This window comes from Aurantimonas coralicida DSM 14790, assembly GCF_000421645.1.
GTDB lineage: Bacteria > Pseudomonadota > Alphaproteobacteria > Rhizobiales > Rhizobiaceae > Aurantimonas > Aurantimonas coralicida.
Genome location: NZ_ATXK01000013.1, coordinates 1 through 57,671 on the forward strand (window position 1 = coordinate 1; position 57,671 = coordinate 57,671).

48 protein-coding genes (1 of these 48 running past the window's edge) are annotated in these 57,671 nt (G+C 66.0%); 29 read left to right on the forward strand and 19 right to left on the reverse strand.

The features are described from left to right. The 3 genes from H536_RS24810 to H536_RS22855 all read left to right on the forward strand — a co-directional run. Positions 1 to 299, forward strand: a 299-nt coding sequence (locus H536_RS24810; RefSeq protein ID WP_024352086.1) for a hypothetical protein, incomplete at its 5' end; no start/stop codon positions are given. Between the two features lie 568 nt (positions 300 to 867). Next, positions 868 to 1,932 (forward strand): hypothetical protein, encoded by a 1,065-nt coding sequence (locus H536_RS24570; protein WP_155898568.1) that lies wholly within the window; start codon positions 868 to 870, stop codon positions 1,930 to 1,932. An 82-nt stretch (positions 1,933 to 2,014) separates the two neighbouring features. Further along, complete coding sequence (locus H536_RS22855; protein WP_060577001.1) at positions 2,015 to 3,472, forward strand: phage/plasmid primase, P4 family; 1,458 nt, start codon at positions 2,015 to 2,017, stop codon at positions 3,470 to 3,472. 676 nt (positions 3,473 to 4,148) lie between these two features. Here H536_RS22855 and H536_RS25520 read toward each other — a convergent pair. Both H536_RS25520 and H536_RS24575 read right to left on the reverse strand, forming a co-directional pair. Further along, the gene (locus H536_RS25520; protein ID WP_373279297.1) at positions 4,149 to 4,910 is read right to left on the reverse strand and encodes a putative phage abortive infection protein; all 762 of its coding nucleotides are present in this window, start codon (positions 4,908 to 4,910) and stop codon (positions 4,149 to 4,151) included. 420 nt (positions 4,911 to 5,330) lie between these two features. Beyond that, positions 5,331 to 6,380, reverse strand: coding sequence for a hypothetical protein (locus tag H536_RS24575; protein ID WP_155898570.1), 1,050 nt, complete (start codon positions 6,378 to 6,380; stop codon positions 5,331 to 5,333). 135 nt (positions 6,381 to 6,515) lie between these two features. Here H536_RS24575 and H536_RS0119740 point away from each other — a divergent pair, with 135 nt between their 5' ends. Together H536_RS0119740 and H536_RS0119745 are read left to right on the forward strand one after the other, a co-directional pair. Further along, positions 6,516 to 7,523, forward strand: a complete 1,008-nt coding sequence (locus H536_RS0119740) for a peptidoglycan-binding domain-containing protein (protein WP_024352088.1) — start codon at positions 6,516 to 6,518, stop codon at positions 7,521 to 7,523. A gap of 103 nt (positions 7,524 to 7,626) precedes the next feature. Beyond that, positions 7,627 to 11,268, forward strand: a complete 3,642-nt coding sequence (locus tag H536_RS0119745; protein WP_024352089.1) for a DUF7379 domain-containing protein — start codon at positions 7,627 to 7,629, stop codon at positions 11,266 to 11,268. A gap of 375 nt (positions 11,269 to 11,643) precedes the next feature. On the opposite strand, the gene H536_RS0119750 is transcribed toward H536_RS0119745, so the two are convergent. Further along, entirely contained in the window at positions 11,644 to 12,552 is a 909-nt protein-coding gene (locus H536_RS0119750) for a LysR family transcriptional regulator (protein ID WP_024352090.1), read from the reverse strand. 102 nt (positions 12,553 to 12,654) lie between these two features. Here H536_RS0119750 and H536_RS0119755 point away from each other — a divergent pair, with 102 nt between their 5' ends. The 10 genes from H536_RS0119755 to H536_RS0119800 all read left to right on the forward strand — a co-directional run bounded on the left by H536_RS0119755 (position 12,655) and on the right by H536_RS0119800 (position 23,308). Beyond that, positions 12,655 to 13,329 carry an RraA family protein gene (locus tag H536_RS0119755; protein ID WP_024352091.1) on the forward strand — a complete coding sequence of 225 codons (675 nt, stop codon included), beginning with the start codon at positions 12,655 to 12,657 and terminating at the stop codon, positions 13,327 to 13,329. A 65-nt stretch (positions 13,330 to 13,394) separates the two neighbouring features. Next, entirely contained in the window at positions 13,395 to 14,357 is a 963-nt protein-coding gene (locus H536_RS0119760) for a Bug family tripartite tricarboxylate transporter substrate binding protein (RefSeq protein ID WP_024352092.1), read from the forward strand. Continuing rightward, a complete protein-coding gene (locus tag H536_RS0119765; RefSeq protein WP_024352093.1) occupies positions 14,354 to 14,818 on the forward strand; it encodes a tripartite tricarboxylate transporter TctB family protein in 465 nt (154 codons plus the stop codon). Before H536_RS0119760 ends, H536_RS0119765 begins: the two co-directional genes overlap by 4 nt. Positions 14,819 to 14,848: 30 nt before the next feature. Further along, positions 14,849 to 16,354 (forward strand): tripartite tricarboxylate transporter permease, encoded by a 1,506-nt coding sequence (locus H536_RS0119770; RefSeq protein WP_244877523.1) that lies wholly within the window; start codon positions 14,849 to 14,851, stop codon positions 16,352 to 16,354. Beyond that, a complete protein-coding gene (locus tag H536_RS0119775; protein WP_024352095.1) occupies positions 16,351 to 17,250 on the forward strand; it encodes an NAD(P)-dependent oxidoreductase in 900 nt (299 codons plus the stop codon). Before H536_RS0119770 ends, H536_RS0119775 begins: the two co-directional genes overlap by 4 nt. Beyond that, on the forward strand, positions 17,247 to 18,305 hold the full coding sequence (locus tag H536_RS0119780) for an Ldh family oxidoreductase (protein ID WP_024352096.1): 1,059 nt from the start codon (positions 17,247 to 17,249) through the stop codon (positions 18,303 to 18,305). The genes H536_RS0119775 and H536_RS0119780 overlap by 4 nt, the downstream gene beginning before the upstream one ends. Before the next feature lie 534 nt (positions 18,306 to 18,839). Next, entirely contained in the window at positions 18,840 to 20,237 is a 1,398-nt protein-coding gene (gene tcuA / locus H536_RS0119785) for an FAD-dependent tricarballylate dehydrogenase TcuA (protein WP_024352097.1), read from the forward strand. Continuing rightward, positions 20,224 to 21,414 (forward strand): tricarballylate utilization 4Fe-4S protein TcuB, encoded by a 1,191-nt coding sequence (tcuB, locus tag H536_RS0119790; RefSeq protein WP_024352098.1) that lies wholly within the window; start codon positions 20,224 to 20,226, stop codon positions 21,412 to 21,414. Before tcuA ends, tcuB begins: the two co-directional genes overlap by 14 nt. A 135-nt stretch (positions 21,415 to 21,549) precedes the next feature. After that, a complete protein-coding gene (locus tag H536_RS0119795; protein WP_051141661.1) occupies positions 21,550 to 22,242 on the forward strand; it encodes a GntR family transcriptional regulator in 693 nt (230 codons plus the stop codon). Positions 22,243 to 22,351: 109 nt separating this feature from the next. Continuing rightward, complete coding sequence (locus H536_RS0119800; RefSeq protein WP_029703737.1) at positions 22,352 to 23,308, forward strand: hydroxymethylglutaryl-CoA lyase; 957 nt, start codon at positions 22,352 to 22,354, stop codon at positions 23,306 to 23,308. A 27-nt stretch (positions 23,309 to 23,335) separates the two neighbouring features. Here H536_RS0119800 and H536_RS0119805 read toward each other — a convergent pair whose 3' ends face one another. Beyond that, a complete protein-coding gene (locus H536_RS0119805; RefSeq protein ID WP_024352100.1) occupies positions 23,336 to 23,986 on the reverse strand; it encodes a flavin reductase family protein in 651 nt (216 codons plus the stop codon). 6 nt (positions 23,987 to 23,992) lie between these two features. Beyond that, a complete protein-coding gene (locus H536_RS0119810) occupies positions 23,993 to 24,943 on the reverse strand; it encodes an amidohydrolase family protein (RefSeq protein WP_024352101.1) in 951 nt (316 codons plus the stop codon). A gap of 115 nt (positions 24,944 to 25,058) precedes the next feature. Here H536_RS0119810 and H536_RS0119815 point away from each other — a divergent pair, with 115 nt between their 5' ends. The 3 genes from H536_RS0119815 to H536_RS0119825 all read left to right on the forward strand — a co-directional run bounded on the left by H536_RS0119815 (position 25,059) and on the right by H536_RS0119825 (position 29,018). Next, complete coding sequence (locus H536_RS0119815; RefSeq protein ID WP_024352102.1) at positions 25,059 to 26,009, forward strand: TAXI family TRAP transporter solute-binding subunit; 951 nt, start codon at positions 25,059 to 25,061, stop codon at positions 26,007 to 26,009. Positions 26,010 to 26,086: 77 nt separating this feature from the next. After that, positions 26,087 to 28,024 carry a TRAP transporter permease gene (locus tag H536_RS0119820; RefSeq protein ID WP_024352103.1) on the forward strand — a complete coding sequence of 646 codons (1,938 nt, stop codon included), beginning with the start codon at positions 26,087 to 26,089 and terminating at the stop codon, positions 28,022 to 28,024. Between the two features lie 10 nt (positions 28,025 to 28,034). Next, complete coding sequence (locus H536_RS0119825) at positions 28,035 to 29,018, forward strand: Ldh family oxidoreductase (RefSeq protein WP_024352104.1); 984 nt, start codon at positions 28,035 to 28,037, stop codon at positions 29,016 to 29,018. 32 nt (positions 29,019 to 29,050) lie between these two features. Here the strand turns inward: H536_RS0119825 and H536_RS0119830 are convergent, their stop codons facing one another. Genes H536_RS0119830 through H536_RS0119840 form a run of 3 tightly spaced genes read right to left on the reverse strand, consistent with a single transcriptional unit; the run spans position 29,051 to position 33,436 of the window. Further along, entirely contained in the window at positions 29,051 to 31,189 is a 2,139-nt protein-coding gene (locus H536_RS0119830) for an acetate--CoA ligase family protein (RefSeq protein ID WP_024352105.1), read from the reverse strand. Then, positions 31,186 to 32,361 carry an acyl-CoA dehydrogenase family protein gene (locus H536_RS0119835; RefSeq protein WP_024352106.1) on the reverse strand — a complete coding sequence of 392 codons (1,176 nt, stop codon included), beginning with the start codon at positions 32,359 to 32,361 and terminating at the stop codon, positions 31,186 to 31,188. Before H536_RS0119835 ends, H536_RS0119830 begins: the two co-directional genes overlap by 4 nt. Positions 32,362 to 32,383: 22 nt before the next feature. Then, the gene (locus H536_RS0119840) at positions 32,384 to 33,436 is read right to left on the reverse strand and encodes an isocitrate/isopropylmalate dehydrogenase family protein (RefSeq protein WP_230788344.1); all 1,053 of its coding nucleotides are present in this window, start codon (positions 33,434 to 33,436) and stop codon (positions 32,384 to 32,386) included. A 154-nt stretch (positions 33,437 to 33,590) separates the two neighbouring features. Between H536_RS0119840 and H536_RS0119845 the strand changes: the two genes are divergently transcribed. After that, positions 33,591 to 34,958: an MmgE/PrpD family protein gene (locus H536_RS0119845; protein ID WP_024352108.1), complete on the forward strand. Its 1,368-nt coding sequence runs from the start codon at positions 33,591 to 33,593 to the stop codon at positions 34,956 to 34,958. A 71-nt stretch (positions 34,959 to 35,029) separates the two neighbouring features. Here the strand turns inward: H536_RS0119845 and H536_RS0119850 are convergent, their stop codons facing one another. Together H536_RS0119850 and H536_RS23445 are read right to left on the reverse strand one after the other, a co-directional pair. Continuing rightward, a complete protein-coding gene (locus H536_RS0119850) occupies positions 35,030 to 36,529 on the reverse strand; it encodes a tripartite tricarboxylate transporter permease (RefSeq protein WP_024352109.1) in 1,500 nt (499 codons plus the stop codon). Between the two features lie 27 nt (positions 36,530 to 36,556). Continuing rightward, on the reverse strand, positions 36,557 to 37,015 hold the full coding sequence (locus tag H536_RS23445; protein ID WP_024352110.1) for a tripartite tricarboxylate transporter TctB family protein: 459 nt from the start codon (positions 37,013 to 37,015) through the stop codon (positions 36,557 to 36,559). A gap of 194 nt (positions 37,016 to 37,209) precedes the next feature. Here H536_RS23445 and H536_RS0119860 point away from each other — a divergent pair, with 194 nt between their 5' ends. Continuing rightward, a complete protein-coding gene (locus H536_RS0119860) occupies positions 37,210 to 38,184 on the forward strand; it encodes a tripartite tricarboxylate transporter substrate binding protein (protein ID WP_024352111.1) in 975 nt (324 codons plus the stop codon). 255 nt (positions 38,185 to 38,439) lie between these two features. Here the strand turns inward: H536_RS0119860 and H536_RS22865 are convergent, their stop codons facing one another. Further along, positions 38,440 to 39,339, reverse strand: coding sequence for an alpha/beta fold hydrolase (locus H536_RS22865; protein ID WP_081652002.1), 900 nt, complete (start codon positions 39,337 to 39,339; stop codon positions 38,440 to 38,442). 263 nt (positions 39,340 to 39,602) lie between these two features. Between H536_RS22865 and H536_RS0119870 the strand changes: the two genes are divergently transcribed. From H536_RS0119870 to H536_RS0119880, 3 genes are all read left to right on the forward strand, one after another. After that, on the forward strand, positions 39,603 to 40,568 hold the full coding sequence (locus H536_RS0119870) for a Bug family tripartite tricarboxylate transporter substrate binding protein (RefSeq protein WP_024352113.1): 966 nt from the start codon (positions 39,603 to 39,605) through the stop codon (positions 40,566 to 40,568). 78 nt (positions 40,569 to 40,646) lie between these two features. Beyond that, complete coding sequence (locus H536_RS0119875; protein ID WP_024352114.1) at positions 40,647 to 41,438, forward strand: enoyl-CoA hydratase/isomerase family protein; 792 nt, start codon at positions 40,647 to 40,649, stop codon at positions 41,436 to 41,438. After that, entirely contained in the window at positions 41,435 to 42,631 is a 1,197-nt protein-coding gene (locus H536_RS0119880; protein ID WP_024352115.1) for a CaiB/BaiF CoA transferase family protein, read from the forward strand. Before H536_RS0119875 ends, H536_RS0119880 begins: the two co-directional genes overlap by 4 nt. 19 nt (positions 42,632 to 42,650) lie before the next feature. Here H536_RS0119880 and H536_RS0119885 read toward each other — a convergent pair whose 3' ends face one another. Together H536_RS0119885 and H536_RS0119890 are read right to left on the reverse strand one after the other, a co-directional pair. Continuing rightward, on the reverse strand, positions 42,651 to 43,610 hold the full coding sequence (locus H536_RS0119885; protein ID WP_024352116.1) for a D-2-hydroxyacid dehydrogenase family protein: 960 nt from the start codon (positions 43,608 to 43,610) through the stop codon (positions 42,651 to 42,653). Between the two features lie 2 nt (positions 43,611 to 43,612). Next, positions 43,613 to 44,539 carry a DMT family transporter gene (locus H536_RS0119890; RefSeq protein WP_024352117.1) on the reverse strand — a complete coding sequence of 309 codons (927 nt, stop codon included), beginning with the start codon at positions 44,537 to 44,539 and terminating at the stop codon, positions 43,613 to 43,615. A 228-nt stretch (positions 44,540 to 44,767) separates the two neighbouring features. On the opposite strand from H536_RS0119890, the gene H536_RS0119895 reads away from it, so the two are divergent. Together H536_RS0119895 and H536_RS0119900 are read left to right on the forward strand one after the other, a co-directional pair. Next, positions 44,768 to 45,739 carry a 2-hydroxyacid dehydrogenase gene (locus H536_RS0119895; protein WP_051141662.1) on the forward strand — a complete coding sequence of 324 codons (972 nt, stop codon included), beginning with the start codon at positions 44,768 to 44,770 and terminating at the stop codon, positions 45,737 to 45,739. A gap of 102 nt (positions 45,740 to 45,841) precedes the next feature. Continuing rightward, positions 45,842 to 46,633, forward strand: coding sequence for a GntR family transcriptional regulator (locus tag H536_RS0119900; RefSeq protein ID WP_024352119.1), 792 nt, complete (start codon positions 45,842 to 45,844; stop codon positions 46,631 to 46,633). A 41-nt stretch (positions 46,634 to 46,674) separates the two neighbouring features. On the opposite strand, the gene H536_RS0119905 is transcribed toward H536_RS0119900, so the two are convergent. Continuing rightward, complete coding sequence (locus H536_RS0119905) at positions 46,675 to 47,547, reverse strand: LysR family transcriptional regulator (protein ID WP_024352120.1); 873 nt, start codon at positions 47,545 to 47,547, stop codon at positions 46,675 to 46,677. A 198-nt stretch (positions 47,548 to 47,745) separates the two neighbouring features. Between H536_RS0119905 and H536_RS0119910 the strand changes: the two genes are divergently transcribed. Together H536_RS0119910 and H536_RS0119915 are read left to right on the forward strand one after the other, a co-directional pair. Beyond that, positions 47,746 to 48,537, forward strand: coding sequence for a class II aldolase/adducin family protein (locus H536_RS0119910; protein WP_024352121.1), 792 nt, complete (start codon positions 47,746 to 47,748; stop codon positions 48,535 to 48,537). 3 nt (positions 48,538 to 48,540) lie between these two features. Further along, positions 48,541 to 49,746, forward strand: coding sequence for a CaiB/BaiF CoA transferase family protein (locus H536_RS0119915; protein WP_024352122.1), 1,206 nt, complete (start codon positions 48,541 to 48,543; stop codon positions 49,744 to 49,746). Positions 49,747 to 49,796: 50 nt separating this feature from the next. Here H536_RS0119915 and H536_RS0119920 read toward each other — a convergent pair whose 3' ends face one another. From H536_RS0119920 to H536_RS0119940, 5 genes are all read right to left on the reverse strand, one after another. Next, on the reverse strand, positions 49,797 to 50,846 hold the full coding sequence (locus H536_RS0119920) for an Ldh family oxidoreductase (protein WP_035695255.1): 1,050 nt from the start codon (positions 50,844 to 50,846) through the stop codon (positions 49,797 to 49,799). A 295-nt stretch (positions 50,847 to 51,141) separates the two neighbouring features. Then, a complete protein-coding gene (locus tag H536_RS0119925) occupies positions 51,142 to 52,086 on the reverse strand; it encodes an ABC transporter permease (protein WP_009208005.1) in 945 nt (314 codons plus the stop codon). Continuing rightward, entirely contained in the window at positions 52,083 to 53,018 is a 936-nt protein-coding gene (locus H536_RS0119930) for an ABC transporter permease (protein WP_024352124.1), read from the reverse strand. Before H536_RS0119930 ends, H536_RS0119925 begins: the two co-directional genes overlap by 4 nt. Further along, positions 53,015 to 54,484, reverse strand: a complete 1,470-nt coding sequence (locus tag H536_RS0119935; RefSeq protein WP_024352125.1) for a sugar ABC transporter ATP-binding protein — start codon at positions 54,482 to 54,484, stop codon at positions 53,015 to 53,017. The genes H536_RS0119930 and H536_RS0119935 overlap by 4 nt, the downstream gene beginning before the upstream one ends. A gap of 11 nt (positions 54,485 to 54,495) precedes the next feature. Further along, complete coding sequence (locus tag H536_RS0119940) at positions 54,496 to 55,506, reverse strand: ABC transporter substrate-binding protein (protein ID WP_009208008.1); 1,011 nt, start codon at positions 55,504 to 55,506, stop codon at positions 54,496 to 54,498. A gap of 334 nt (positions 55,507 to 55,840) precedes the next feature. On the opposite strand from H536_RS0119940, the gene H536_RS0119950 reads away from it, so the two are divergent. Further along, a complete protein-coding gene (locus H536_RS0119950) occupies positions 55,841 to 56,632 on the forward strand; it encodes an SDR family oxidoreductase (RefSeq protein WP_244877524.1) in 792 nt (263 codons plus the stop codon). Between the two features lie 77 nt (positions 56,633 to 56,709). Next, positions 56,710 to 57,671: the 5' portion of a TRAP transporter substrate-binding protein gene (locus H536_RS0119955; RefSeq protein WP_024352127.1), read on the forward strand. 130 nt of this gene lie beyond the right edge of the window; 962 of the gene's 1,092 nt are visible here — the first part of the coding sequence; its start codon is at positions 56,710 to 56,712; its stop codon lies off the right edge, out of view.

A 57,671-nucleotide genomic window follows, 5' to 3' on the forward strand; every position in this document is an offset into this window, starting at 1 on the left:
TGACGTTTGATAACGACACCGCCTTCGCCCGCCACCGCCTGCTCGACGACCTGTTCGGCATGTCGACCTGGTTCTGCGACGCCTACGCTTCCTGGCAGAAGGGAGGCGTCGAAAACGCCAACGGACGATTGCGACGATGGCTGCCCAGATGGCTCGATCTCGACACCCTGTCCGAAGCCGATCTCCAGGACGCCATTGTCAGCCTCAACACCACGCCGCGCAAATGCCTCGGCTTCATCACCCCTTTCCAGTGCCTCCTCCAGGAACTTGGCAAGGACGTCCGAATCCGCTTCTCATGAGCATGTTGCGTTTCGCGCTGGAATCCACCACCGTCTAACCGGGCCGAGAAAAGAGCGCCCTAAGTAGGCTTCCGTACAGCGCCCGGCGAGCTGAAACACCCGGCCGCTCGCCCCACGCTTTCTTGTGCGGACTGGTAAACAGTTGGCCACGCCCCGGCAGGGAGAGGCAACATCTAATCCATTAGATGTGAATATAAAAGTAGATATATTTCCGGCGGGCATCGCGTCGTCTGGGAATATACTCAACATCGCTACGGACACTTATACCTTTTCGCCTGCCTGCGTGGACGGCTCCGTCTCTGCGCCCAAAGGTTCGATGGAGAATTCATCAACAATATCAACCATATAGACACATGGGCGTACTGATGCGAATAGAAGTGTAGAAAATATAGTATCGTTGCCTACTACAGCAGCTCATGAAGTTTTTTAGAGCTTTGCGTCCGTCCGTCCGTACGTCTCGCGCGGCGATAAGCAGGGTAAAAGCATCCAGACAATACTACCGGTCTGAAGAACGTCCTGCTGGGGGCGAACGGCGAAGCTATGTCTGAAATACACAAGGAAACGAAAAATGAAGCAGCATCATCATCCTCAAGACTTCCGCGTATCGAGTTATGAGCCGACACGCGTCGTTGACGTTTGCGAAGGCAACCATCCGCTCGCGACCGAAAACGAAATTATCGCTTTTTCCCAACGCAAGACACTTCAAGTGAAGACCTTCGAGCGGGTTGAAGGTAGCGCGGTCCGGTCACTTGGCTACAAATCCGCATATAAAGGCCGGCCCGTACGCTACTTCATCGCAGACATCATCGACCTCAGCCATTTTCTAAAGTGGGCCGAACAGTATCCGAAGATGACGGTGCTGCGTGGAAATCCGCTTACGCCGGGAAAGCGTGTGCGCCGGTTGATACATGGGCGTGAGGGCAACGCACCCTCTTTCGAGGACACCGCTCGCTCGTGGATCTGCGTCGACATCGATGATCTCTCGATGCCGCCAGGCTTGTCCTACGAGTGCCCTGTAGACCTCGCTGAATATGCCGTGTCGCAGCTGCCACGCGACCATTTCTCAGACGTGTCTTACGTCTGGCAACTTTCATCATCGGCCGGCGTCACGACACAAGATGTAATAAAATTGCACCTTTGGTTCTGGCTCGACGAGCCCCGGACGAGCATCCAACTGAGAGGCTGGGCGAAATCGTTGGGCGGCTTGATCGATCCGGCCCTCTACAACCCGGTCCAACCACACATTACCGCACGTCCCGTCTTCATTGGAATGGATGACCCATTCGCGATCCGGACGGAGCTTGTCCTGAAGCATTTCGCCTCCGTACCGGGCGCGGTCAACCTCCAAGCACCGCCTCCTACAGTTGGCACCAAACTCCCTCGGTTCAGGTCGCCCCCCCGTCCGCCGAAAAGCAACTACACCGGTCGCATCTCGCCTTCGCAGGGAGGCGATCAATTTGCCGGTTGGCCACCCATTCTCGCCGATATCAAGCGCGAACAGCATTTTCAATCATATCTGGCGGCTGCTGTTGAGTTATTTCAGCAGGGGCGGATCACGCCCCGACGAAGTAAAAGCGGCTCTTCGGCTGAGGATACCCCCGCAGAACACGAGCAACAGAGGAGATGTCCATGACATATACCTAGGAGATACATATCTCGATAGGCAAATTACCGAAGCACTCCGCTTCACTCAGATGCAAAAGGATTCTTGAAAAATGACGAATATTGTTCAAATGATGACCGGATCAGAGCATGCTGTGCCTCAGGCCGCGATTTCACCAATTTATCATATGGGGCACTCTGTCCCGTTGAAGATCGTGACTGATGATCACCTCCAGCATCTCTTTATGCAGGAACACAAAAGCAGATTCCGCTTCGACAGCTCCTCAAAGCGCTGGATGGTTTACGAAGCCGGAATCTGGGAACACGTGACCAAGGCGCAGGTTGAAAATGATTTACAGACATTCCTGCGCGAGAACCTAGTTTCGATCATTGAAGAGTACGGTCCACCCAAGGACGAGAAAGGCAATTGGACCGACGCCCACTACCGGCTAGCGTCGCGCTACTCAAGCCCGAGCGGCCAAGCCGCGGTTTTGCGGATGGCAGCCTATGTAAGCGCAAATCACGTCTCGTCGTTCGATTTCGACCGCGATCGGCATCTGCTGAATACCCCAACCGTCGTTATTGACCTGAAGACTGGGAAGAAGGAGCTGCACACCCCAGAACGCATGATGACGAGGCGCACCAGCGTCGCGCCATCGGGAATGGAAATCCCAGTGTTTGAGGCGTTTGTGAACGACTACACGCAGGGTGACAGCGAACTCGAGTCGTTCCTTCAGCGCTTCTTCGGGTTGTGCCTCACCGGAGAGACGCGGGAGCACAAGCTCCTGTTCCTCTGTGGCCCTGGAGGGAACGGAAAGTCCGTGCTGCTCAATGCAGTGCGGGAAATCCTCGGATCCTACGCTTGGATGTCGAACTCTTCGATCCTGATGAAAGGAGCTGAGAGCCGCCACACAACGGAAGTCGCTGAGCTTGTCGGTGCGCGCATGGTAACCATGAGCGAGGTCCCTGCAGACGGTATGTGGAGCCAGCAACGCCTTACAAGCCTTACCAGCGGGGATACGCAGACAGCACGCTTTATGTACCAGGATAATTTCCAGTTCGATCCTCAATTCAAGCTGGTTTTGGCAGGAAATCATCGGCCGGTCATTCAGACACCCGATCAGGCGTTCTTGCGCCGGATGCTCTTTCTCAACTCCACTTTTCGCCCGAAGACACCTGATGTGGCTCTGCCAGACAAGCTCAGACGGGAGTACGGCGGCATCCTTCAGTGGATGATCGATGGTGCGGTCGCGTATTATCAGGAGGGGCTGAAGATTCCGACCTGTATTAGCGAGGCGACCAAATATTATGCTGCAGATGAAGATGATGTCGGACAATGGTTTGAGGAGTGCTGCATCGCAGAAGTGGCAGCCTGGGTGACGATCCAAGACCTCTACACACACTACACAGAATGGGCTGAAGATAACGGCGCACGCGAGTATAAAAAGCGGGGCTTGTCTGAGCGCATCGCGGCGATGGGGTTCAGCCGCGATAAACGTTTAGGGCAGCGCGGATTTGTCGGGCTCAGTCTAACAATAAAAGATGCGTTCTCTGAGCCATATCGTCACTGAAGAACCTCAGTGCGGGCGAGTCCATTGCTCGCCCGCTCCCCTTTGCGATTCTAGTCGAAACCGAGCACGACGGTCGACAATTAAGCGAGTATGGAAATGATCGAACGGAATACTACGTATACTATTGGGCGCAATCTACGGATCCCGCTTGAACTGGCCGAATGCGAAAAATTTCTAAAGCCGATATGTAGCCGGGAGGCGCAGATCTCGCGAGAGATCGCTCGGCTTCCAAAGCACAAGGCTCTGCGTTGGCCGCATCGGATGTTTTACATAGGGTCGATGGCCCACCAAGAATGCCACGCAAATTGCATGAAGATGGCTGGAACGGATGAGAATGCTAGGCATGTTACGGGTTGGTGGATGATTAGCGAAGGCGTCTACATTCTTCATTCTGTTATGTTATTTGAAGGAAGATACATATGCATTACGCCTACGCTAGAAGAAGAGAGCACAATTGAATTTATCGACTTCCTCCCAGACATGAAGCTGCGGTGGTATTCCGAACCAACGCAATGGATTTGCAAGCGGGACGGACGGCGTGCTCCGTCAGTTGTGCGTTCCGATCCTAAGAAAACCATTCGTGAATACACGAGATACAAAGACATTTTGCAACTTGAGTCTTTACAACTCAACGCGTAAGATGAGCGTGGGAAACAGAGCTTAAAACAGCCTCCTGCTAAGTGCTGCCACGGGAGCGAAAGGCCGATGCATCATAGTAATTCTGTAACAGGCCTTTCGTACCGGCAGACGCGTACTTCAAGAGCCGATACTCTGTCACCAAATCGGAAAGATCTTTGGAAAAGTTTGCGAGGGCGTTCACTCCGACTAGGCCTGCTTCGTGGCTGGTAAGTTGGCTCCGCAATAGGCGTGCATAGCGGATACGCTCCTCTTCGGTCATCCATTCGTCCTCTTTGATATTACGGAGGAGTGTATAGATTAACCGGAAGTAGGGTCCAAGGCTGCCTTCATATCTTCCATGGATACGGAGCGCATAAACGTGGGCCGCCCTCTGCCGCGTTAATGGGTGAACACGTCGTTCGATTCCGAGCCAATAGCGAGCCTCGCGAAGTGCAGCCCGTACCGCAAGTGCGCCTGAGTGAGGTTCGGAAGACACTCGCCGCTTCCGCCTAGCCAACGCGTCGATATAGGCATCACTGTAGCGAAAATGTAGTCCCTCGCGCTCTTGGCGTAGGAGGTGGAGAAGTTCGAAGAACGTCCGTTCGAACCGTTGGACGTTGTGGCTTCTCTCTGATGCGTTAAGGTGAGCCCGTTGCGCCTGCATTTCTAAGCTCTGATCTCGCAGCTGCCGCCGCTGAAGCGCCAATGTCCATAAGACACCAATAGAGGCTGTGGCGGTAAATAGCGCGTTGAGCGCACCGAATGTGTCGCCCCAGGCTCCGGCATTGCCAATATCCCAGTGGATGTGCAGGGCATCCATTATAACGAATTGAAGCACCCACCCGAGCCAGAGAAGCGCAGCAAACAGGGCGGCAGGAATTATCCACAAAGTCAATCGTTTTCCTCGCCCTGCACCTTGTTCGACCTTTATACCGGCTTCGCACCATAGGAGCGGCCAGTCGCCGCGAAAGCAATCCCCGATAGTGTGCAACGTGGTTAGTCTTCTGGAGCGGGCCGATCGGGTGTACGACCCCGTTGAGCAGCTCGTAACGGCTGCTGGGCCCGGGACACGGCAGGGAACGATCGCGCACGAAAGTCCACGATAGGGTGATTTGGAGACGCTCAGCCCGCTAATTTCGTCGGTCCCACAGCTTGAATGTTTACGCCGAGGAGATCAATCCCGCCGGCAGAATGTGAGCTGTGGCGGAAACAATAGTAAATAGGAGTCCAAATGTGAGGCTTATTCGAGGAGCTCCCTGAATTTGTTGTGAAGCACTGCCTCCGGCATGCTATCATTAAGCTGCGATTTGGCTTTGAGCATGCGAATCAGATCTACATCAGTGAGAACTATTACGTAACCCTGAGAACGAGAGGAGGCGTCTTTGCATCGCTCATGCAATCGCTCGGCATCAGAGACCGAACGACATGTAAGGATTCCGAGTTTCCCACGATTGTTGTCGAATCGTCCTAAGAGTCGATCGATTTCGTTATTCGAAATGTCGTCAGTATAATTCTTGCACTCAACGATTACGACGTTTGCGTTGATGTTTTGATCATTCCGCCGTTGTGAAAAGAAGCCGGTGTCGGCTGCATTCGTGTAAACGATATCAATACGCTTACGCCCTCCGTGAATTTCCCATTCCTTGCGCGGTTGAATGAGGTGCGGGTAGAATAGCGCCTTCAGTGATCCCAGAACGAGCTTATGATATTCTTCAGCATGCGTACGCCCCGGGCGAACCGAGGCAAAGCGGGATGCAAGCATCTGACATACCGACGTTATATTCGGCCCATTTCCATCATCTAGTGTAATAAGTGCCTTCTGTTTACGCGCTATCTCCTTATAGAGTTCCAGGATTTCCGGTTGGTCTATTACCATCTGTGCGATGAACGTCTTTGACTTGGGATTTTGGTCGCGCACGTCCCACTTGAATACTTTTTTCTTCCCTTTGATTGTCTGAACTAAAGATCTGTTTGCTCGAAGATTTTCGGCGACCAAGAAATCAGTAATTTGCTTATTGTAAAATTCTTGACTGTCGAGCGACAGACGCCTCCGAACTATATATTTTGGCACGAGGAGAACCGCATCATTATCGATGTAGGGCAGCTGAACCTTACGAGAAACCCAATTACAACGATCAACATCCCAAAGGGATGGCCCATTGTAGTCCCTTGTCTCAATGCCATATATTTCGCATTGTTCTTGCGTATATTCTACCAGAAGGCCTCGAATGATGTTTGTGGTCAGGTCAGAGATTTTATCCCTGTCTACTCCTTCGACATAAAGCGCCATTTCCGATAAGTCTGTAAGCAATCCACTTTGAAATGCTCTGCTGACGTGCTGTCCAAGGGAATAAAAGTTTCTGTAGAGGAGGCGGCGAGCACAGTCGGTGGCATCTTACTGCGCTATCCTCCAAGGCCTGGCAGTATGGGGCATATTGCGCTCTGCGACGGCGCGGGCGGCACGATTGAGGCAAAGAGCAAGAGGGCGGGGGTCGTCGCCGACACGGTTCACGGCCGAACATGGCACACAGGCGTGCTTATCCCTGGGTTGAGCTATGCCCGGATCGACGGTCTCGATCTCTCGGGACCCACTTCCATCTATCGCATTGGCGAGACCAACATGGCGTCCGTCATCGTCCGTCGGATCCAGTCGGCGCTGAACGAACGGGGCTATGATCCCGGGCTCATCGACGGGGAGTTTGGTGCCAACACCGAAGCGGCCGTTATCGCTTTCCAAGAGGCCATGGGGCTGGTGGTCGATGGCGAGGTCGGCCCTGAGACAGCCGATGCGCTAGGTATTTCGTTCGATCCTTCCGGCATGGCAGTGCCTCCGCCTGTCGCCAGTCCGGTCGTCATCCCACAATCCGGATTGGCAAGCGACCGCACGGCGGCTGATACGCCATCCGCTCTGATCCCAGCTTTATTGTCCCTGCTGATGAAGGACAGGAACATGACCGAAGGTCCGCTCACTGGTTCGGATGCAACTAGAGATTCCGCCCTTTTGACCCTGCTTCAATTGCTCGCTTCGGAAAAGCCGCTAGATACGAACGATCTCCTTAAAATCTTGCGGCCGGACGCTCCCTTCGATCAACATGTTTACGAATCCTCGGACTTGAAAACACTCCTCTTGGCGCGGCTGTCACGCAGGCTGCTTGGCGAGGAAGCGGGCGACGGTAAGCCGGACATCGGGCCGGTGAATAGCGCCCTCGGTAAACCGGTCGGCAAATTCCTCAACGGCTACAAGAGCACCATCGGCATTATCGGATCCGTGCTCACCGGGGTCCTCGGAAGTTCGTCCAGTAATGGAGTTCTGGGCGATATTGCAGCCTCAATTCCCGCTCTCGCCGGAACGAGCAGTATCTTTATGCCGCTTTTCCTGGGTGTGGCTGCTTGGGGATTTCTCGGAAAGTTGGAAAAATGGAACAGTAAATAAGGTGCAACGGTCAGTTTATGGAGCAGTGCGTCGTCAGATCTGCCGAAAGGGTATGAGACGTAGGCAGGCAGGCGGCCGCTGATACGGAGGGAGGAAGGCTGCCATGGTCGAAACCGTCATCAACGAAAACACCCGCGTCATCCATGCCTCCGACGTGACGGTCGTAAGCAAAGCGTTCGAAGGCCCGGGCGGCATGCGCCGAGGTCGGCGCTCGGCTTTCGATATCGAGGCGCAGGCCGATCCGGAAGCGACCGATGCGCTACTTGATGCGCTGGAAGGTGACGATGCGGTAACGATCGCGGACGATTTCGACATCGTTCCAGTGGAAGCACCAGACGCGCCGAGCGGACGCCCTCGCAGGAGTACCGCGCCGGAGCCAAAAGATACCAAAGTCGAGATCGAGGTCGGCGATGACGAGTCCGCGGCGCTGCTTCTGGAGAGCGACGGCGTTTATGCTTGGAAGTTGCCGCGTGAGGTCCCAGTTCGCCGAAGGGGCGGCGAGGCGCCCGGCAAGACGCTGGTCTTCACGATCGACGTCGCCAGCGCAGAGGATGGCGGCGAAATGCGAAGTCGCCGCGGGTTGGGCGACTGGTTCGCCGGCAAGATCACGGATCCGATCCGTGCAATTGTTGTCAAGTTCGCGGCGCGCAGGACTATCGGCGTGGCCGAGCGTTCGTTGGAGCGTAATGTCAGGCCCGGACTGATCGTAATACGCGACTACAATATCAATGACTGGCGGGTCGGTGACAGGCCGCCGCAGGTCAGCCTTCCGGTCGGCGAGCCGGCGCGCATACTGTTGATGATCCACGGCACGTTTTCGAGCACCGTCGGCAGCTTCGGCGCACTGTCCGCGACTGAGGGCGGTCGGGCGTTCCTCGGCTCGGCCTTTGTGCATTATGACGCCGTTATCGCCTTCGACCATCGGACGCTGAGCGAGTCCCCGCAGGAAAATGCCGCCGCGATTATGGAAGCGCTTGCCGGGCTGTCCATTGCCCCCGAGAGTACCGTCGACATGATCGGCTTTTCACGTGGCGGTTTGGTCACGCGTGTGCTTGTGGAGAAAATGCTCCGCAAGGTCGGGTCGCCGCTGACGCCGAGGAATGCAGTCTTCGTCGGCTGCACCAATGGCGGTACGGCGTTGGCTAACCCCGAGAACTGGAAGGCCCTTCTCGACATCTTCACCAATCTGTCGGTCGCGGCCGGCAAGGGGCTGAGCTATCTCGGTGCCGGTACTTCCGGAACGATCATATCTGAAAGCCTGAAGACGCTAAGCGGCTTTGTACAGGCGATCGTCGACACCGCCATCACCGAGGAGATGGTGCCGGGCATCGCGGCTATGGCTCCGTCCAGTCAGCTAGTGTCCGAACTCAACGATCCCGGACGTGCTGCCGATACGGCAGAGATTTCCTATTTCGCGTTGGGCTCCAATTTCGAACCGCGGCTCTTCAATTCAGACCAGCGGACGGCGCTTTCGAAGAGACTCCTGGGCGCACTTGCCGATTTCGGCGTCGACACGTTGATGCAGCAAAAAAACGATCTCGTCGTCGACATCGCGGCAATGACGAAGTTTGGCGTCGATACTTCGCGTTTGAAGGACAAGTTGTTCTGGGATCGCAACGCGATTATCTACCATACCAACTATTTCGCGCAGAACGATGTTGGTGAACTATTGTCGAAATGGCTGATCGAGCGCAATGCGGGTGAGATCGCAGAGGCCGAGAAGCCGACCATCGTGATTGACGCGGGTATGCGTGCGCAGGAAGCCCTCGGAAGGATGGAAATTGCGGGGATCGACCTCTCGCAGACGGTCGTAGTCAGCCGACTGCACTATGGCGATTACGTCTTCCGTGCGGGCGACATAATAGAGAAGTTGCGTCGCGCTGATGCCGGTATGGATCTGATTGAGGCGCTCGACCTGCATGAAGGTCAAGTCGCCTCCCGTCGGCGACGTTCAGAAAACAAGCCGCTCGAGTTCCCGCCAACGGGCGAAATCGTCACTGACGACGAGTCCGACAATATAATTGCTGTGACCCCGTCGCTGATGCCGCCGCCAAGCGAAGCCAACGAGTTTCCGGCGACATCTGCGCAAGCGTCAACCGCGCCGCCTCTGGAGGAGGCGGAAGTGTACGGGGGGGTGGAATTTGCGGCGCGGGCGCGAATGAACCGGTGGACCAGCGGTCCGAGTCGGTATGGGCGCCGATCTTTGCGGACGCCTGCATCGGAGACGTTTGCTGAAACCGAGACCGAGCAGGCGGAGTGCAACTTCGCCGCCGAGATGGACCGCACGGTTCCGCTGGAGAAGCCGGCCGAATTGACTGTAACCATCTCGCGCGAGGAGATCGTAATCGCTGAAGGCAAGGCGGGCGCTCAAGCGAAGAAGACGGTTGCAACTGCAGACCCTATCAACATCGTTGTACAGCCGATCACCAATTGTTCCATGGTCGGTGATGGCCGCACCGAAATCGTCGTACCGAAGCCTGGCGAGCCGGAAGTCTACGTCTTTGAAGTTAAAGGCAAGCAGGCAGGCCCTGCGGAAATCTGGGTGGACGCCATGCAAGGGCGAAGAAGGCTCGCCCGGTTCGTACTTCAGCCGGAATTCGTTGCGTCGGGCAAGATCACGGCGGCGGCCGCCGTCGACACTGCGCAGGAGGATCCTCCGTTGGTCCGGTTGCGCATCCTCGATTCATCCGATGGCGATGGGGGACGCGATCTCACCTACCTGATCGAATCGGAGGATCTCGAGTTCCGTGACCAGGCCAGCCAAACAATTTCGTCACAGCAGCGCACTGCCTATCTCGACGGGCTGTTCCAGAAGCTGGAGGGAGCCTGGGGGTCGGGAATTAATTACAACCATTTCTTTGACGATCTCACCGACAACGGGTCCTACCTCTACAATGCCATTGTACCCGAGAAGATCCGCAGATTGGTGTGGGAGCATCGCGACAAGATCGGATCGATCGAAGTAGTGTCTGAGGAACCTTTCATCCCTTGGGAACTACTCTACGTCTCCGACCCACAAGATAGAGGTATCGGCGCAGGCACCCGTTTCCTCGCTGAAATGGGGCTGGTGCGCTGGGTCGCAAGCAGCTTCCCGCCGGCCAATCTCCGCGTGCGCTCCGGCCACGCCTGCCACATCGTACCCGATTACTCGTCGCCAGCAGGCCGGCTTGAAGGCGCAGAGCTTGAGCGTACAATGATGGCTAGTTTGTTCGCCAGCCGTAGTATCGCAGCGAATAGAAGCTCGATACTTGCTGAGATGAAGGCCGAAAGCGATGTCGATCTTTACCATTTCGCGTGCCACGGTTCTGCCGGGCAGGACAACATCTGGAACGCCGGCCTTCTCCTCTCCGCATCGACCGACCCAGAAACACGGGAGAAGATCGAAAGCCGGCTGACTGTCCAGAACATTGAGGCGCGGGCCGACCTGTTCAGGCCAGCCGGCGCCCGGCCGATCGTCTTTCTCAATGCCTGCCAGGCCGGCAATACCGGTGCCACTTTTTCCGGGTCTGGCGGCATGGCAAAGGCCTTTATCGAAAAGGGGGCCGGGTTGTTCGTGGGCGCATTGTGGTCGGTAGGTGACCAGACGGCACTGTCCTTTGCGCGGACCTTCTACGAAAGCCTTGCGAGTGGCAGGACTGTTGCCGCGGCCACACGGGAGGCGCGGCGAAAAGCGAAGGCCGACGCCGAGCCGACATGGCTTGCTTACACGGTCTATGGACATCCATATGCACGTTTGAGTCCATGAAGTAATTTCCCAAGAGAACGCCCGGTAGCCCCGCCAAGCCACGCTTCGGTTCCGATACGGATCGTTGCGACAAACGCGTAGTATTCCGGGTCGAAAAGCTTGATAGAGGTCAGGGATACATTGGCGCGTCATTCGGAGACGATCGCGACTCGAATATATGCCGCTCTCCTTGCCAACGCGCCGGCTCGCAGAGTCCATAGCGGCATGGAAAGCGGCGATTGCAGAGCTATTGAAAGATGAACTGATTGATCTTGTGCAATTGCGGCCCCGGGGAAGGGTACGCGGTGGGCAACGGACATTGCTGTCGAAGGCATCCACTACTGGCGGCCAGGTTCTGTCGCCCGAATTTTCAGCGCAAGGGCTCGTTGAAGCTCTTCATCCACCCGTGGTTTCGGCGGCGAGGCGGGCGCTGGTTTCGGCGTGATCGCAGAAGGCGGCGAGGATGGGGGAGGTGTCGCTGGCCCGCCAGCCGAGGCAGACCTGTACCGTGGGCGGTGTATCGGCGATCTCCACGTAAGCGACGCCCGGAATGTTCAGGCTGCGCGCGACCTCCGGCACGATCGCCGCGCCCATGCCGGCGCTGACGAGGCCGATCATCGTGTGGATCTGGGTGGCATATTGCTCGACCCGCGGGACGAAGCCGGCCTTTTCGCACATGCCGATGATGCGGGCGTAGAAGAGCGGGCTTTTGCGCTGGGTGAAGAGAATGAACCCGTCCTCTGAGAGGTCGCGCAGGTGCAGCCGGTCGGTGGCGACGAGTCGATGGTCGTGGGGCAGGGCCACCACGAAGCGCTCCTCGCGCAAGGGCCGGGCGCGCAGGCTGGGATCCGAGATCGGCGGACGCAGGATGCCGACGTCGATCTGGCCGTCGCGCAGCGCCGCCAGCTGCTCCTGGATGGTCATCTCGAACAGTTCGAGATCGACCCGCGGAAAGGCCAGGCGGAACCGGCGCAGGACGAGCGGCGTCACGCCATAGGTAGAGGAATGGATGAACCCCACGGACAGGCGGCCTTCCTGCCCCGCCTCGACCCGCCGCACCTCCTTGGCCGCCTGCTCGAGATCCGCCAGGATCCGGTAGGAGCGCTCCAGGAACATCCGGCCGGCCGGGGTGAGGGTCACGATGCGCTGGTTGCGGTTGAGCAAGGTCGCCTGCAGCCGCTCCTCGAGCTGCTGGATCTGCCGGGTCAGGGCCGGCTGGGCAATGTGCAGGCGGCGGGCGGCGCGGCCGAAATGCAGCTCCTCGGCGACGCAGACAAAGGACCGGAGCAGGCGCGTCTCGACCATCAGTGATGCCCTGTCGCTATCATTGAAGTGCCAACAATGTATTGGACGGAATGACCGGCCTCGGTCAAGCTCCCCGTGATGAAGAGCGGCAGGGAGGCCGGAGTGGCAGCAGGATTTCGTGTGCTGGACGGGCACGTGCGCAGTGACCGATCGCTGGTGGAGGCGTTCGCGCAGATTCCGTCGGCGATCATCAGCGACAATCTGAACCGCATGGTCGCCGCCGGACCGTCGGTGCGTCCGATGCACAAGGGTGGCACGCTGGCCGGCACGGCGCTGACCGTGAAGACCCGGCCCGGCGACAATCTGATGATTCACAAGGCGGCCGACATCGCCCAGCCCGGCGACGTGATCGTCGTCGATGCGGGCGGCGACCTCACCAACGCGCTGATCGGCGAACTGATCATCAGCCATGCCCGCTCGCGCGGGGTCGTCGGCTTCGTCGTCAACGGCGCGGTGCGCGACATGGACGTGATCGCGGTCGACGACTATCCGGTCTATGGCGCCGGCGTCAGCCATCGCGGCCCCTACAAGGACGGCCCGGGCGAGGTAAACGTGCCGATCGCGCTGGACGGCATGGTGATCGCGCCGGGCGACATCGTCATCGGCGATCTCGACGGCGTCGTGTGCATTCCCCGCGAGGAGGCGGAGAGCGTGCTGGCGGCGTCGCGGGCGCAGCAGGAGAAGGAAGCCGGCATCCAGGCGGCCATTGCGGGCGCCGGATGGGATCGCGCCTGGGTGGACGAGATTCTGAAGGCCAAGGGCTGCGAAGGCGTGTGAGGAGGGACGGGGCGCCGTCCGCGGCGGCCCGTCGGAAGACCAATCAACACAAGAGGGAGGACATCATGAAATTCGTCAAGACGATTGCCGTCACCATGGGGCTCGTCGCCGCCGCGGTGGCGTCGCCGGCCAGCGCCGAATGGAAGCCGGAGCGCCCGATCGAGATCATCGTCGGCTTCGCGCCCGGCGGCGGCACCGACCAGACGGCGCGCCTGATCGCCTCGGCCGCGCAGGAATTCTTCCCCGTGCCGCTGGTGGTGGTGAACCGTCCGGGCGCATCCGGCACGCTGGCCGCTGAGACCGTCGCCAAGGCCGAGCCCGACGGCTACACGCTGCTCGTCGCCGGCGGCAGCGAGAGCACCTCGGTGCCCAACCATCGCGAGATTTCCTACAGCCTCGACGATTTCCGCGGCATCCTGCGGGTCAATCGCGAGCACATGGTGATCGTCACCAAGAAGGGCAGCGAACTCGACAGCGTCGAGGCGGTGGTCGAGGCGGCCAAGGCCGATCCGGGCAAGCTGGCCTATGCCTCCTCCGGTCCTGCCGGCATCCTGCATTCGGCCTTCCTGGTGTTCGAGAAGGAAGCCGGCATCCAGATCCAGCACGTGCCCTATCAGGGCGGCGCGCCGGCTCTTGCGGCCCTGCTCGGCGGTCATGTCGACATGGCGATCATCACGCCGGGTGATGCCGCGGCACAGGTCGAGGCCGGCAATGTCAACGCCATCGCCACGACCTCGGACCGGGCCGAGCAGCTGCCCGACGTGCCGTCGCTGACCGAACTCGGCTACGACGTCGATCTGGAGAACATGAAGGGGCTCGTCGCACCGGCCGGCATTCCGGACGAGGTGGCCGAATATCTGCAGGACCGCTTCACCAAGGCGATCGAATCCGAAACCTTCAAGACCTTGGCCGAGCGCGGCAACATCACGCCGGGCTATCTCAGCGGCGCCGATTTCGAAAAGGCGATGCGCGACATGTCGGATTCCATCGCCAACGCCATGGGCGACACCCCGAAGACCGCGCAATGACAGCCACGCGGGTTGTCGCCATCGTCTGCGGCCTGGCCTCGGTCTACTTCCTGGCGATCCTCGTCCCGGAAGTGGGAGCCAGCGCGGCGGCGATGGGCACCGGCGATTTCTACTCGGTGGGGCCAACGGCCCTGCCGAACTTCGCCGGGGCGGTGACGCTGCTTCTGAGCGTCGGCGTCTTCGCCACCAGCGGGCCGGCCGCGGTCGATGGCGACCGCCGCTTCGGCCGCGGGCTCGGCGCCGGCCTCGTCTTCACCGTCATGCTGGTGGTCTACGCCCTCGCCATGCCGTCGATCGGCTTCCTGGCCGCCTCGGTGCTGTTCATGGTGGCGGTGTTCCTCGTCTGCCGCCCCGCCAGCTGGCTCATCGCCCTGATCCTGACGCTCGCCGTCCCGGTGCTGGTCGACCAGGTGCTGCGCAAGCTCTTCCTGATCCCGCTGCCGTCCGGGGCGTGGTTCTAACCACCCGAAGGGGTATCAATGGACCCGTTGTTGCAGGCCTTCTGGGGCTTGATGGAGCCGGTCACCCTGCTCACCCTGTTCGTCTCGGTGGCGGTGGGCCTGATCATCGGCGCCATTCCCGGCCTCTCGGTCAATATCGCGGTGGCGCTGGCCGTGCCGCTGACCATCTTCATGCCCACGGACCAGGCGCTGGTGACGCTGATCGGCCTTTACGGCGCCGGCATCTTCGGCGGCTCGATCTCGGCGATCCTTCTCAACGCGCCGGGCACCCCGGCATCCGCGGCGACCATCTTCGACGGCTATCCCATGGCCCAGCAGGGGCTGGCGACCAAGGCGCTGCGGATCTCGCTGATCGCCTCGGCCTTCGGCTCGATCTTCAGCATCGTCCTGCTCGTGCTGCTGGCCCCGCAACTGGCGAATTTCGCCCTGCGTTTCGGCCCGGTGGAGATCGCCTCGCTGCTGTTCTTCACCTTCCTGATCATCGGCATCCTGTCCGGCAACTCGCTGATGAAGGGGCTGCTGTCCGGCGCGATCGGCATGCTGCTGGCCACCGTCGGCACCGATCCCATGGTCGGCACGCCGCGTTTCACCTTCGGCTCGACGGCGCTGATGGACGGGCTGACCTATGTGCCGCTGCTGGTCGGCCTGTTCGCCGTGGCGGAAATCATCGAGGAGGCGACACGCCGCTTCTCCCAGGGCGAACGCAAGTTCGATCTCGGCGACGAGGACCTTGCGGCCAACCGCCTGCGCTGGAGCGAGCTCAAGGGCATACTCATGCCCATGACCCGCGCCTCGGCGATCGGCTCGGCCATCGGCATCATGCCGGGTATCGGCGCGACGATCGCGTCGTTCATGTCCTATGCCGACGCCAAGCGTTCGCTCAACAAGGACAACACCTTCGGCAAGGGCGACCCGCGCGGCGTCGCCGTCTCGGAAAGCGCCAACAATGCCGTCGTCGGCGCGACCTTCATCCCGACCCTGGCGCTGGGCGTGCCGGGCGACGCGGTCACCGCGATCCTGCTCGGGGCGCTCGTCCTGCAGGGCGTGACGCCCGGACCGCTGATCTTCATCACCTCGCCGGACATCGTCTACACGATCTATTTCGCGCTGCTGTTCGCCACGCTCCTGATGGTCGCGATCGGCTATTTCGCCGTGCGGCCGCTGGCGATGACGCTGCGCATCCCGAAGATCTACCTGATGCCCTGCGTCGCGCTGGTGTGCGTCGCCGGCAGCTATGTCACCCGCAACAACGTCATGGACATCTACGTGATGCTGGGCGCGGGCATTCTCGGCTTCGTCTTCAACCGGACCGACATTCCCGTCGCGCCGCTGCTCATCACCTTCATCATCACGCCGCCCTTCGAACAGGCCCTGCGACAGGCGCTCACCCGGTCCCAGGGATCGTTCGAGCCGTTCCTGACCAACCCCGTCTCGCTGACCCTCGGCGTGGCGGCGCTTGCCCTGTTCGTCCTCGCCGCCCACCGCAGCCGGCGGCAGGGCAGGGCGCAGCCAGTCGAAAGGACACAGACCCCATGACGGACACCATCGGATTCATCGGGCTCGGCGTGATGGGCGCCGGCATGGCGAAGAACATCCTGAAAGCCGGCTTCCAGCTGGTGGCGACGACCTCGTCGGCCGAGAAGGCCGACGCCTTCCGGGCGCTCGGGGCCGAGATCGTCGACAGCCCCGCCGCGATCGCGAGCCGCACGAGGCTGATCGTCACCTGCGTGCCGGATGCGGCGGCGCTACGCCAGACGCTGTCCGGCGACGAGGGCCTCGCCTCGGCGTCGTGGGAGGGCGGGCTGCTCGTCGACTGCTCGACCATCGCCCCTTTCGAGGCCGAGGAGATGGGGGCCGCCCTGGCGAATGTCGGCGCCGGCCTGGTCGATGCGCCGGTGAGCGGCGGTCGCAAGGGCGCCGACGAGGGCAAGCTGACGATCATGTGCGGCGGCAGCGACGCCGATGTCGCGCGCGCCCGTCCGGTTCTCGACGCCATGGGCACCAACATCCACCATGTCGGCCCGCTCGGCGCCGGACAGGCGGTCAAGGCCTGCAATCAGCTGATGGTCGCGGTGAACATGATGGGCGCCTTCGAGGCGGTGGCGCTCGCCCGCGCGGCGGGTGTCGATCCGAAGGTGATGCGCGAGGTGCTGTCCTCGGGCGCGGCGCGCAGCGGCGTCCTCGAGGCGCACGCCCTGCGCTACATCGAGGGCAATCTGGAGCCCGGCTTCCGGGCCGAGCTGATGCGCAAGGATCTCAGCATCGCAGCGGCCGTCGGCGCCCATTACCGGCGCGCCCAGCCGGCGACGGGCCTCGCCCATCAGTTGCTGGTCGCCGCCTGCAACAGCGGCTTCGCCAAGCTCGACAGCGCCGCCCTGGGGCTCCTCTACGATCAGATGAACGGCACCGACGACGAAAGGTCGACCCGATGACCCGCTTTTCCCTTGCGACGCTCCGGCCGTTCTCCAACGCGCTCTTCGAGGCGAGCGGGCTGAGCCCGGAGCATGCGGCGCTGGTCACCGACGTCCTGATCCATGCCGATCTGCGCGGCCACGGCTCGCACGGGCTGACGCGCATTCCGATCTATGCCGAGCGGATTGCCGCCGGCGCCGTCAACGCCAGGCCCGACATCCGATTCGAGCGGCCGGCGCCGGCCTTCCTGCAGGTCGATGGCGACAACGGGCCCGGGCCGGTGGTCAGCGATGCGGCGGTCGAGGCGGCCATCGCCACGGCGAAGGAGCAGGGCGTCTGCGTCGCCGCCGTCGCCCGCAGCAACCACAATGGCTCCGGCTCCTTCTATGTCGAAAAGGCGGTGGCTGCCGGCTGTATCGCGCTGGCCATGACCAACGCGCCGCCCTCCATGGCGGTCTTCGGCGGCCGGCAGGCGGTGATCGGCACCAATCCGGTGACCTTTGGCACGCCGGTGGACGGCGGCACGCCGATCATGATGGACATGGCGACCTCGGTGGTCGCGCGCGGCAAGGTGGTCGAGGCGGCCAAGCGCGGCGAGGCGATCCCGGAAGGCTGGGCGCTCGACGCCGACGGCAAGCCGACCTGCGACGGTCGTGCGGCCGAACGCGGCGTCGTCCTGCCGCTGTCCGGCCCGAAGGGTTCGGCCCTGGCGATCATGGTCGAGGTGCTGTGCGGCGTTCTGTCGGGCGGCCGCTTCGCCGGCTCGCTCGGCAATCTCTACAGCGATTTCGAGACGCCGCAGGATATCGGCCATTTCATGCTGCTGATCGACGTCTCGCGCATTCATGCGTCGAGCGGCTATGCGGCCCGGGTGCGCGATCTCGTCCTCGAACTGAAGGACAGCGCCACCGCCGAAGGCTTCTCCGAGATCAAGATGCCCGGAGAGGTCGAGATGGAGCGGGCGCGCAGCAACAGCGCCGAGGGCATCGACCTGCCGGACAATGTCGTCGCGGACCTCAACGCCACCGCCGCCAAATTCGCCCTGGCGCCGCTGGCCGAGACCGAACAGGCCTGACCGAAAAGGCCCGGGTGCTTCGTCGACCGGGCCTTCCACGCTGGCGGCGTCACGGTCAGCGACATCCGCTACCCAGCGGTTCATCGCTTAGGCGAACCGGTTCCAACTTCCGGCGGCGGGTTTGGCCGCCCGACGGACCCCGGCCGGAGCCGGGCGCGTTCGTTGAAGATCCCCCGCGCAGCGCGAATGCGCGATATGCGCTGGGTCAATGCTTTGTGGGGCATAAGCCGAGCCGGCAGCCTTGGGGGCGCCGGGTCCTATACCCACGACCATTTGCGCTCGCCCTACGGCGGTACCGTATAGCTGACCAGCGTTCGGGCCAGGGGCATGCTACCCGTGGTTATCCCCCGCCACACTTCTCCATCATCGCAACCAAAGCTCCGGAACGGCCTCCTGCGCGCTCCGTGCGCCGGATGCCGGCGTGCGGCGTTCCGTCCGATGAGGTTTCGCACGCTTGTATCCCGGTGGATACTTTGACATAAGTCGGGCCGGGGATGCCCGATCTGAATTCATCCGAAGGGACCGATGTCGACGATGGCAGGCGAGGGAGACCAGCTCGACGTACTCGTTGCGGGAGGCGGCAACGCCGCCCTCTGCGCCGCGATCTCCGCGGCCTGCACGGGCGCAAGGGTCATGGTCGTGGAGCGGGCGCCGAAATCCTATCGCGGCGGCAACACCCGGCACACGCGCAACATGCGCGTTGCCCACGATGCGGCGAACGGCACCCTGACCGGTCCCTATCCGGTCGAGGAGTATCTCGACGATCTGATGCGGGTGACCAAGGGAAGGACCGACGAGGAACTCGCCCTCCTGACCCTGGAGCGGTCCAAGGAATTGTGGGACTTCATGTGGGAGCAGGGGGTGCGGTTCCAGCCCTCGCTGGGCGGCACCCTGTCGCTGGGGCGTACCAACGCCTTCTTCCTCGGCGGCGGTCGCTCGATGCTGAACGCGCTCTATCGCACGGCCGAGGATCTGGGCGTGCAGATCCGCTACGACACGCGGCTCGTCGACATGGAGATCGACAACGGCTTCTTCGTCGGCGCCACGCTCGAGGTCGAGGGGCGCATGGAAGAGGTCGCGGCGCGCTCCTTCGTCGCCGCCTCGGGCGGCTTCGAATCCAATATCGAATGGCTGACCGAGGCCTGGGGCCCGGGGGCGAAGAACTTCCTCATCCGCGGCACGCCCTACAATCGCGGCGAGATCCTGCGCATGCTGCTCGACCGCGGCGTCGAACAGGTCGGCGATCCGACCCAGGGCCACGCGGTGGCCATCGACGGGCGGGCGCCGAAATTCGACGGCGGCATCGTCACCCGGCTCGACTGCGTGCCCTTCGGCGTCGTCCTCAACGCCAATGCCGAGCGCTTCTACGACGAGGGCGAGGATTTCTGGCCGAAACGCTACGCGATCTGGGGCCGGCTGGTCGCCGCCCAGCCCGACCAGATCGGCTATGTGATCATCGACGAGAAGTCGATCCGCTCTTTCATGCCCTCGGTGTTTCCGCCCGAGCGGGCCGATACGCTGGAGGAGCTCGCGACCAAGATGGGGCTCGATCCCGCCAGGACGCGTGCGACGATCGACCGTTTCAACGCCGCCTGCCAGCCCGGCCATTTCGACCACACCATCCATGACGACTGCCGGACCGAGGGGCTGGAGCCGCCGAAATCACACTGGGCCCGCACCATCGATCAGCCGCCCTTCTACGCCTACACGCTGCGGCCGGGCATCACCTTCACCTATCTCGGGGTCAAGGTGAACCGCGAGGCCCGCATGGTCATGGCGGACGGCACGGTCTCGCCGAACATGTTCGCGGCCGGCGAGATCATGGCCGGAAACGTCCTGGGCGAGGGCTATCTGGCCGGAATCGGAATGACCATCGGCAGCGTCTTCGGGCGGCTGGCGGGAGAAGGAGCGGCTCGCTATGTCCGGAATTGATCTGGCGTCCCTCGCCTCGGCCTCGCAGGAGGAAGCCGCGCGCCAGATGAGCGTGTGCAATGCCTGCCGCTATTGCGAGGGCTTGTGCGCGGTGTTTCCGGCCATGGAACTGCGCCGCGACTTCGCCGGCGGCGACGTCGATTTCCTCGCCAATCTCTGCCACAATTGCGGGGCCTGCTACTACGATTGCCAGTACGCCCCGCCGCACGAATTCGCCATCAACGTGCCGGTCGCCATGGCCGAGCTCCGCGACGAAACCTATGCCCGTTACGCCTGGCCGCCGGTCTTCTCCGGCGTCTTTCAGCGCAACGGTCTCTGGGTGGCCCTGGCCGCGGCGGGATCGGTCGCCGCCTTCCTGATCGGTTTTGCCGCCTGGCAGGACGCCTCGGTGCTGTTCGGCGTCCATACCGGCGAGGGGGCCTTCTACCGGCTGATGCCCCACAACACCATGGTCGCCATCTTCGGCGGCGTCTTCCTCTACGCCATGGTGGCGCTCGGGATGGGCGTGCGGTCCTTCTGGAGGGCCAGCGGCCCGGTGCAGGACCTGCGCCTGTCGTCGCTGTGGCAGGCAGTCAAGGATACCAGCCGGCTGCGCTATCTCGACGGCGGCGGCATGGGCTGCATGGACGAGAGCGAGCGGCCCAACGATCGCCGGCGCCTCTACCATCATTTCACCTATTACGGCTTCCTGCTCTGCTTCGCCTCGACCTCCTCGGGCACGCTGTTCCACTATTTCGGCTGGGAAGCGCCCTATCCGGTCTGGCATCCGACCGTGATCCTCGGGGTTCTCGGCGGGATCGGCCTCGTCATCGGGCCGATCGGACTGTTTCGCCAGCGCGAGCGCCGCGACGTCGCCATCCGCCGCGACGACCGCACGGGCATGGGCGCGGCCTTCCTGTGGATGCTGCTCCTGACCAGCGTCACCGGCCTGGCGCTGCTTGTCTTTCGCGCCACGCCGGCCATGGGCGTCCTGCTCGCCGTCCATCTCGGCGTCGTCTTCGCGCTGTTCCTGACATTTCCCTATGGCAAGTTCGTCCACGGCATCTATCGCTTCACGGCCCTCGTGCGCCATGCCCACGAACAGCGGCTGGCCCATGGCGACGTCGCGGTGAATGCCCCGCCGGCCGGCGAGCGCAAGCGCACGTTGCTGCCGGTGGCCGGCCAATCGCAGGCCTGAGGACGGGCCGGTCCGGATTGGCGTCGTGATCGCGAACCTGCGGGGGCGGCGCCGGCGGGTGGGCCTGTGCTATGGTTCCGGTCGCACGCCCGGCATTTCGAAATGGGTGCCGTTTCCAACCGGATATGGACAGACATGAGCAAATCGGATGTCTCGCGCGGCGAGACCGCTTACCAGCAGTTGAAAGCCGCCATCCAGGCCGGCGAGATGCCGCCCGGATCGCGGGTCAGGGAACTGGAGATCGCCGAGCGTCTCGGCCTCAGCCGCACGCCGGCCCGCGAGGCGATCCGCCGGCTCGAGGCGGAAGGACTGATCTCCTTCACCCCGCGATTCGGCGCCGTGGTCTCCAAGCTCGATCACCAGGAAACCATCGAGCTCTATGACATTCGCGAGGTTCTGGAGGGCGCGGCTGCTGGCTTTGCCGCCCGTCACGCCTCGGTCGCGGAGATCGAGGAACTGGAGGAGCTGATCGCCTCGGAGGTCGACCATTTCGGCCAGTCCAAATCCATGGCCGACCTCAACCGGCTGATCCATTCGGCGATCTACCATGCGGCTCATAATCGCTTTCTCAAGCGGTCGCTGATCGGCCTGCGGGATTCCATGGCGCTGCTCGGCGGCACAACGCTGCGCCTGCCCGGGCGGGACGAGAGCGCCCATAACGAGCACCTCGCCATCCTCGCGGCCATCAAGGGGCGCGATCCCAAGACGGCGAACGAAGCCGCGCAGATCCACATCCGCAACGCCCAGCGCAGCCGCCTCAAGCTCATGCGCCAGGAATATCTGTCGCGCTCCAGCGACGAGGACGAGCCGGGCATCACCGACGACTGACCCCGACCGGCGCCGTGGCGCCGTACCGCCGGCATGGCGTCGGGCGCTCGCGCCGGTGCGGGCTTGGGGCCGTTCGGCGCGACGCCCGTTCAACACCAGGGAGACCAGCATGGCCGACTATCCGAAATGCGTGAGGATCAACGAGGAAGGGCCGCGCGAGGGCTTTCAGTTCGAGAAGGGACCGATCGCGACGGCCGACAAGATCGCGCTGATCGATGCGCTGTCGCAGGCGCGGCTGCCGCAGATCCAGGTGGCGTCCTTCGTCAATCCGGCCCGGGTGCCGGGCATGGCGGATGCGGACGCCGTGGTCGCCGGCATCACCCGCGCGCCGGGTACGGCCTACACCGCGCTGTGGCTGAACGAGAAGGGCTTCGACCGGGCGCTGGCCCATCGTGGCCAGCTCGATCTCAAGGGCTCGATCTCGATGGTCGCGTCGGAAAGCTTCATGCTGCGCAACCAGAACCGGGATTTTGCGGAGAACCGCCGGGTCCAGACGCGGATGGTGGCGCGCTATCTGGAGGCGGGCCTGACCGTCGAGCGGGCCTCGATGATGGCAGCCTTCGGCTGCAATTTCGAAGGCGAGGTGCCGGTCGCGCGTGTCCTTGCGGTGATGGCCGAGACCTTCGAGATCGCCGCGGAATGCGGCGTCACCATCAAGACCTATTCGCTGGCCGACACCATGGCTTGGGCGACGCCTGCCGCGGTGCAGCGGGTCGTTGGCGCGGTGCGCGAGCGCTGGCCGGAGCTGAAGGTCGCGCTGCATCTCCACGACACGCGCGGCATGGGCATCGCCAACGCCTTTGCCGGTCTGCAGATGGGCGTCGACACCTTCGATGCCTCCGTGGCCGGGCTCGGCGGCTGTCCGTTCGCCGGCCACAAGGCGGCCGCCGGCAATGTCTGCAGCGAGGATCTGGCGTTTCTCTGCGAGGAGATGGGCATCGAGACCGGGATCGACCTGGAAGCCCTGTCGGAAGCGGCGCGGCTTGCCGAACAGGTCGTCGGCCATGCGCTGCCCGGCAGCGTGATGAAGGCCGGCCGCCTCAACGCCTATCGCCGCGCCGCCTGAGGCATCAAATGCGTCCGGGGCGGGGGGTCAGTCGGTTCCGGCCCGGTCGCGCCATTCCTCCAGCGACATGCGCGGCATGGAAAACCGCGTGCTCTGGCGCGAATAGAGGCTGGCGAACAGGCGGCCGAGCGGCTCGTAATTGTCGATGTCGACATTCAGCGTCTGCGGATCGACGAGGCCCTGGCGCACATGGACGCAGAGCACCTCGCCCAGAACGATGTTGCGGCGGGGCGAGAATTTCAGCGTCTGCACCTCGCGGCATTCGAGCGCGATCGGGCTTTCAACGATCCGACCCGGCCCGACCATGGACGAGGCGGCGATGGTCAGGCCCGCCGCGTCGATCTCGCTTTCCTCCGGCGGCAGGTCGACGGCACAGATGTTCATCCGGTCGGCCAGGGCGTCGTCGACGAGGTTGATGACGAACTCCTTTTCCCGCGCGATGTTGTTGGCCGTGTCCTTGTGCTCGCCGGCCGCGTTCACCTGCAGGCCGAGAGCGACGATGGCCGGATCTTCCGACAGGACGTTGAAGAAGGAATAGGGCGCGGCGTTGTGATGGCCCTGAGGCGAGCGCGTCACGACCAGCGCGATCGGGCGCGGCACGATGGCGCTCGACAGGAGCTTGTAGCGCTCGCGCGGGGTCAACTCGGCAAGGTCGAAACGCGTGGTGGCGTCGGTCATGTCATCTCAGGCGTAGAGGAGGGAAGGGGTGTCGACGAGGATCGCCTGCAGCGCCGCCGCGTCGCCCTCGCACCAGCCGACAAGGACGTCGAGAAGGTCGGCGTCGTCGGGCATGATGCCGGCATGGTTGGGATGCGGCCAGTCGGTGCCCCAGACCAGCCGGTCGGGTGCGGCGGCGATGATGCGGGCGGCCATCGGCGCGACGTCCGGATAGTCGGGCGCATGGTTGGAGATCCGGTAGGCGCCGGAGATCTTGGCATAGGCCTCGCCCGCCGCCAGCATGTCGCACAGGAGGGCAAAGCCCGGATCGTTGGCGCCGCGGGAGGCCTGGGTGCGTCCGAAATGGTCGATCACGAAGGGGATCGGCAGCCGCCGCAGCTCGCTCCGCAATTCCGGCAAAAGGGCCGAATCCACCCAGAGCTGGGCGTGCCAGCCGAACTGCTTCACCCGCTCGGCGAGGGGGAAGAGGTGTTCCTGGCCGACGCCACCGCGAAAATGCGGGCCGCCGGTCTGCTGCATGAGATTGATCCGGAAACCACGCACGCCGGCCCGGTGCATCGCCTCCAGCTCAGCATCCGATATAGTGGAGTCGATCACCGCGATGCCGCGCAGCCAGTCATCGCCGGCACCATCGCCATTGGCATCCGCGAGCGCTTCGATCAGAAGGCGGTTGTCCGTGCCGTAGACGGTGGAGGTGACGAAGACTCCCCTGGCAAGGCCGAGCCGGTCGAGCAGCCCGCGATAGTCCGCAAGGGTCGCTTCGGGCGCCATGTGGGTTGCGGTGTCGGCCGGCAGATAGCGATCATGGGCGCCGAAGAGATGGCAATGGCTGTCCCACGCCCCTGCCGGGATCGTGGCGCGGGGCCGCCGGTCGCTGCTCAGCGGCGGTGCGCACAGCGGCTTGCCGTGGACCAGCCGTGGCGGAACGGTGGGGGCGTTGGAGCTGGCGGAAGCCATGGGCGGTCGCGATTTTCGTTGAAGTTGTCCTGAACGCTGGTATACATTTGCATCCTGTTGCGCGCAAGACGACGCCGCCGCATCGGAATTGTCGCCATTATACTGGGAGGTAAGCATGGCATTCACGACAGGAACGCTCACGCGTCTGATCGGCGCGCTCGGCATCGTCGCCGTTGCCGCCACGCCGATCACCGCCGTCGCGCAGGAGCGCATCACCATCGGAACCGGCTCCACGGGCGGGGTGTATTATCCGCTCGGCGGCGGCATGGCCGACATCTTCTCCAAGACCATCGACGGCGTGTCGGCGGCGGCGGAGGTCACGGGCGCCTCGATCGAAAATTCCCGCCGTGTCGGCGCCGGCGAGATGACGCTGGGGATCGGCAACGCCAACACGGTGTTCTTCGCCAGGAACGGGGAAGAGCCGTTCCGGCAGTCCTGGCCGCTGCAGGCGGTCGCTGCGCTCTATCCGAGCACCATCCAGATCCTCGTGCGGACCGATTCCGGCATGGAGAGCATCGCCGATCTGGAAGGAAAGCGCGTCGCGGTCGGCCCTCCGGGCGGCTCCACCCGGGTGATGGCCGACGCGGTGTTCGAGGGGGCGGGCATCGACGTGCAGCGCGAATATCTCGACTTCACCGAGGCGACCGAGGCCCTCAAGGATCGCAATCTCGACGCGTCCGTCGTGCTGGCTGGCTTCCCGACGCCGACGGTGATCGATCTGGCCACCGCGGCCGAGATCAAGATCCTGCCGCTGGACGAGGCGGCCATTGCCGCCACGCACGAGAAATATCCCTATTACATCGAGGGCGTGATTCCGGCCGGGACCTATGAAGGCCAGACCGCGGACATCCCGACGATGGACATCTGGAACATCCTCTTCGTCAACGAGAAGACCGACGAGGAACTGGTCTATTCCATGACCAAGGCGCTGTTCGAGAATATCGGCGAACTGCAGGCGATCCATCCGGCGGCCAACCAGATCACGCCGGAATCGGCGGTGAAGACGCCGATCGATCTGGCGCCGGGAGCCCAGCGCTACTATCGCGAAATCGGCGCGCTCGACTGAGCCACGGTTTCGACCGATCAGCGGGCGCGACCGGCGGGGCCGGCCGCGCCCATCCTGCTCCAGCCAGCGATATTGCGATGTCCGACAAGTCAACTCCCGCCGCCGGCGTGCTGCTTGAGCGCGACCTCCTGCCGGCCGAGGACCCGGCCCTGGCCGCCGGTGCCGCCATCGGCGTCAACGGGCACTGGATGCTGCGGCTGATCGTCGGCATCGGCGTCGTCGCCTTCACGCTCTTCCACCTCTATACCGCCTATTACGGGCCTTTCACCGCGCTGCAGCAGCGCGTCGTCCATGTCTGCGGCATCGCGGCGATCCTGTTCCTGTCGACGGCGGCGGTGAGCGGTCGCTGGCTGCGCACCGCGCTCATCGTCCTGGCGCTGGTGACAGCCCTGCCGGCACTCTATGTCTGCCTCGACTATCGCGAGATCATCGAGACGGCGGGCATCGTCACCGAGCAGCAGATCTGGCTCGGCGCGATCCTGATCGGCGTGGTGCTGATCGCCACCCGCATGGTCATCGGCTGGCCGCTGGTCATCATCGCCCTTCTCGCGCTGGCCTATGCCGCCTTCGGCAACCTCCTGCCGCCGCCGATCGGGCATACCGGCTACGGCATCGACCGCATCGTTTCGCATCTCTACCTGACCACCGAAGGCGTCCTCGGCACCCCGGTCGGCGCCTCGGCGACCTATATCGCCGTCTTCGTCCTGTTCGGCGCGCTGTTGCAGACCACCGGCATGGGCGACGTCTTCATCGGCTTCGGCCATGCGCTGACCGGCCGCAAGAAGGGCGGGCCGGCCTATGTCGCCGTGATTTCCTCGGCGCTGTTCGGCTCGATCAACGGCAGCGCCGTCGCCAACGTCGCCAGCACCGGCACCTTCACCATCCCGCTGATGATCCGCACCGGCTACAAGCCGCAGACGGCGGCGGCCATTGAGGCGGCCGCCTCGTCGGGCGGGCAGATCATGCCGCCGATCATGGGCGCGGCGGCCTTCCTGATGGTCTCCTTCACGGGCATTCCCTATGTCGAGATCATCAGCCACGCGCTGTTCCCGGCACTGTTGTATTTCGGCGCGGTGTTCGCGGCGGTGCAACTGCATGCAGCCCGATACGATGTGAAGGCGGTCGCTGCGGCGGACTTGCCGAATTTCCGGCATCTTCTCCTGACGCGGGGCTACATGCTCCTGCCGATCCCGATCCTCCTCTACTTCCTGCTCGACGGCTACACGCCCTACCGCGCCGGCTTCTACGCCATCGTGGCGGCTCTGGTGCTGGCGATGTTCGCCAGATCGTCGCGACCGACCCCGGCGCGGCTGATGGCGACCTGCCGGGCCGCGGTGGCCGGGCTGCTGCCGGTGGCGACGGCCTGCGCCTGTGCCGGCATCGTCATCGGCATGCTGACCCTGACCGGGCTCGGACTGAAGCTTTCCGGCCTCATCGTCGACGCCAGCGGCGGCTCGCTCTTCATCGCGCTCTGCCTGACCGCAATCGCCTCGATCGTGCTCGGCATGGGATTGCCGACGGTGGGCGTCTATCTGCTGCTGGCGGTGCTCGTTGCGCCGGCGCTGACCCAGATGGGCGTGCCGCTGATCGCCGCGCATCTCTTCATCTTCTACTACGGCCTCGTCTCGGCGATCACGCCGCCCGTGGCGCTGGCAGCCTATGCCGCGGCGGCCATCGCCAAGTCGAAACCGCTGGAAACCTCCGTCGAGGCGTTCCTGATGGGGCTCGCCAAGATCGTCGTGCCCTTCGTCTTCGTCTATGGCCCGGAAATCCTCCTGATCGGCACGACGGGCGACATCGTGGTCGCCATCACCTCGGCCTTCGTCGGCGTCTATGCGCTGTCCATCGCCACCACCGGCTGGTGGGGCGGACCGCTCGCACCGTGGCGGCGCATCATCGTCGGGACGGGGTCGGTTCTGATGATGATGCCCGGTCTTTGGACCGACCTTGCGGCGATCCCGGTGATCCTCGCGCCGCTCTATCTGCTGCGCCCGACCAACCCCAAGCCTGCATGAGCCGAATGACATGACTGCAGACGAACTGCGCGCCCTCGCCACCCGGGCGATCGCGGCGAACGGCGCTCCGCGCAAGATCGCGGAGACGGTCGCCGATGTGCTGGTGGAAGCCGATCTGCGCGGGGTCGCGTCCCATGGCGTGGCCCGCCTGCCCAATTACGTGGCGCGGGCGAAGGCGGGCCTGATCGATCCGGCTGCCGAAGCCACGATCGTCAGCGACGCCGGCGGTCTGGTGATCCTCGACGGCAACAATGGCTACGGTCCGACGGCGGCCATGCGGGCCGTGGAGCTGGCGGTCGAGCGGGCGGCGGCTCACGGCGTCGCCTGGATCTCGGTGCGGGGCTCCAACCATTTCGGCCTCGCCTCGGCCTATACCCAGCGGCTGGCGCGGCAGGGCTGCGCGGCGATCGTGGTCTCCAACGCGCCGCCGGCCATGGCGGCGATCGGGGGCAAGCGACCGGTGCTGGGCACCAACCCGGTGTCGATCGCGGTGCCGGGCGCTGAGCCGCCCGTCACGCTGGATATGGCGACGACCGTGGTGGCGCGCGGCAAGATCCGCCGGGCCGCCGCCGAGGACCAGCCGATCGCCGAAGGGCTCGCCCTCGATGCCGACGGCCGGCCGACGACCGACGCCCATGCCGCGCTGGCCGGGACGCTCGCCCCGATCGGGGGACCGAAGGGATACGGTCTGGCGCTGATGATCGAATTGCTGACCGGCTTCTTCGCCGGCGGCTCGGCCGCGACCGAGCTCGGCGAATCCAGCGATTTCTCCCGTACGGCCGGGACCTGCTTCACGCTGATCGCGGCCCGCACCGACCATCTGGGAGAGCCCGACGCGCGGCTTGCGGCGATCACCCGCATGATCCGGGCCTCGGGCGAGCCGGGCGAGGTGCTTCTGCCGGGCGAGATCGAGGAGCGGCGCAGCGCCGCGAACCGCGAGAGCGGGCTGTCCATCCCGGCCAAGGTACTGGCGGAGATCGACGCGCTTCTGTGACGGACGGTGAAACGCGCGGTTGAGGCTGCCCCTCAGTCGCCCGTGTCCGGCGCCGGCTCGCGGCGGGGGCCCATGCGGATGACCGCGTCGAGGGCGAGGATGCCGCGCGCATGTTCGCGGACCAGCACGGGATTGATCTCGGCCTCGATCACGCGCGGCTCCACGGCGAGCTGCGACAGGGCGACGAGACCGTCGGCAAGGGCGTCGAGATCGCCCTCCGGCGCCCCGCGATAGCCCCGCAGCAACGCAAAACTCTTCACCGAGGCGATCATGGCGCGCGCGCCGTCACGCGAGACCGGGGCCGGGCTGACGGCGAGATCGGCGAAGATTTCCGTCATCACGCCGCCGAGCCCGACGCTGACCATCGGGCCGGTGACCGGGTCGCGGGTGAAGCCGAGAATGGCTTCGCCCAAGCCGCGCGCCATCTGCGCCACCATGTAGCCCCCGCTCCGGGCCTGCGGCACCTGCCGGGCGAGATGGCCGCGCATGTCCGCGAGGGCGGCGGCGACGTCGCTGCGACCGGCAAGGTCCAGCCGAACGGCCCCCGCCTCCGATTTGTGCGGCAGATCGGCCGAGACCGCCTTCAGGACATAGGGCCCGGCAAAGGGCAGATCGGGCAGAGGCTCGTCGGCCCCCACATGCAGGCTTTGCGGTCCGGCGATGCCAAGCGCCGCGAAGATGTCGGCCGCGGCGATCTCGTCGGCCAGCCCTTCGGGCAGCGCCGCGAGCCGCTCCGTGACGGCGTCGGACAAGCGGGCGGGACCCGGCGGCGGCGGCGCGGGATCGGCCAGAAGCGCCGCAACGGCCTGGGCACAGCTTTCCACCGTCCGGAAGGCCGGCACGCCGCCATCGTTGAACAGCGCCAGGCTTTCGGGCGCGTGCGGCACCGGCATGGCGATCACCGGTGCGGCCTCCGGTCCAAGCTCGGCGACCGCGTCGACGATGGGCCGGACGGCGATCTCGGGATTGAACTGGGCCGACGAGCCGATGGCGGCGACGATCAGGCCGGTCTCCGGATCGCTCGCCAGCGCGGCGACCACGGCCTTCATCGTCTCGTAGCGGGCCCCGGCGAAGGTGACGTCGACGATCGGCCCGGGCTTGATGGCGATCCCCTCGGCGCGAAGAGCGGCATCGGCGCGGGGCGACAGGCCGGCCAGCGCCGAGCCCTTGAGGGCGATGCCGTCATAGACCATGCCGCCGCCGCCGCCCGTCGTCGTCAGCACGGTGGCGCGCTTCGGGCGCGACGCGAGGCGGGTGCGCAGGGACAGGGCGCCGGCGGTCTCGATCATGCCCTCGAAACTGTCGGCGACGACGATGCTGTGATGGGCGAGGAAGCTCGCCAGGGCCCTCGGCCCGCCGATCATTGCGCCCGTATGGGACTGGGCGAGCGCCCGGCCGGCTTCCGAGCGGCCGACGAGGAAGGCGGTGATCGGCTTGCCGAGGGCGCGGGCGCGCGCCGCAAAGGCGGCGACCCTCTCGGGCCGGCGCAGGGTCTCGACGAACAGCGCGAAGGAATCGAAGGCCTCGTCCTCGACCAGCGCCTCGCCGAGTTCGCCGACGCCCAGCATCGCCTCGTTGCCGACGGACACGAAGGCGCCGAAGCCGCGCCCCGTGGCCGCGCCGCGCGACAGGATGGCGCCGATCACCGAACCCGATTGCGACAGCACCGCGGTGCGCCCCTGGGGCAGGGCGTCGATGGCGAAGGCGGCGTTGGTGGTGGCCGAAAAGCCCGCCGCCGACCCGACGACGCCGGTGGAGTTCGGCCCGATCAGCGCGACGCCGGCCTCGCGCGCGGCGGCGACGAGCCGGGCCTGCCGGGCGATGCCCTCGCCGCCGGATTCGGCAAAGCCGTCGGCCAGGACGGTGGCGACCTTGACGCCGGCGGCCGCGCAATCGGCAACGGCGCCGATCGCCCGCTCCGTATCGAGCAGGATGTAGGCGTGGTCCGGCACCTGGGGCAGGGCGGCGAGGCTGGGCCAGGCCCTTGCCCCCTGCACGGTGTCGCGGCGTGGATTGACCGGATAGACCGTGCCGGCATAGCCATGGCGGGCGAGAAACGCCTGCGGCCTTGCGGTCAGTCGGCCGGCGGTGTCTGAGGCGCCGATGATGGCGACGCTGCGCGGGCGCAGCAGGGCATCGACGAAGGCCGGGCCGCGTGCGCTGCCGGTCATGGCCGGGCGTCCGACGGTGCCGGCCGGGGCGGCCGTTGCGAGAACTTCTCGCCGAAGATTTCCTCGGCGATGCGGTTCTTCAGGATCTCGGTGCTGCCGCCGGCGATCATCCAGCCGCGGGTGCGGCGCAGGCAGTACTGGACGATATGGTCCTCGCCGAAGCCCAGCGCACCCATCACCTGCAGCGCCTCGTTCGCGGCGAAGTGGCCGGCCTCGTTGCAGGCGAGCTTGGCCATCGCGGTCTCCATGGCGGAGGGCAGGCCCTCACCGGCATTGATCACGGCGCGGGTCAGCAGCAGCTCGGCCGCATCTAGCTTCACGGCCATGTCGGCGAATTTCCACTGGATGCCCTGGAACTCGGCGAGACGGCGGCCGAACTGGCGCCGCTCCAGCGCGTGGTCACGGGCGACCTCGAAGGCAAGGCGGCCGACGGCGACGGCCCGCGAGGCATTGCCCAGGCGCTCGACATTGAAGCCGGAGATCTGCTTCTTGAAGCCGCCGGGGCCGAGCAGGACGTTCTCGGGCGGCACGTAGAGATTGTCGAAATAGAGCTGGCTCCAGCTCTCGCCGTTCATGTAGCGGACCGGCTGGCCGACGCTGAAGCCCTCCATGCCGCGCTCGAGAATGACCGAGCCGATGCCCGAGACGCCGGGCCCGAAGCGGCAATAGCAGAGGATCAGGTCGGCGGAGCCCGAATGGGTGCCGAACACCTTGGTGCCGTTCAGGCGGTAGCCGTCGCCGTCGGGCGTGGCGGTGGTCGCCAGCTCGGTCACGGCGGAGCCGGCCTCCGGTTCGCTCATGCCGACCGAGATCACCGTCCGGCCGGCCAGCAGACCCGGCAGCCAGCGCGCCCGCTGCGCGGCGGTGGCGAATTCCGACAGCGTGCGGATCGCGCCGAAATTGCCGGCCTGCACCACATCGGCGGAGCGGGGGCAGACCTGGGCGATCTCGCGGATGGCGATGACCGCGTCCATCAGCGTGCCGCCCTGGCCGCCATCGGCCTCGTCCATCATGATGCCCATCAGCCCCATGTCGACGAGTTTCTGGGTCGTGGCCGGATCGAGACCGTCGGCATTGGCACGGGCGACCCGGCCCTCGGCCAGTTCGGCTCGGGCGAATTTCGCGACCGCGTCGCGGAACATGATCTGCTCCGGCGTGTAGAGGCTGTCCATGGATCGTCCTTTCAGCGGGGTCTCAGCGCGACAAGGCCCGAACGACCGCGTCGGCGAAGCCGGCGGTCGTTCCGTCGCCGCCGAGATCGGGCGTGTGGGTGGCGGGATCGGCAAGGGCGGCGGTCACCGCCGCCTCGATCGCCCTTGCGGCATCGGTGAGGAGCGGCTCGCCCCGCCGCGCGCCGAGCCACTCCAGGAGGAGGGCGGCCGAGAGGATGAGCGCCACCGGATTGGCGATGCCCCGGCCGGCGATGTCGGGCGCCGAGCCGTGGACGGCTTGCGCCACGGCGTGCTCCGCCCCGACATTCAGTGCCGGGGCGAGACCCAGCCCGCCGGCCAGTTCGCCGGCCTCGTCGGAGAGAATGTCGCCGTACATGTTGGTGGTGACGACGACATCGTAGACGGAGGCATCGCGCACCAGATGCGCCGCCATCGCGTCGACGATCACCTCTTCGAGCGACACCGTCGGATAGTCTCCGGCCACATGGCGAACGGCCTCGAGGAACAGGCCATCCGTCTGGCGCAGCACATTGGCCTTGTGGACCGCCGTCACCTTGCGGCGACGATGCAGGGCGGCCTCGAAGGCGGCACGGGCGATCCGCTCGCAGGCGCTTCGGGTGATCTTGCGCACGGCCAGCGCCATGTCGGGGCTCGGCATGAACTCGCCGCTGCCGGCGAACATCGAGCGGTCGGCGTAGAAGCCTTCGGTGTTTTCCCGGTAGATCACCAGATCCATCCGCCGGGCGGCGCCCGGCAGGCGCGACACGCTGGGCCGGATATTGGCGTAGAGGTCGAGCCCGCGGCGAATGCGGGCCGAGGGATTGGGCTGCCCCTCGGCATATTCGTAGGTCGCAAGCGGCGCGAGGATGACGCCGTCGGCGGCGCGGATCCGCGCTTCGCTGGCATCGGAAAAGGTCGTGCCCTCCGCCGCGAAGGCCGCCAGTCCGACCGGTATCTCGCTGAAGGAGAGGCCGAGCCCGAAACGGCGGTCCGCCGCTGCGAGCACGGCGAGGGTCGCCTCGGCGATCTCCGGGCCGATGCCGTCGCCCCTCAGAACCGCCAGATCGATAGCCATAACACGCCTCCCCATGCTGTTGTCCGGCAAATGTTCGGTTGACCGGACAATTGGTTTCGGGTTCATTCGCACGGAATGAAGGCGGGCGGCAAGCCTTGCGGCATACGGGTCGCCGCCATCGCCATCACCGGACCAGAATGGGAGGAAACCAGCCGTGCTTCTGAAAGAGATCGGGGCCTATGTTGCGCGCGAGCGCAGCTCGGAGCTGTCGGACAAGACGATCCACCACGCCAAGCGCGCGGTGATCGACTGGTTCGCGGCGACCATGCCGGGGACCGCCCAGGACCCGGGGCCGATGCTGCGCGCCGCGCTCGCCGAGGAGATCGGCCATGGCCGCGCCGTCGTGCTGCCGGGCGGCGCGACGGCGCTGACCCGCACGGCCGCCTTTCTCAACGGCACGGCCGCCCACACCGCCGAGTTCGACGACATCCACCGCGACTCGGCCGTTCATCCGGGCTGCGCGACCATCGCGGCGGCGCTCGCCTGCGCCCAGACCACGGGCTGCGACGGCGAAACCTTCCTGCGCGGCGTGATCGCCGGCTTCGAGGTGTCGACGCGCATCGGCCTTGCGATGACCCGCGAGCATTACAAGTTCTGGCACGCGACCGCGACGATCTCGACCTTCGGCGCGTCGGCCGCCGCGGCGCTGATCCTCGGCCTCGACGAGGACGAGACGGCCCACGCGCTGGCGACGGCCGCGACGATGGCGGCGGGGCTGCAGCAGGCGTTCCGGTCCGACGCGATGAGCAAGCCGATCCATGCCGGCCATGCCGCGGAAGCCGGCGTCACCAGCGCGATGGCAGCCGGCAAGGGCGTCACCGGGGCGCTCGACGTCCTCGACGGGCCGGTCGGCATGGGGGCCGCGATGAGCGGGCGGGCCGACTGGTCGAAGGCGACCGCCGGGCTCGGCAGCGCCTACAATATCGAGGTCATGACCTTCAAGAACCATGGCTGCTGCGGCCATACCTTCGCGGCCATCGACGGGGCGCTGGTGCTGAAGCATCAGCACGGCATCGATGCCGCGGACATCGACAGCATTCATGTCGGTACCTACCGGCCGAGCGTCGACATCTGCAACCGGCCCGACCCGCAGACGCCGGTCGATTGCCGGTTCAGCCTCCACTATGTCGTCGCTCATGCGCTGGTCCACGGCTCGGTCCGCCTCGCCGCCTTCGAGCCCGAGCGCATGGCGGACCCGGCGGTGCGCGATCTCCTGCCGAAGATCACGCTGGAGCTCGACGAGGACATCGATTCCCGCTTTCCCGGCCAGCGCGCGGCGCGGGTGACGATCGTCATGACGAATGGCGAACGCTTCAGCTTCCTGCAGCCGACCCGCAAGGGCGATCCGGACATGCCGCTGAGCGACGCGGAACTGTCCGACAAGTTCACCGAGCTGGCCGGCTCCGTGCTGGCGGCAGCCGAAGCCGAGGCGCTGCTGGCGGCGCTCTGGGGTCTGGAGAAGCGGACTTCTCTCGACCTGCCGGGTCTCCAGGCGACGCCGGCGCGTGCCAGCGTCGCCTGACCATCTTCCGATACAACGAAAAAGGCCGGACCCTCGCAGGTCCGGCCTTTTTCATGTCGGGCGTGCCGGCGTCAGGCAGGCGCCGTTCGGCGCCTGGCGAGCATGTCGCGGATGATCGGGAAGGCCAGGACCAGCAGTGTCAGCACCGCGATGGTGACCGAGATCGGCCTGGTGACGAAGACCAGCCAGTCGTTCTGCGAGATGAGCAGGGCCAGCCGCATGTTCTCCTCCGCCATGGGCCCGAGGATCAGGCCGAGCACGGCCGGGGCAAGCGGGAAGTCCAGCCGCTCCATGGCATAGCCCAGAAGGCCGAAGCCCAGCATCATGTAGAGATCGAACATGGAATTGTTGATCGAGTAGACGCCGACGGCCGTCAGGCCGGCGATGAGGGGCACCAGCAGTACCCGCGGCAGTCGCAGCACATGGATGAACACGCGCGTGCCGATAATGCCGCCGATGAACATCAGCAGCGCCGAGGTCACGAACATCTGGATCATGAAGCCGTAGACGACGTCCGGATAGTCGCGGAACAGCGCCGGGCCGGGCCGCAGGCCGTGGATCAGGAGGCCGCCGAGGATGACGGCGGCGACCGAGCTGCCCGGCACGCCGAGGGTCAGGGCCGGGACAAGGGCGGCGGAATTGTCGGCATTGTTGCCGCATTCGCCGGCGGCGACGCCTTCCGGCGAGCCTTCGCCGAATTCATCCGGCGTCTTGGAGGCGCGCTTGGCTTCGTTGTAGGACAGGAAGGCGGCGATGTTGCCGCCGGCGCCCGGAAGCAAGCCGACGATGACGCCGATGATCGACGAGCGCGTCCAGGTCTTCCACAGCCGCCGCCAGTCGTCGAACATGCCGTGGCTGGATTTCACCCGCAGCTTGTCGCGGCTGATTCCCGTCTTTACCGCCTCCTCGGCCATCGCGATGGCCGGGGGGATGGCGTAGAGGCCGGTCAGCAGCACGACGATGTTGAAGCCGTCATAGAGATTGATGTTGCCGAAGGTGAAACGCTGCGCGCCGGTGATCGTGTCGATGCCGATGCAGCCGATCAGGAGGCCGATGCAGGCGGACAGGACGCCCTTGATCGGGTTCTTGCCGACGAAGACGGCAATGGCCGACAGGCCGAAGATACCGACCCAGAAATATTCCGCCGGGCCGAAGGCCAGGGTGACGCGGGCCAAAGGCGGCGCCAGCGTCATCAGGACGACGGCGCTGACCATGCCGCCGATGGCCGAGGAGACCACCGCGATCTGCAGGGCGCGTCCGGCCTCGCCCTTCTGGGCCATGGGGTAGCCGTCGAAGGTGGTGACGATCGAGGCCGGGGTGCCGGGAATGCGCAGCAGCACGGCCGGGATCGCGCCGCCATACATGGCGCCGTTGTAGATGCCGGCCATCATGCCGAGCCCGACCAGCGGATCGAGCCCGAAGGTCAGCGGAATGAGAACGGCGATGCCCATGGTCGCAGACAGGCCGGGCAGGGCGCCGATGGCGATGCCCAGCACCACGCCCGCCACCATGGCGAAGAGATTCGCTGGCTGGAAGACATAGGGAAGGGCGTGAAGGAGCGGTTCGAACACGTCAGGAACTCCGAATGGCCGCTGGTGTCAGTAGAACATGCCGTGCGGCAGCGGCCGCTCGAACACGAGGATGAAGACCACGTAGACCAGCACCAGGAAGCTCACCGTGGCGGCGGCCAGAAGGCGATAGTCCCGGAAGCCGAGAGCGAGGGCGAGGGCGACGATGAGGATCGCCGTTGCCACGAAATAGCCGAGGGTGCTGATGGCCACGACGTAGGCGATGAACGCCCCGAAGGTGATCAGGAAGTTCCGCGAATTGCGGAAGAAGGGCTGGTTCAGCTTGGGGTCCGTGGCCGCCGCGGGGGCCCGGCCGGACCGCAGCGGCACCGTGCGCAGGAGCATCAGGACCGCGCACAGGGCCATGACGGTGCTGATCATCCGCGGGAAGATCATCGACTTGAAGGGCAGTGAACCCGAGGCGACGAACACGCTGACCGCCAGCAGCAGCAGCGCCACCGCGCCAATTCTGTCCTTGATGTAAGTCATCCCAAGTATCCGTTATCAGATTCCGGTATGAAGTCTCCGGAATACGCAGTGTGTTCTTCGAGATCTAACGAGCAGTCTTCCATAAAACGCATTTTTCGTGATTTCAATGTTTACATCTTCATAGGATTATTCCACGCTATTGCGATTCCCGGCGAGGTGCCGGGAAGTTCAGACCAGAAGCAGTGGAGGAAACCATGCGAATATTCAGGGCAATCGCGGCAGCGGGCCTGGCGGTGTCGGCGCTGGCCATGGGCGCGTCGGGCAGCGCCGCGGCCGAATATCCCGAGCGCAACGTCACCATGTATGTGGCCTACTCGCCCGGCGGCGGCACCGACGTCATGGCGCGCACCCTCATTCCCTATCTGGAGAAATATCTGCCGGGCGACGGCTCCATCGTCGTCGAGAACAAGCCGGGCGCCGGTGGCGAGATCGGCTTCACTGCCATCGCGACCGCCGAGAATGACGGCTACAGCATCGGCATGATCAACGTGCCGGCCGTCGTCACGCCGCTGATCCAGCGCACGCCCGGCTACGACCTCGACAGCTTCGAAACCCTGGGCAATGTCGTTTCCGATCCCGGCACCATCGTCGTGCGCGAGGATTCCGAATTCCAGACGCTGGACGATCTCGTGACCTATGTCCGCGAGAATCCCGGCTCGCTGCCGATCGGCAATTCCGCCATCGGCGGCTCGACCCATACGGCGCTGCTGCGCTTCCTCGGCATGGCCGATCTGGAAGTGACCCATGTGCCGTTCCCGGGCTCCGCGCCGAGCCGCACCGCGCTTCTGGGCGGGCATGTGGCGGCGTCGATCATGGGGCTCGGCGAGGCCGGCCCGTATCACCAGGAAGGCAAGCTGCGGATCTTGGGCACCATGGCGTCCGAGCGCTGGGACGAAGTGCCGGAGGCCCCGACCTTCAAGGAGCTGGGCTATGACATCGTGGCCGGCTCCGATCGCGGCCTCGTCGCGCCGGCGGGCATTCCCGAGGATGCGGCCACGGCGCTGGCCGAGGCCGTGCGCCAGGCGGTCGCCGATCCGGAGTTCCAGGAGGAGGCACGCAAGCAGCTCCTGCCGCTGAACTACCTGCCGCCGAAGGAGCACCGGGAGCATCTCGCCGAGACCCTGACCAAGATGGAAGAGGTCTGGGAGCGCACGCCCTGGGGTAAGTGAGCTTCTAACAGGAACACCCCTGCCGCATTCGCTGCGGCGGGGGAACGGTCCGGACGTCTGCGAAGACCGGCGGGCCCGCAGCGCGAACGCGCCGGCGCTGCCGGACGTTGTCATGCGCATGTCTCTGCCGGCCTCGAGCAACCGTACACTCCTCCCATGGCCAGCCGGCTGAACGCCGGTCTGCGACCGTTTCCCGGCTCCAGACTACGACGGTATACAGAAGTCTACAAGAGGTGATCCGGCGTACGGCCGCGGTCAGCCGGGACTGCTCGCGCGCGCAATCAGCGTGGTGACGGCCTCCGGCGCTTCGTACGGGGCCCAGTGCCCGACACCCGGCAGCACGGTCTGACGCGCGGAGGGCAGCATGTCGCGCAGGATCGCGAGTCGTTCCCCATGTTGCGGGGAGACGACGTCGTGCTCCCCGTAGATCGCGATCAGCGGGCAGGCGATGCTGGCGACGGCATCGCCGAGCGCGGTGCTGCGGGAGACTAGACGGCTGGGCGTGCGCGCCCGCGGGACGTTCAGCGCCTGGATGCGAACCGCCAGATCGTCGATCAGCGTGGCATCGTGGATCATCATGGCGGCGAGATTGTCCCGATGGGCCGCCATGAGCGACGCCTCGGTCGGGTGATTGCGGACCGACCGCGTGGCCAGGGGCCCGGTCGGCAGCAGCCCGAGGCCCGGCGCGCCGACGATCACCAGGGCCGTGGCCAAGCGGCCGAGCTGCGCCGCCATGGTCGCGGCGATGACGCCGCCGAAGGAGAAGCCGGCGAGGGCAACCGGCTGTTCCCCGCAGAGCGTGTTCAGCCCGGCCAGCACCGGTGCGGCGACGGCTTCGGCCGCGGCGGTGCCCGCCGCCGGAGCGTCGTCGAGGCCGGCGGATTCCCCGAAGCCCGGCAGATCCGGCACCAGGAGCCGGTGATGCCGCGCCAGGGCCGGGATCGCCAGCAACCAGTGCAACCAGGAACCATGCCCGCCGTGCAGCAGCGCCAGCGGCGGCCCGTCGCCGAAGACCCGCCAGGCCATCGTGCCGGCGCCGCAAGGCGTCTCGATCCGCGTGCCCGCCGCTTCCACGGCGGCGATCACCGCATCCGGGTCCTGTTGCCGGCGGCCGGCGAGCATCGCAGCCGCGTGGTCCAGGGGGTCCTGTTGCATCGTCTGGTCAGTCCTTCAATGCGGGTTCGACGGGTGGCGCGACGGACATGCGGGGCCGGCGACAGGCCGTGCGACGGGGGCGTGATCGGCGCGCGGAGCGGTCATGCGGATGATTGTATCCTATTGTGTTCTGTCGTGCGCTTTGTCTATGTTGCCACGACGCGATGCGGGAGGTCCATGCAGGGCGACAGGCAGCCGGCACCGGCTGCCGTCGCTTTCGGGAGCGCATCGACGGCACGATTTTCCGAGTGGAGGAGACGACAATGAGCTTACGTACCAAGATCGCGGCAGCGCTGGCGGGCACGCTGATGCTGGCCGGAGCCGCCCATGCCCAGGGGTACCCGGAGCGGGACATCACCGTCATCGTCGGCTATTCCGCCGGCGGCGGCACCGACGTGATGGCGCGCACCGTGGCGCCGTTCCTCGAGAAATATCTCGGCAACGGCGTGTCCGTGGTCGTGGAGAACAAGCCGGGCGCCGGCGGCGAGCTGGGCTTTACCGCGATCGCCAATGCCAATCCCGATGGCTACACGATCGGGATGCTGAACATCCCGTCCTTCATCAACCCGATCATCGAGCGTGAGCCCGACTACACGATCGATTCCTTCGAGCCGGTGGCCAACATCGTCTCCGACGGCACCACGCTGGTCGTGCGCGAGGACAGCCAGTTCAAGACGCTGGATGACTTCATGTCCTATGTGAAGGAGAATCCGGGCGTGATGCCTGTCGGCAATTCCTCGCTCGGCGGCGCGACCCACACCTCGCTGCTGCGGGTTCTGACGCCGAACGATCTGGAAGTGACGCATGTGCCGTTCCCGGGCGCCGCGCCGAGCCGCACGGCGCTGCTCGGCGGTCACGTCGCCGCCTCGGTGATGGGGATCGGCGAGGCCGCGCCTTACGTGACCGACGGCACGCTGCGGGCGCTGGCGACGATGCGCGCGGAACGCTGGGACCAGCTGCCGGACGTGCCGACCTTCAAGGAGCTGGGCTATGACGTGGTCGCCGGCTCCGATCGCGGTCTCGCCGCTCCGGCCGGCATTCCCGACGAGGCCCGCGACGCGCTGGTCACGGCCGTCGACAAGATGATGCAGGACGAGGAATTCCAGGCGGCCGCCAAGAAGCAGGACCTGCCGCTGAACTTCCTGCCGCCGAAGGAATATGGCGAGCACATGCGCTCCACCAAGGAGCAGATGCAGGCGCTCTGGGAGAAGGCGCCCTGGATCCAGTAATTCGAGACCAGATTGCCAACCAAGCACGGCCCCCCGTCCGCGGGGGGCCGTTTGCGTCAACGGATCAGGACGACGACCATGCAGGACAGTAACGCAGCCATTCTCTGCGACGTGGCGGACGGCATCGCGACCGTCACCCTCAACCGGCCGGACAAGCGCAACGCCATCGACGACGCGACGCGCGTCCTGTTGATCGACATTCTCGAACGGCTGAACGTCCAGGAGGAGGTCCGGGCCATCGTCCTCACGGGAGCCGGCAGCGCGTTCTGCGCCGGCGGCGACATTGCCGGCATGAAGGCGCGGCTCGACGCGCCGATCGGTCAGGTCGGCATCAATGGCTGGAAGCGGCAGAAATCGACGCACCGGGCCATCTCGACGATGAACAATATCGACAAGCCGACGATCGCGGCGGTCAACGGACCGGCCTCGGGCCTTGGCTGCGATCTGGCGCTGGCCTGCGACTTCGTTATGGTCTCGGCAGAGGCGAGCTTCGCCATGGCCTATCGCAAGCGCGGCCTGATCCCGGATGGCGGCGGCCTGTATTTCCTGCCGCGGCGGGTCGGCCTGCCGCGCGCCAAGGAGCTGATCTATTCGGCCCGCACGGTCGCGGCGGACGAGGCGCTGGCCATCGGGCTGGCCGACCGGCAGGCGGCGGGCCCGCTTCTGGACGAGGCGCGCGCCTGGGCCGGGGAGCTCACCCGCGGCTCGATGATCGCCATGGCGTTGTCGAAATCGATCCTCAACCGCGCCCTCGACCTGCCGGCCGAACAGATCTTCGCACTCGGCTCGGAGGCCCAGTCGATCTGCTACGCCTCCGACGAGCACCGCGACGCGGTGCGCGCCTTCCTCGACAAGAAGAGCGCCAAGTGACCGGCACCGGTCTGGCGAGCCCGCCATTCGAGGGGCTGAAGGTCGTCGAGCTCGCGCAGGGCGTCGCCGCGCCCTATTGCGGCATGATGCTGGCCCAGAACGGCGCCAGCGTCACCAAGATCGAGCCCATCGGCTATGGCGACTGGAGCCGCGGCCTCGGCAAGCGGGTGGACGACTTTTCCGCCGAGGCGATTGTCCTCAATCGCGGCAAGCGTTCGCTGGCCCTCAATCTGAAGGCGCCGGAGGGACGCGAGACCGCCCTGCGGCTCTTGGAGCAGGCGGATGTGGTGATCGAGAATTACCGGCCCGGCGTCACCAGCCGGCTCGGCCTGGACTATGCCAGCGTGGCGGCTCGCAACCCGTCCGTCGTCTATGCCACCGTCACCGGCTTCGGCGAGACCGGCCCGAACAGGGACCTGCCGGCCACCGACACGGTGATGCAGGGCTATACCGGCTTCATGTCGATCAACCGCGATCTCGCCGGCGTGCCGCGCCGGCTCAACATGCTGGCGATCGACATTTCCACCGGGCTCTATCTCGCCCAGGCCGTGTCGGCGGCGCTCTACCGCAAGGCCGTCAAGGGCGAGGGCACGCATCTGCGCACCAGCCTCCTGGAATGCGCCATGGCCTTTCAGGAAGCGCGGATCGTCGCCGAGATCTTCGATGGCGCGGCGGTCAAGCCGGTCGGGGCGCCGGTCGGCACCTTCCCGACGGCGGACGGCTATCTGAGCCTGAATGCCCGGCGCGATGCGCATTTCGCCAAGCTGGTGACCATTACCGGCACGCCGGAATGGCTGGAGGATGCGCGCTTTGCGTCCGAACAGCAGCGCGTCGCCAATGCGGCCGACCTCAACGCGCTGGTCGCGCCGCATGTCGCCGCGCATCCGACGCGCTGGTGGCAGGAGAAACTGTCCGAGGCCGATATCCTGCACGCCAAGGTGCATGATTACCGCGAGCTGATGGAGGACCCGCAGGTCGTCGAGATGGAGGCGATCGGCTGGGCCGAACTGAACGGCCTCGGCCGTCTGCCGGCGACGCGGCTTCCTGGCCTGGCGAAGCCGTCGGAGCGCGATGCCGCGCTCGCCACCCCGCCGAGGGTGGGGGAAGGCGGCCGTGCGGCACTGGCCGAGGCCGGCTTCGACGAGGCCGAGATCGCGGCGCTTTCCGCGAGCGGCGCGGCGGCTTTCGCCTGAACCGGGCGAAGCCTCGCAATCAGCCCAGCGACGGGGCGTCCGGCGTCAGTCGACGGATGGGCGCTCCGGCCTGGAAGGCGGCGATGTTCTCGACCATCTGACGGTAGAACACGCCCATGTTCTCGCGCGAGACATAGCCGACATGGGGCGTCAGGACGAGGTTCGGCACGCCGCGCAGCGGATCGTCCGCCGGCAGCGGCTCTTCGTCATAGACATCGATGGCGGCGCCGGCGATCCGGTTGCCTTCGAGCGCCGCGACCAGCGCTGGCGTCTCGACCAGCCCGGCCCGGGCGGCGTTGACGAGAAAGGCCGAGGGCCGCATCGCGCCGATCGCCGCGGCGTCGACGATGTGCCGGGTTCGCTCCGACAGGGTCAGATGCACCGTCACCACGTCGGCGGTTGCGAAGAGTTCGTGCTTGGAGACGCGGCGGGCGCCGCCGGTCGCGGCCGCCTCGTCGGTCAGGTTCTGGCTCCAGGCGACGACCTCCATGCCGAAGGCCGGCGCGATCGCCGCAACGCGGCTGCCGAGGCGGCCGAGGCCGACCACGCCGAGGCGCCTCCCGGCCAGCAGTGTGCCGAGCCCGGTCTGCCAGCCGCCGGCCTTCATCGCCGCGTCGTTCTGCGGGATGCGCTGGGCAAGGGCGAGGATCAGTGCCCAGGTGAGTTCCACCGTGCCGCCGCCATGGCTCTCGGTGCCGCAGACGATGATGCCGCGCTCGGCAGCCGCCTCGAGATCGATCCGCATGTTGCGGCGCCCCGCGGTCACGATGAGCCGGAGATCCGGCAGTGCCGCGATGACGCTGCGGGGCAGGGCGGTGCGCTCGCGCATCAGGCAGACCGCATCGAAGCCGGCCAACGCCCGCGGGAGATCCTCCTCGCGGATGTGGCGGGTGACGAAGGTGATCTCGGCGTCGAGCTGGTCCCAGGGCGCCAGGTCGCGGGCCGTGTCCAGCCAGTCGTCGAGTATGGCGATCTTCATCGTCAGTCTCCTGGGATCGTTCCGGTCTTGTGCGCGCCGACGGCGGTCGGTTCGTCGAGGGGCAGCGTCGCCGGGCGGCGACGGCGGATGTTGAGGACGATGATCGTCGCCACGAAGATGATCGCGGTGCCGACGAAGGTCCACAGGGTCGGGCTTTCGCCGAAGACCACGAAGCCGATGGCCGCAGCGGCCGGTACGCGGATGAAATCGATCGGCGTGACGACGGTCATATCGCCGTATTTGACGGCGAGCGAGGACATCAACTGGCCGGCCGAGCCGCAGATTGCCATGAGGCAGAGCCAGGCCAGCTGGGTCAGCGTCGGCGTCTGCCACCACAGAATCGCCGGGCCCACCAGGATCACCGCGCAGATGGCGGAGAAATAGAACAGGATCCGCGCCACCGGCTCGGTCCGCGTCAGCTTCTTGATGAAGACCAGCGCCAGGCTCGACGAGGCGGCGCCGGCCAGCGCGATGATCATGCCGTGATGGATGCCCGATTGCGGTTGCACCACGACAAGCACCCCGCCGAAGCCGGACACGGTGGCAAAGCCGCCCAGCCAGCCGACGACCTCGCCGAAGGCGAGATAGGAGGTCAGCATCGACCAGAGCGGCCGGGTGAAGGACAGCGCTGTGGCATCGGCCAGCGGCAGGACGGTGATGGCGTAGAAGGTGCAGGCCATCATGCCGAGGCCGAAGACGGTGCGGCCGATATGGGCGCCGGGGCGCTGGGTGCGCAGGCCGGACAGGCCGATGCGATGCATGGCGAGCGGCGCGGCGATCGACAGGATCAGGATCACCCGCAGGAACAGGATCATCACCACCGGCAGGTCCTGGCCGAGATGCTTGACCAGCGACCCCTGCACGGTCAGCACCAGGGCGCTGCCCAGCATCCACAGGGCGCCGACGAGATTGGGAGCCAGACCCTTCACCGCGGGCCGCCCGTCACGACCAACTCGGGCGGCGGTACCGGCCGGGGAAAGATCCGGCCGGTGCGACGGCGGCGACGATCGGCATCGAGGACATGGCAGACAAGGAGAACCCTTCGCGCAGTGCGGGGCATGCTTGCCCATTTGTACGGATGTTATTATCAATCATACCAATCGCGGTCGGGATGTCCAGCCGACCGGAGCCCTCTCGATCCCTTGGAGACGCCCATCATGCTCGGCAGCCCGGACACGAAACTTCCCGTCCGCACCCTCGTCTTCGCGCCGCTGGTCGATGCGTCCTACGGATTTCTGGCCGCCGGTTGCGAGGCGAGCGACCTGCGCGACCGGATCGGCGAATTCGACGCCGACTTCATGCCGCAGGCCGAGCGGGAGGCCGTCGGCGCGGTCGTGACCAGCGGCATTGTCGGCTTCACCGCGGCGCAGATGGATCTCTTGCCGAATCTCAAGCTGATCGCCTGTTTCGGCGTAGGCTACGAAAATGTCGATCTGGCCGCCGCGACAGAGCGCGGCATCGCCGTGACCAACGCGCCGGCGACCAATGGCGAGACGGTGGCCGACCATACGATCATGCTGATGCTGGCCGCGGCGCGGGGGCTGCCCGAGGTGATGGGCGCGGCGCGCGATGGGCGTTGGAACGAGGCCCGCAAGCGCTACCGGCCGACCCTCAACGGCGCCCGGGTCGGCATGCTGGGCCTGGGGGCGATCGGCCAGGCGATCGCGACGCGCGCCAGTGCCTTCAACGCGTCGATCAACTACACCACCCGCAGCGAGAAGACCGGTGTTCCCTATCGCTACATTCCCGACGTCCTGACGCTGGCGCAGGAGAGCGACTTCCTCGTCGTGGCGATTCCCGGCGGCAAGGAGACCCGCCACCTCATCGGCCGTGAGGTGCTGGACGCACTCGGACCGGACGGCATCCTCGTCAATATCGGCCGTGGGTCGGTGGTGGATTCGCAGGCGCTGGCCGAGGCGCTGAAGGACGGGCGCATCCATGCGGCGGGCGTCGACGTGCTCGAGGAGGAGCCCGAGATCCCGGCTGCGCTCCTCGACGCGCCCAATTTCGTCGTCACGCCGCATATGGCAGGCCGCTCGCCCATTGGCCTGCGTCGCCAGTGTGAGCGGGCTCTCGACAATCTGGACCGGCTGCTGCGCGGCGACGTCTTTGCCTGCCGCGTCGCGTGACGTAAGAGGGGCTTGCGGGACGCGCGCGCCGGCAGGGCGCGCCGCCGACCGATGGACGATGCTGCTTCGCCTGCATGGCGAAGCCGGGCCGCAGGAATGAGGATGGCGATGGGAACGGACCCGCTCGGCCTGGCCGGACAGCCGCCACGCTATCTGCGGATCGCGCAGGCGCTGGCCGCCGACATCGCCGATGGCCGCTATGCGGTCGGCGGCATGCTGCCGACCGAGGCCGAGCTCTGCGTGCTCCACGGCGTCAGCCGGTCGACGATCCGCGAGGCGCTGCGCCGGCTGGCGGCGCTTGGCCTCGTCTCCCGGACCCAGGGCATCGGCACCCGCGTCGAGCAGCGCCACGCCAAGTCGACCTACATCATGTCCGCCCAGTCGGTGGAAAAGGTCATGCAATATGCGGCCGAGACGGAGTTCTCGGTCCGGTCGATCGACGAGATCACCGCGGACGAGAGCTTCGTAGCCCGAATGGGCGGCAGGATTGGCGAGCGCTGGGTGGCGTTCTGCGGCACGCGGGCCGTGCCCGGCGACAGCCAGGGCGCCTTCTGCCGCACCTGCGCCTATGTCGCCGGCCGGTTCGGCGAGGTCCGCAGGTCGATCGCGCTCGGCGGGCCGCCGCTGACGACGCCGATCTACCAGACCGTTGCCGACACCTACGGCCTCGCCATCGGCGAAATCCGCCAGACGATGCGCGCCGAGGCCGCGGGCGAGGAGGATGCCGAGCTGCTGAACGTGGCAGCCGGTTCGCCGATCCTGCACATCGTGCGCCAGTACATCACCGCCGACGGCGAGACGATGGAGGTCTCGACCAACACTTATCCTGCCGGTCGCTTCGAATATTCGATGCGCCTGCGGCTCTCGACGGGTGGCGGCAGCAGCGACGACTGAACCGCGCCCGGCTGCGGGATGAGACGAGCCGTGCCGGCTCCTCAGTCGGCGGGTAACCCTGCGAGGATGTCGGCAAAGCGGGTGGCGACAGGCGGCAGATTGCCCGATCGCCGGGTGAGCAACGCGAAACTGCGCGACAGGGTCGTCTCCGGCAGGGCGATCTCGGTCAGGATCCCCAGCGAATTGCGCCCCACGAAGGTCAGGAGATCGAGTTCGGCCACCATCTCCGGCAGGGCCGAGATCGAGCTGGTCTCCACCCGCGCCTGCGGCGGAGGCAGGCCGTTCTGGACGAAGATCCGGTCGAGCCAGGCGCGGGTGCCGACCGAGCGCGACGGCAACACCCATTTCTCGCCGGCGAGATCGGCAAGGCTCGCCCCGCCTTTCGCCAGCCGGTGCGAGGGGCTGGCCGCGACCACCATCTCGTCGCGGTAGATGGTGCGGGCGTCGAATTCGCTGTGGGCCCGCGGGTCGACCGGGGCGATCACGAGGTCGCATTCGCCGGCCCGCAGATGCGCCTGCAGGACGTCGCTCATGCCCACGGTCAGCGCGATGTCGACACCCGGCGCCACCGCCGTCAGCATGCGGCAGGCGCGGGGCAGCACGTGGTTGACGATGGTCGTGCCCGAACCGATGCGCAGCGTGCCGGCCTCGCCGCGCGCCACTTCGCCCACCTCCCGTGATACCGCCTCGGCTTCCTGGCGCAGGTGACGCGCCTTTTCCAGAAGGATCGCGCCCACCGGCGTCAGCCGCTTCCCGCGGCCGGTGCGGTCGAAGAGCTTCGCGCCGATCTGCTGTTCCAGCCGGCGCACGGCCTTGGTCAGGGCCGGCTTGGTCCGGCCGACCTCGGCGGCGGCCTCTTCATAGGATGCGCGCGTCGCGACGGATTCGAAGAAGGCGAGGTCGCGCAATTCCATTGGACACCGAAAGTTACCGTTCAGGCGAAACTAGTGCATGGAAAGATAACGGGCAATGGCGCATGACTGGGGCATCGAATGCCATGCCGCCCGGGAGCGAGGGCGGCTGTCGCAGCGGCGGTGCAGCCTCGCGCGCCCGCCTCGCTAGGAGGAAGAGCCATGACCAAGCATGACAAGAACATCGTCGCCGAAGACCCGATGGCGGTTCTGAAGACCAAGAACTACACGACCGACATCGCGTCGATGAAGGACAAGGTCAGCGAAGCGGAATGGGAAGCGCGGGTGAACCTTGCCGCGGCCTACCGGCTCGTCGCCCTGTGGGGCATGGACGAGATGATCGCCAACCACATCTCGGTGCGCGTGCCGGGCGAGGAGGACACCTTCCTCATCAATCCCTATGGCTATTTCTACGAGGAGATCACGGCCTCGAGCCTGATCAAGATCGACCTCGACGGCAATGTCGTCCAGAAGCCCGACTTCGACTACGAACCGAACCGTGCCGGCTTCGTCATCCACAGCGCCATTCATCGGGCGCGCGAGGACGCGCATTGCGTCATCCACACCCATACCCCCGCTGGCATGGCGGTCTCGACGATGAAATGCGGCCTGCTGCCGCTGACCCAGACGGCGATGCGCTTCGCAACGATCGGCTATCACGACTACCAGTCGGTCGCCGTCGATCTCGCCGAGCAGGAATCCATCGTCGCCGATCTCGGCGATTCCGACCTGCTCATCCTGCGCAATCACGGCCTCCTGACGGTGGCGCCGTCCGTCGCCCAGGCCTTCTCGAACATCTACCGGGCCGAACTGGCCTGCAAGGTGCAGGTGATGGCGATGTCGGCCAATACCGAGATCGGCACGCCGCCGGAGGCGATCATCGAAAAGACCAACGCGCTCTACCGGCCCGAGACGCGCCGCCCGTTCGGCGTCCTGGAATGGCCGGGCCTGCTGCGCAAGCTGGACCGGATCGACCCGTCCTTCCGGACCTGAGCCTTGCCCAGCGAACCAGCCGCACGCCTGCCGCTAGCCGGCATCCGCGTCCTCGACTTCGGACATACGGTGATGGGCCCGACCTGCGGGCTCATCCTGGCCGATCTCGGGGCCGACGTGATCAAGATCGAGCCGGCCCCGCGGGGCGACCCGACCCGGACCCTGAAGGGGTTCGGGACGGGCTATTTCGGCTTCTTCAACCGCAACAAGCGATCGATCGCGCTCGATCTGAAGACGGCGGAGGGCCAGGAGATCGCCCATCGCCTGGTGCGCAGCGCCGACGTCCTGGTGGAGAATTTCGCGCCGGGCACGATGGACCGGCTGGGCCTGTCGGCCGAGACGGTGGCCGAACTCAATCCGCGCCTCGTCAATGCCAGCCTGAAGGGCTTCCTCAAGGGGCCCTACGACAACCGGCTGGCGCTGGACGAGGTCGTGCAGATGATGGCCGGCCTCGCCTATATGACGGGGCCGCCAGGGCAGCCGTTGCGGGCGGGCACCTCGGTCGTCGACATCACCGGCGGCATGTTCGCGGTGATCGGCATCCTCGCGGCGCTGATGCAGCGGGGCGAGACCGGCAAGGGCGCCGCCGTCGGCTCGGCCCTGTTCGAATCCTGCGTGTTCCTGGTCGGCCAGCACCTAGCCTATGCCTCGCAGATCGACGAACCGGTCCCGCCGATGCCGGCGCGCCGGTCGTCCTGGGCGGTCTACGAGCTGTTCACCCTCAAGGACGGCGAGCAGATGTTCGTCGGGATCACCACCGACGCCCACTGGAAGCGTTTTTGCGCGGCGCTGCAGCGCGACGATCTGGGCAACGATCCGGAACTGGCGACCAACAACCAGCGGGTGGCTGCCCGTGGCCGGCTGATCCCGATCGTCCAGGAGGTCTTCCGCAATCTCGACTCGGCCGGGGCGATCGCGCTCTGCGAGGCGGCGCGCATTCCCTTCGCCCCGATCGCGGAGCCGGCGGATCTGTTCGACGATCCGCACCTGGAGGCGACTGGCGGGCTGCTGCCCACGACCATGCCCAACGGGACAAAGACCAGGCTGCCGCGGCTGCCGTTCCAGATCGCCGGCCACGATCTCGGCATCCGCTCCGATCCTCCGGCGATGGGCGCCGACACCGACGCACTGCTTGCGGAACTGGGCTATGACGACACGGCGATCGGCGCCCTGCGCCAGTCCGGGGTCATCGTGACCCCGACGGACTGAACCGATCACCCTCCGGCCTCGCCCGACGGCGAGGCCGGCGGACGACCTGGTCAGCCAAGGCCCGGAACGCCGGCGTCCTTCGCCGCCGCATCGATCGAGGCGATGTCCTGGGCGGTGAGGGGCAGGCCCGTGCGGCGCGCCTGTTCGGCGCGGCGGGCTTCCGGCTCGCCCGGTAGCAGGATCTCTTCGAAGCCCGCGGCTTTCCGGCCGGCCTTCAGCCGCTCGGCGTAATCGCGTGCGCGATCCGCATAGGCATCTGGCGGCATGAACAGATCCGGCCGCATCGCCAGGAAGAAATGGCCGACATCCTGGCCGCGGGTGAAGTCGTCATTCTGGTTGATCACGCGATCGCCGGAGGCGGCGCCCGACATGATGCCCGCCAGGACGTCGATCATCACCGCGACGCCCGAGCCCTTCGGACCGCCCAGCGGCAGCACCACGCCCTCGAGCGCGGCGGCCGGATCGGTGGTCGGCCGGCCCTCGCCATCCAGCGCCCAGCCCTCCGGGATCGTCTCGCCCTTCGCGAGCGCGCGGCGCACCTTGCCCTTGGCGGCCACCGAGGTTGCCATGTCGAGGACGAAGGGGATGGGGCCCGGCGCGCCCATGGCCAGCGGATTGGTGCCGAGAAACGGGTCGCGCCCGCCCCACACCGGCATGGTCGGCGCCGCATTGGTGAAGACGAAGGAGGCCAGTCCGGCCTCGAGCGCGCGGTTCACATAGAGCGACGACATGCCGTAGTGGTTGGAGCGGGAGGCGGCGGCGAGGCCAACGCCGTAGATCGCGGCCTTCTCGATGGCGATGTCCATCGCTTTGCGCGCGACGACGAAGCCGATGCCGTTGTCGCCGTCGACATGCGCGGCGACCGGCATGCGCTCGGTCACGGTGAGCGTCGGAGCGGGGTTGAGGACGCCTTCTTTCAGGCGCCGGGCATAGACCGGCAGGCGGGCGACGCCGTGGGACGACACACCGCGCAGATCCGCTTCGACCAGACTTTCGGCGCAATAGCGCGCATCCTCCGCCGGCAGGCCGTTCGCCGCGAGAATGGCCGCCGCGACGCCGGTCAGCGCTTCCACCTGAATGATCCGTACCGTCCCTGGCATGGTCCCGCTCCCCTCACGATTTCCCGCATTCGTATTCTTCTGTATGCAGGGGTATTATAGATGCCGTGTCGTTCGCAAGCGATCGCCGGTGCGTTCCGCAGATCAAGTCAAAGCCAACTGCAAAGTTCGCGATCGCGGCGCGGGGCGCGCCCGTATCGCCCCTCGTCTCTGCCGCGAAGAGGGGAACTGCGGCGACCGAGGAGATGGTGCCGTGCCCCTCAGAGCCGGCGACCCGCGGGGTCCCGCCGGGGCCTTCCGGCAGCGTCGATCCGGACTCCCCGATTGCTGTCGGACCTCAGCCCCTGACTGGCCGGCTGCCGGCGGCGACGATGGCGATGATAATGAGGCCGGTCATCAAGAGGCGAACGCCGGCGCCGAGGCCGTAGGAATTCAGCATCGAGACGATGAGGAACAGGAACAGCGCGCCGGCCCAGATGCCGGGGACGTTGGAGCGGCCGCCGCCGATGGAGGAGCCGCCGATGACCACGACGGCGATCGAGGTCAGGAGATATTCCGTGCCCATGTTGAGCGCGGCGCCGCCGGAAAAGCACGACAGCAGGAACCCGGTGAGCCCGGCGAGGCCGGCGCAGAGAACGTAGGTGATGGCCCGCACCGCATCGACGGGCACGCCGGCGAGCCGCGCTGCGCGCGGGTTCTGGCCGCTAGCGGACAAATTGCGCCCATAGGCGGCGCGATTGAGCGCTACCCAGGCAATGACGGCGATGACGAGCGCCAGCCAGGCGACATTGGGCACGCCGAGACTGCGCCCGATGGCGAAATCGGACAGCGCCTCGGGCGGCTTGATGCGGATGCCGCGGTTCGACCAGATCGCCAGCGACAGATAGACGAAGGACGAGGCGAGGGTCGCAATGATCGGCGGGATCCGCAGGAGCTTGATCAGCGCGAAATTGGCGATGCCGGCACCAAGGCCGATGCCCAGTGCGACCAGGAGCCCGACAAGCGCGACGTCGGCCCCGGCCGCGCCGCCCATATATTTCAGCGACACGGTGCCGGCGAGGGTCATGGTCGCCGGGATCGACAGGTCGACATTGCCCGGTCCCAGCGTGATGACGAACATCTGGCCGAGACCGACGATGACCGAAAAGGCCGAGAAGGTCAGCGCCGCGACCAGAAGGCCGGTGCCGCCGGCGGTTTGTCCAATCGCTGCGGTGAAGGCGAAGGTGATGCCCGCCGCGACGAAGGCCCAGATCCAGGCGCGCGAGAAGAGCGTCGCGATCATGCCGCCACGCCCCGGTTGCGCCGCCGGACCGACAGGAGCAGCCGCGCGGCGAGCACGATGATCAGGATGATCCCCTGGGCGCCGATCTGCCAGTCGGGCGACAGGCGGATGAAGGACAGGAAGCTGCCGGCCAGGGCCAGCGTCAGGGCGCCGATCACCGCGCCGACCGGCGAGATGCGGCCGCCGGTGAACTCGCCGCCGCCCAGAATCACGCCGGCGATCGACAGCAGCGTGTAGCGCAGCGCGATATTGGCGTCGGCGGCGGTCGACAGGCCGACGAGGGTCATGCCCGACAGGATGCCGAAGACCGCCGACAGGGCATAGGCGCTGGCGCGCAGGCGGATCAGCGACCATCCGGCCCGCGCCAGGGTCCGCTCGTTGCCGCCGAAGCCGCGCAGCACGGTGCCGAAGGAGGAGCGCATGATCAGGAGATGGGCGAGGCCGGCAATCAGCACGCTGGCGACGATCGCCATCGGCGCGACCGGCGGCTTGGCCGTCATCAGCCAGCGCAGCCAGCCCGGCGAGGCACCGCCCGGCGAGGGCAGGATCATCAGCGCCAGCCCGGCCCAGACGAAGGACATGCCGAGGGTGACGACGATGGCCGGCAGGCCGCGGGCCTGGATCAGCGCGCCGAGCCCGGCATAGGCCAGAACCGAGGCCGCCAGAATGGCGGCGCCGATCAGCGGCGCGTCATTCAGCCATGTGGCGGTGACGCAGGCCACGAAGCTGACGAAGGTGCCGACCGACAGGTCGATGTCGTTGACCATGATGATGATCATCTGGGCGACGGTGGCGAGCGCGATCGGCACCGCCAGGTTGAACAGCAGGTTCAGCCCGAGATAGCTCATCGTGCGAGGCTGGATGACGAAGACCGCGCCGAGCAAGAGCGCCAGCGAGAGCACCGGCAGGAGAATGCGCAGATTCGGCTTCATGCGGCCTGACCCTGCATCTCGAAGCTGTTCGACAGGATCTGCTCCTCGGTGATCGCGGCGCCGGTCAGCTCGGCGGCGATGGCACCGTTGCGATAGACGAAGACGCGGTCGCACAGGCACGTCTCGTCGATCTCGGTCGAATACCAGAGGAAGGTGCGGCCGGCGTCGGCCTCGCGGCGGATCATCTCGTAGACCTGGGTCTTGGTGCCGATGTCGACGCCGCGCATCGGGTCGTCCATGACGACGATCGGGGCCTCGGTCGCCAGCGCTCGGGCGAACAGCACCTTCTGCTGGTTGCCGCCGGACAGGGACAGGATCGGGTTGTCGATGTCGTCGGTGCGGATGCCGATCTTCTCGCGCCAGTCCTCGGCGAGAGTCCGTTCGCCGTCGCGGTCGACCATGCCCCGGCGCGTCAGTCGCGGCAGAGCGGCCAGCGTCGCATTGCGCAGGATCGACCACAGCGGAAAGATGCCGTCGCGGCCTCGGTCGCCGGCGACGAAGACCGCCTGCGGCGCCCGGGCCCGCCAGTTCGAGGTCTGCGACAGGTAGAAGGCAGCCAGCGCTTCGGCCTGGCCGTGGCCGGCCAGCCCGGCAAGGCCGACGATCTCGCCGCGCCGTGCCTTCAGCCCTTCGGGTGTGGACAGGATGTCGTCGCCCTGCGGCCGCACGCGCTGCGCGGCCTTTTCGGAGGCGACATGGCCCATCGCCGAGACCAGCGATTGCCGGGTGAAGTGCCCGGCCTCGCGATCGGCGATGACGCGGCCGTCCTTCATCACGGCGATCCGGGTCGCCACGTCGAAGACCTCGCCCAGCATGTGGGAGATGAAGATGACCGAGCCGCCCCCGGCGCAGAAGCGGCGGACATGGGCGAGGAGCTGCCCGGCGATCGAGCCGTCCAGCGAGGAGGTCGGTTCATCCAGAATGACCAGCCGCGCCGGTTCGGCGCCGTCGGCAAAGCCGATCGCCACCTCGACCATCTGGCGCTCGGTCAGGGTCAGGTCGCCGACGATCGCCTCGGGCTGAATGCGGTGGCCTCTAAAGATCTCGTCGAGGGCGGCCATGACGCGTTGCGCCGCCCGGCCGCGCCAGCCGCGACCGGTGAGGTCGCGCTGGGAAATGCGAACATTCTCGGCGACGGTCAGGTTGGGGCAGAGCGACAGCTCCTGATGCACGGCGCGCACGCCGGCCCGGCGCCGCGCGATCTGGCCCGAACCGGTGCTGCCGTCGGCCAGGCCGTATCGGACCGCGCCTTCGCTGGGCTCCAGATTGCCGTTGATCAGATTGACCAGGGTCGACTTGCCGGCGCCGTTATGGCCGACGAGAGCGAGGCATTCGCCGCCCGTCACCGTCAGGTCGACCGTGTCGAGAGCCCGGACAGGCCCGAAGGATTTGCGCGCGTTCTGCAGCGCGACCAGAATGTTCCCCCGGGGGCCGGCTGCCCCCGGAGCGTCACTGCCTGTCGTCATCGGGTCCGAACTCAGTTGGTGCCGGCGATCACGCCCTGGGCGTCTTCCAGCGTGTACTCGACATTGGCGACGCCGCCCTCGGGCGTCGTCTTCAGGGCCTCGTCGAGCCCGTCCTGGTCGATCCGCAGGAACGGCACGGTCAGATCCTTCGGCACCTCCTTGCCGTCGAGGATCTGCTGGGCGACCCAGAAGGCGAGGGTGGACACGCCCGGCGCGATCGAGACCGACATGGTCTCGTAGCCATTGGCGTCGCGCTGCTCGGCCCACCAGGTCAGCTCGTCCTGGCGGTTGCCCATGACGATGATCGGCGTCGGCCGGCCAGCGGCCTCGAAGGCCTGGGCCGCGCCGTAGCCGTCGCCGCCCTGGGTCGCGACGCCGACCACTTCCGGCAGGGACGGCAGCACGCCGGCGACGGCCTTCTGCGCCACGTCCTGGGCCCAGTCGCCATGCACCGAGCCGACGATCTTGAACTGCGGATTGGCCTCGACGCCGGCATGGATGCCGGACGAGATGGCGTCGTCGACGAAGACGCCGGCCAGCCCGCGGATCTCGAGCAGATTGCCGCCGTCGGGCAGGCGGCCCTTCAGATAGTCGATCTGGTCGGCGCCCATCTGCTTGAAGTCGACGGCGATCCGCCAGGCGCAGGGCTCCTCGACGATGCCGTCGAAGGAGACGACGGTGATGCCGGCATCGCAGGCTTCCTTGATGGCGCCGTTCAGCGCCGTCGGCGACGCCGCATTGATGACGATCGCGTCGTAGCCCTGCAGGATCATGTTCTGGATCTGCGCGGCCTGCTCGGTGGCCTGGTTCTCGGCGGTGGTGAAGGCGTCGGCTTCGGCGACGATGCCGTCGGCCACGGCCTTGTCGGTCACGGTCTTCCAGCTTTCCAGCATGGCCTGGCGCCAGGAATTGCCGGCGTAATTGTTGGACAGGGCAATGCGCTTGTCGGCGGTCTCGGCATGGGCGCCGGTCGCGAGCATGATGGTGGCTGCCGATACGGCAGCTTTGAGAAGCCTCGTCATGTTGTCCTCCCAGACGGTGATCAGCCGCACTCTCCCGATGCGGCAAAGCACCGATGAACCGGCGCTTCGGGAAGGTAATCACAGAGTGCGGCGCACAAACCAGTGCGATCTGTCGCCGGGCCCCGAAACTTTGCCTTCATTTGCGGATGGCGCGCATGTCTTCCGCCTCTCAGGGCTGTCATAATACCGCATGACAGTCCGGGACGAATCGTATCGTATGCGCTGCGCTGCGGGGCACGACGCGCGCCATGACCGGCGGCGCATGCGGCGGCGGTTCGGGGGGATCGATGACGAACGGGGCGACAGTCGGACATGCCGGGCCGTGGCGGATCGCGTGACGCTGCAAGCCGCATCACGCCCCGTGCCCGGCCTGTTTTCGCTCGACGGGCAGGTGGCGCTGGTCACCGGCGCAAGCCGCGGGCTCGGGCTGGAGGTCGCGCGGGCCATGGCCGAGGCGGGGGCCCGGGTCGTTCTGGCCGGCCGCGACCGGTCGCGCCTCGAGGCGGCGGCGGGCAGCATCAGCGGCACCGCGCATGAGCCGGTCGTTGCCGATTTCGATTTCACCGATACCGATGCGACGCGCGCGGCGCTGCGCCGAATCCATGCGGACGCCGGTAGGCTGGACATTCTCGTGCACAATGCCGGGGCCCGCGACCGCAAGCCGCTGGCGGAGTTTTCCGATGCCGACATCCGTGCGCTCATCGACACCAATCTGACCGCCGGCATCGTCCTTGCTCGCGAGGCGGCGGCGCTGATGGTGCCGCAGGTCCATGGCCGGCTGATCATGATGACGTCGATCGCCGGCCATGTCGCCCGCGCCAACGATGCCGTCTATACGGCCTCCAAGCACGGGCTCACCGGTCTGGTGCGGGCGCTGGCGGCCGAATACGGCCGGCATGGCATCACCAGCAACGCGATCGCGCCGGGCGGCTTTGCGACGGAAGCCAATGCCGATCTGATCGCCGATCCGAAGGCCGCGGAGCATTTCGCCGGCCGGTCATTGATCGGGCGCTGGGGACAGCCACCGGAGATCGCCGGCGCGGCGGTGTTCCTGGCCTCGCCCGCGGCATCCTACGTCACGGGGCATGTCCTCGTGGTGGACGGCGGCCTGACGACGGCGATGTGAACATGCGGCGCGGCGCCAGGCGCACGCGCCGGGGAGGCGCCCGGACCCATCCGGGCCACCGAAACGGGGGAAGAGTAATGGACCGCAGAAACTTCATCGCGACGGCCGGACTGGGCGCCGTCGGCAGTTCGCTCGCCGCACCGGCGCTGGCGCAGTCGCAGCCGGAGGTGATCTGGCGCCTGCAATCGAGCTATCCGAAATCGCTGAACACGATCTACGGCGCGGCTGATTCCTTCGCCAAGGCCGTGACCGAGGCGACGGACGGTCGCTTCCAGATCCAGGTCTTTGCCGCCGGCGAGATCATTCCGCCGCTGAGCATCGTCGACGGCGTCCAGCGCGGCACCGTCGAGATGGGCCAGACCGGCTCCTATTTCTATATCGGCCAGGACCCGGCCTTCGCCTTCGGCACCTGCATTCCGTTCGGCCCGAATGCCCGCCAGCAGAATGGCTGGTTCTACGAGGGCGGCGGCAACGACCTCTTCAACGAGTTCTGCGCGACCTACGATCTGGTGCATTTCCCGGCCGGCAACACCGGCACCCAGATGGGCGGCTGGTTCCGCAAGGAGATCAACAGCGCCGAGGATCTGAAGGGGCTGAAGATGCGGATCGGCGGTCTCGCCGGCAACGTCCTGCAGCGGCTCGGCCTTGTGCCCACGCAGATCGCGGCGGGCGACATCTACCCCTCGCTGGAGCGCGGGACCATTGACGCCGCCGAATTCGTCGGCCCGCAGGACGACCAGAATCTTGGCCTGTCGAAGATCGCGCCCTTCTATTACTTCCCGGGCTTCTGGGAGGGCGCGGCGTCGCTCAGCTTCTTCATCAATCTGGAAAAGTGGAACGCGCTGCCGGCCAGCTACCAGTCGATCGTGCGGACGGCGGCGATGGCCGCCGGCACCGAGATGACGGCGAAATACGACGTCCAGAACCCGATCGCCCTCGCTCGTCTGCTGTCCGAGGGCACGCAATTGCGCGCCTTCCCGCAGGACGTCCTGCAGAAGAGCTACGCAGCGGCCAGGGAGGTCTATGCGGAGCTTGGCGA

Excerpts from the sequence above, each read along its gene's own strand:
- H536_RS0119930 (WP_024352124.1), bottom strand. The coding sequence starts at position 53,018 with ATGAAGCCGAATCTGCGCATTCTCCTGCCGGTGCTCTCGCTGGCGCTC.
- H536_RS0119780 (WP_024352096.1), top strand. The coding sequence starts at position 17,247 with ATGACCCGCTTTTCCCTTGCGACGCTCCGGCCGTTCTCCAACGCGCTC.
- H536_RS0119905 (WP_024352120.1), bottom strand. The coding sequence starts at position 47,547 with ATGGAATTGCGCGACCTCGCCTTCTTCGAATCCGTCGCGACGCGCGCA.
- H536_RS0119825 (WP_024352104.1), top strand. The coding sequence starts at position 28,035 with ATGACTGCAGACGAACTGCGCGCCCTCGCCACCCGGGCGATCGCGGCG.
- H536_RS0119860 (WP_024352111.1), top strand. The coding sequence starts at position 37,210 with ATGCGAATATTCAGGGCAATCGCGGCAGCGGGCCTGGCGGTGTCGGCG.
- H536_RS0119870 (WP_024352113.1), top strand. The coding sequence starts at position 39,603 with ATGAGCTTACGTACCAAGATCGCGGCAGCGCTGGCGGGCACGCTGATG.
- H536_RS0119835 (WP_024352106.1), bottom strand. The coding sequence starts at position 32,361 with ATGGACAGCCTCTACACGCCGGAGCAGATCATGTTCCGCGACGCGGTC.
- H536_RS0119820 (WP_024352103.1), top strand. The coding sequence starts at position 26,087 with ATGTCCGACAAGTCAACTCCCGCCGCCGGCGTGCTGCTTGAGCGCGAC.
- H536_RS0119940 (WP_009208008.1), bottom strand. The coding sequence starts at position 55,506 with ATGACGAGGCTTCTCAAAGCTGCCGTATCGGCAGCCACCATCATGCTC.
- H536_RS24575 (WP_155898570.1), bottom strand. The coding sequence starts at position 6,380 with ATGGCGCTTTATGTCGAAGGAGTAGACAGGGATAAAATCTCTGACCTG.
- H536_RS23445 (WP_024352110.1), bottom strand. The coding sequence starts at position 37,015 with ATGACTTACATCAAGGACAGAATTGGCGCGGTGGCGCTGCTGCTGCTG.
- H536_RS0119795 (WP_051141661.1), top strand. The coding sequence starts at position 21,550 with ATGAGCAAATCGGATGTCTCGCGCGGCGAGACCGCTTACCAGCAGTTG.
- H536_RS24570 (WP_155898568.1), top strand. The coding sequence starts at position 868 with ATGAAGCAGCATCATCATCCTCAAGACTTCCGCGTATCGAGTTATGAG.
- H536_RS0119935 (WP_024352125.1), bottom strand. The coding sequence starts at position 54,484 with ATGACGACAGGCAGTGACGCTCCGGGGGCAGCCGGCCCCCGGGGGAAC.
- H536_RS0119920 (WP_035695255.1), bottom strand. The coding sequence starts at position 50,846 with ATGCCAGGGACGGTACGGATCATTCAGGTGGAAGCGCTGACCGGCGTC.
- H536_RS0119900 (WP_024352119.1), top strand. The coding sequence starts at position 45,842 with ATGGCGATGGGAACGGACCCGCTCGGCCTGGCCGGACAGCCGCCACGC.
- H536_RS0119895 (WP_051141662.1), top strand. The coding sequence starts at position 44,768 with ATGCTCGGCAGCCCGGACACGAAACTTCCCGTCCGCACCCTCGTCTTC.
- tcuA (WP_024352097.1), top strand. The coding sequence starts at position 18,840 with ATGGCAGGCGAGGGAGACCAGCTCGACGTACTCGTTGCGGGAGGCGGC.
- H536_RS0119805 (WP_024352100.1), bottom strand. The coding sequence starts at position 23,986 with ATGACCGACGCCACCACGCGTTTCGACCTTGCCGAGTTGACCCCGCGC.
- H536_RS22855 (WP_060577001.1), top strand. The coding sequence starts at position 2,015 with ATGACGAATATTGTTCAAATGATGACCGGATCAGAGCATGCTGTGCCT.
- H536_RS0119800 (WP_029703737.1), top strand. The coding sequence starts at position 22,352 with ATGGCCGACTATCCGAAATGCGTGAGGATCAACGAGGAAGGGCCGCGC.
- H536_RS0119910 (WP_024352121.1), top strand. The coding sequence starts at position 47,746 with ATGGCGGTTCTGAAGACCAAGAACTACACGACCGACATCGCGTCGATG.
- H536_RS0119810 (WP_024352101.1), bottom strand. The coding sequence starts at position 24,943 with ATGGCTTCCGCCAGCTCCAACGCCCCCACCGTTCCGCCACGGCTGGTC.
- H536_RS0119745 (WP_024352089.1), top strand. The coding sequence starts at position 7,627 with ATGGTCGAAACCGTCATCAACGAAAACACCCGCGTCATCCATGCCTCC.
- H536_RS0119775 (WP_024352095.1), top strand. The coding sequence starts at position 16,351 with ATGACGGACACCATCGGATTCATCGGGCTCGGCGTGATGGGCGCCGGC.
- H536_RS0119830 (WP_024352105.1), bottom strand. The coding sequence starts at position 31,189 with ATGACCGGCAGCGCACGCGGCCCGGCCTTCGTCGATGCCCTGCTGCGC.
- H536_RS0119765 (WP_024352093.1), top strand. The coding sequence starts at position 14,354 with ATGACAGCCACGCGGGTTGTCGCCATCGTCTGCGGCCTGGCCTCGGTC.
- tcuB (WP_024352098.1), top strand. The coding sequence starts at position 20,224 with ATGTCCGGAATTGATCTGGCGTCCCTCGCCTCGGCCTCGCAGGAGGAA.
- H536_RS0119875 (WP_024352114.1), top strand. The coding sequence starts at position 40,647 with ATGCAGGACAGTAACGCAGCCATTCTCTGCGACGTGGCGGACGGCATC.
- H536_RS0119740 (WP_024352088.1), top strand. The coding sequence starts at position 6,516 with ATGGGGCATATTGCGCTCTGCGACGGCGCGGGCGGCACGATTGAGGCA.
- H536_RS0119885 (WP_024352116.1), bottom strand. The coding sequence starts at position 43,610 with ATGAAGATCGCCATACTCGACGACTGGCTGGACACGGCCCGCGACCTG.
- H536_RS22865 (WP_081652002.1), bottom strand. The coding sequence starts at position 39,339 with ATGCAACAGGACCCCCTGGACCACGCGGCTGCGATGCTCGCCGGCCGC.
- H536_RS0119925 (WP_009208005.1), bottom strand. The coding sequence starts at position 52,086 with ATGATCGCGACGCTCTTCTCGCGCGCCTGGATCTGGGCCTTCGTCGCG.
- H536_RS0119760 (WP_024352092.1), top strand. The coding sequence starts at position 13,395 with ATGAAATTCGTCAAGACGATTGCCGTCACCATGGGGCTCGTCGCCGCC.
- H536_RS0119750 (WP_024352090.1), bottom strand. The coding sequence starts at position 12,552 with ATGGTCGAGACGCGCCTGCTCCGGTCCTTTGTCTGCGTCGCCGAGGAG.
- H536_RS0119840 (WP_230788344.1), bottom strand. The coding sequence starts at position 33,436 with ATGGCTATCGATCTGGCGGTTCTGAGGGGCGACGGCATCGGCCCGGAG.
- H536_RS25520 (WP_373279297.1), bottom strand. The coding sequence starts at position 4,910 with ATGGATGCCCTGCACATCCACTGGGATATTGGCAATGCCGGAGCCTGG.
- H536_RS0119815 (WP_024352102.1), top strand. The coding sequence starts at position 25,059 with ATGGCATTCACGACAGGAACGCTCACGCGTCTGATCGGCGCGCTCGGC.